The organism is Halorussus limi (genome assembly GCF_023238205.1).
Lineage (GTDB): Archaea > Halobacteriota > Halobacteria > Halobacteriales > Haladaptataceae > Halorussus > Halorussus limi.
In genome coordinates, this window is record NZ_CP096660.1 from 341,337 (window position 1) to 397,062 (window position 55,726).

A 55,726-nucleotide genomic window follows, 5' to 3' on the forward strand; every position below is an offset into this window, starting at 1 on the left:
CGAGTCGCTCGCCGCTGGCGGGTCCCTCGACAGCGGTCGTCAGCCCCAGCGTCTCGAAGACCGGACCGACCAAGTTCTCGCGCACTCCCCGTTCGCTGTAGTCGGCAATACGGTCGGACTCGCGCCGATACCGGTCGCGAATCGACTCGTAGGCCGCCCGGACCTCGGTCTCGTCGGCCGCGGTCCAGTCGTCCGTCTCCGGGAGTCGCTCGTCGAGGTAGCGGTTCGAGAACAGGCCTCGGTTCGTCCGATACTTCGGTGTCCCCCTCATGATTCCGTAGTACGCGGTCGGAAACCAGCGTAGATCCGACCTAACTAATTAAAGCTAGTTGTCATTCTAGCTCCCTAACGACGGTCACAGGTAAAAATACAACGTCCGACTGATTCGGTACCCGGCCGATTTCCGCGTCGTGTCCGTTCGGTTCGCCTCAGAGCAATCTGCACGATTGGATACCATAACTACAGACGCTCTTGTGTAGAGCTACGGAAAGACCCTGTAGTTACACTGAGCCAGCTATAATCTGGGAGTATGTCTTCTGCTCAGCCGGCGTTCGGCGCGATGTTTCGAGAGTTGATCAAGCTGGGCGTCGTCGAGATCGACACCGAGCCGCTCGATGCGGGCATCGAGCGGCGACTCAAGGAATTCTGGGAGAATACATCCTGTCCACGGTGCGGGCACAACTCTGTTCAAACGTGGCCGCATCTCGACCGCGTTTGGTGTCGTAACTGCAACTTCAAGCCGGTCTACACCTACGGAACGCCGTTTCACGAGAAGCACCTCACCTGCGGCGAGGTACTTCTCGCGTTCACGCTCTACGCCGATACGTTGCTCAGTATCAACCAGATCGCGCCGTTGCTCGGTCGGGCCTACAAAACCGTTCACACGGCGATTCGAGAGGTGGAAGCCGCGATCCATCGCGGCTTCCCCGTCGTTTGGGGACTCCTCGACCAGACCATCGATGGACGGACGCAAGTTGACGAATCTGGCATAGTCTGTTCGGGGTATAAGGGACAAGAGCCGCCGCGAAACAGCCGTTCTCGCGGCGGCTCGTCCCAAACTGGCCGCTCACGTTGGCGGGGCCGCCACGGTGATCAGCTGACGCTCGTCGCGGCGTGCCGCGACTCGCTTCGCGTGATCCGTGGTCAACTCGGTATCGACTTCAGCGGTGATTTGGAGCCAGTGATTCGGGAGGCTGAAGACCTCTCCCAGCGGCTGGGAGAGGTCTGGACCGACGGACTCCAAGCCTACCGAGAGATGGACTACGATCACCGAACAGTCGTGCACAAAGAGAGATACGTCTCGCCAGACGGCGTCCATATTAACCAAGCTGAGTGCCTGTTTTCGCTCGTCCAGCCGTGGCTGCGGAAGTTCCGCGGCCTGTCCAAGCAGGGCTTGGAACAGGCCGCTCACACCTTCGGCATCATTCGGTCACTCAACCTAGCTGGTGAATCTATCGAGTCAGCCATTGATTGTCTCATTATCGGGGCTTTCCACAGTTCTACATAAGAGCGACTACAGAAATCTCTCGGAACTATCTATGAACACAAAAGAAATACAGAACCAACTACACGCACGCGTCCGCCGCTACCGCTCGCCGTCGGGCAGGCGCGACACGCGGACGGTCGGGAGCGACCCGAACAGGCGGTCGATGGCGTCGTCGGTCCCCGAAGCGCGTCCGCCGGTCGGTCGCCCCGCGGCGTCCTCGTCCGGTCTCGGCGCGGCGTCGCCGGACTCGCTGTTCGCGGCGTCGTCGGGTTTCGGGTCCGGGTCGTGGGCGGGCATGGGAAGACGAACGTCCCGCTGGCACTTGAAACCCGATTCCGACCCGTACGTGGCCCCACGAACCGGTCAGAGCGCTCCCGAGGGCTATTGAGCGCTCCCGTACTCCGCTCGAAGGTGGCCCAGCACGTCGCCGGTCAGCGACGAGTCGTAGGTCCAGAACCCGGCGAACTCGTTGGGGTCGTCCTCCGCGGCGAGGAGCGCGCAGTCGCCGCCCTCGGGCGCGTCGAAGGCGACGAACCACGCCCTCCGAATCTCGGGGGTGTCTCGGCCGTGGACGGTCAGCCACTCGGTCTCCGGGGGTCGCCAGTCGGGCACGCCGTACACGTGAACGCCCACGCCGCGGTCGGCGATTCGCTCGTAGAGCCTCCACTGCTCGCGCAGCAGCGACAGTCGCTGAAACCCCGAGTGGAGTTGGCCGCCGCCCGCGCGATACGCTTGCTCTTCGATTTCGCGCGAGGCCAGAATCATGCGCTGCTTGCCGTACGCGGTGAAGGTGGTGTCGCTGACGTGCCTGAGAACGTCTGGGACTTGGGTCGACTCGAAGTCGGTCGCGTCGAGCAGTCCCGACTCGAAGGTAACGGCCCGCCGGAGCGTTTCGAGGTCGGCGGCCGCGAGGAACTCGTCGCCGTCCTGTAACACGACGAAATCGTCCGGACCTTCGGGGAGCGTGGCCTCCTCGACGGCGACGTTCTGGACCTCGAAGTGTCGTTCGAGCGCCGCGACCGCGTTCGGGTCCGTCGGGTCGTAGACCCGCAGCGTCCGCCCGGTTCCCGTCACGTCCTCGATGATCGACGTGAGTGTCATTCGGTTGTCTGCAGAAGAAGTTGTACCGGGGAGTGTTAAAAGTGATAGGTCAGCGCGGAGACCGCTGCGCTCGTCGAGACGGCGCTTTCCCCCGCAAGCGACAGCTATTACATTACACTGTCCTAAGACCCGATTATGTCTACAGGAGTCGTGTTGCTCAACTTCGGTGAGCCTGCGGAACCGACCCGCGAGAACGTCGTCGCCTACCTCGAACGCATCTTCCTCAACAACGCCGCGCTGGAGGAGGCCGACACCGAGGAGGAGAAGCGAGAACGCGCCCGCCAACTCGCCGAGCGACGCGCGCCCGGCCTCATCGAGGAGTACGAGGAAATCGGCGGCTCCCCGCTGAAGCCCCAAGCCGAGGCCCAAGCCGACGCACTGGCCGACGAACTCGCCGAACGGGGCTACGACGCCGACACCTACCTCGGGATGCAGTTCACCGAACCGTTCATCGCCGACGCCGTCGAGGCCGCCCACGCCGACGACGTGGACCGACTCGTCGCCCTGCCCATTTACCCGCTCTGCGGTGCCTCCACGACCATCGCGGCCAACGAGGAACTCCGCGAGGCGGCCGACGACCTCGACTGGGACGTGCCGGTCGCCGAGATTACCGGCTGGCACCGCCACCCGCGCTACAACGAGATTCGCGCGGACAACGTCCGACGCTTCGCCGACGCTCACGGCCTCGACCTCCGCGACTCCGCGACCGAGCTCGTCTACTCCGCCCACGGTACGCCCCGCCACTACCTCGAAGAGGGGAGCCGATACGACACCTACGTCGAGGAGTTCTGCGACGTGGTCGGCCGGAAACTCGGCGTCGATTCCTACTCGCTGGGCTACCAGAACCACGAGAACCGCGACATCCCGTGGACCGAACCCGAGGTCGAGGACGTGGTCGAGGAACTGGGCGACGACGACTCCGTGGAGCGAATTGTAGTCGAACCCATTAGCTTCATGCACGAACAGAGCGAGACCCTCTCGGAACTCGACGACGAACTCCGCGAAGAGGCCGAGGAAGTCGGCCTCGACTTCTACCGCGTGCCCGTCCCCCACGACGACGACCGCTTCAAGTCCGTCCTCGGGGACCTCGTGGAACCGTTCGTCGGCGACTTCGACCCCGGCTACTACCAGTACCGCCAGTGTCAGTGTTCGGACTCGCCCGACGCGATGTGCCTGAACGCTCCCGTCGAACGCATATGACGACCGGCGAGCGCTCGCCGGAGTCGGTCGGCATCGTCGGCGCCGGCATCACCGGCCTCTCGCTGGCCCACTACCTCGCCGACCGCGACGCGGAGTTCACCCTGTTCGAGGCCGCGGCCGAACCCGGCGGCGTCGTCCGGAGCGACCGGGTCGACGGTCACATCCTCGAACGCGGACCCCAGCGCGTCCGGCGCACCGAACACGTCGAGGGCATGATTCGGGACCTCGGCCTCGAATCCGAGGTCCGGACCGCCGACCCCGACCTCCCCGTCTGCGTCTACGCCGACGGCGAGATTCGGCCCGCGCCCTTCTCGGTCGAGGGGTTCGGCGAGACCGACCTCCTGTCTGCCGAGGCAAAGCGTCGGGTCCTCGCGGAACCGTACACCGACCCCGCCGACCCCGACGAGACGGCGGCCGAGATGTTCGTCCGTAAGTTCGGCGACGAGACCTACCGGAACCTGCTCGGTCCCCTCTTCGGCGGCACCTACGGGTCGGACCCGGCCGAGATGCCGGTCGGCCACGCGCTCTCGGGCCTCGTGAAACTCGAAGCGCGTCACGGAAGCCTCCTCAAGGCCGCTATCGCCCGCACTATGGGCGGCCGCGACACGCCTCCGGCCATCTCGTTCGACGAGGGCCTCCAGCGACTCCCCGAGGCGCTGGCCGACGCTCACGCCGAGAACGTCCGCTTCGAGACGCCCGTGACCGCGGTCCGAGCGGACGACGACCGGGGATACGAACTCGAAACCCCCGACGGGACCGAGTCGTTCGACCGCGTCGTCCTGACGACGCCCGCGGACCTCACGGCCGACCTCGTGGTCGACCTCGCGCCCGAGTCGGCCGACGCGCTCCGCGAGTTGCACTACAATCCGCTCGCCATGGTCTACCTCCGGACCGACCTCGACGCGGCGGGCGTCGAACCGGCGCTCGGCTATCAGGTCGGCTTCGACGCCGACCTCCGGACCCTCGGCGTCTCGTGGAACGCGAGCATGTTCGACCGCGGGGTGGTCACGGCCTTCCTCGGCGGGATGCACGACCCCGCGATACTGGACGAGAGCGAGGACCGGATGGGCGAGATTGCGGCCTCGGAGTTCGAGGCGGTCACGGGTGCCGAGGCGGAGGTCGTAACCGTGAACGTCCTCCGCCGGGGATTCCCGGCTTACGACGACTCGTGGGACGCAGTAGAGCGCGTCGAACTACCCGAGGGCGTCCGACTGGCGACCAACTACACCGCGCGGATGGGCGTCCCGAGTCGGATTCGAGAGGCCGAGAGCGTGGCCGACGACCTCGCCGCCGCGCTGACCTGACGCGCGTAATCCGCTTCGGCGAGAACCTTCTACACGGACGTTCCCTTAGCACCTCTGTGACCACACCGTTTCCGGCGGGAACCGGCGGGAAGAGCGGTATCGTCCTCGAACAGGTCGGCCGATACGAGTCCGGGCAGTTCGCCGAGGACGCGGCCGAAATCGTCGCCACCAGCGCCGACTCGGACTACCTGTTCGTCGTGAACGCCGAGGTCCCCGGCGTGGACGTGCTGGACGCGACGGACCCCGCCGACCCCGAACGCGTGGACCGGATTTCGGTCGCCGAAGCGTGGCCCGACGTGGCCGAGGTGACCAACGTCGCGTTGAAAGACGAGGTTCCGGTCGGCGACCGAGAAACCACCGTGCTGGCCGTCTCTGCGGTCGCGGAGGCCGCCGACGCGAACGGCCGGGTCCTCTTCTACGACGCCGCGGACCGCTCGAACGTCGGGAGCGCCGAGGTCGGCGCGACTCCCGACGCGGTGAAGTTCACGCCCGACGGAAGCCGCGTTCTGACCGCCGACTCGGGCGAACCGAGCGACGACTACGAAATCGACCCGCCGGGGACGGTGAGCGTGGTGGACGTCCGGGAGGGCGCAGACGCCGCCTCGGTCGAGCAGGCGGATTTCGCCGAGTACGACGGCCGCGAGGATGAACTTCGCGACCGAGGCGTCCACGTCTTCGGCCCGAACCCCACCGCATCGACCAACCTCGAACCCGAGTATCTGACCGTCGCCGACGACGGCGAGACCGCCTACGTCGTCCTGCAACTCAACAACGCCCTCGCGGAGGTGGACGTCGAATCGGCCACCGTCGAGGGGATTCGCGCGCTCGGCTACAAGAATCACGACGAGACCGGCAACGAACTCGACGCCAGCGACGTGGACCGCCTCTGCATCCGCAACTGGCCCGTCTACGGGATGTACCAACCCGACGCCATCGTCGCCTTCGAGTCGGACGGCGAGACCTACCTCGCCACCGCCAACGAGGGCGGGATGCGCGACTCGGAGGGCTACAGCGAGGTCACTACGGTCGCAGACCTCGATTTGGACCCCGAAGCCTTCGACTGCGGCGCGATTCCGGGGGTCGAGAGCGTCGGCGACCTCCAGAAGTCGGAACACCTCGGGAATCTCCTGACGACGGAGGCGCGCGGCGACGTGGACGGCGACGGTCGCCACGAGGAGATTTACGCCTTCGGCGGCCGGTCGTTCGCCATCTGGCGGCCCGACGGGACGCTCGTCTACGACAGCGGGGCCGACTTCGAACTCCTCGAAGCGATTCACCATCCCGAGTACTTCAACGCCGACGGCCTCGAAAACGTCCCGTTCGCCCAGAGTACGGTCAAAGGGCCCGAACCCGAAGGTATCGCGGTCGGGGACGTCGGCGACCGGACCTACGTCTTCGTCGGACTGGAGCGCATCGCCAGCGTCGTGGTCTACGACGTGACCGACCCGGCCGACCCCGCGTTCGTCCAGTACGTCAACAACCGGAACTTCGACGTGGACCCCCAAGCGGTCGAGAACGGCCCGGCCGACCCCCGCGACGTGGGTGACCTCGGGCCGGAGGGCGTGACCTTCGTCCCCGCTTCCGCGAGTCCGGTGGACGCTCCTCTCGTGGCGGTCGGCAACGAACTGAGCGGGACCACGACGCTCTACCGGGTCCACGCGCTACGAGAAGCAGAGGGGTCGGGAGAGTAAGCGGTCGCTCCTACTCCCACTCCCACTCCTTGGCCGTCTCCACGAACGCCTTCGCGTTCTCGACTGGCGTCTCGCGGTCGATACCGTGCCCGAGGTTCAGAATGTGGCCCTCGGGGCCGGCCTTCTCGATGACCTCCGCGGTCTTCTCGCGGACGAACGCCTCGTCGCCGAGCAGGTAGGCGGGGTCGAGGTTGCCCTGCACCGGCGCGTCGACCAACTGCTCGCGGGCGTCGGCCAAGTCCACGGTCCAGTCGAGGCTGACCACGTCCGCGCCCGACTCGGCCAGCAGGTCCAACTTGCCGCCGGGGTTCCGGGCGAAGACGACCGTCGGCACGTCGCACGACTCGAAGATGCGCCGGTGGAGCGGTTGGACGAACTCCCGGTAGTCGTCGGGCGTCAGGAGTCCGGCGTAGGTGTCGAACAGTTGAATCAGGTCCGCGCCAGCCTCGACCTGATACTCGACGTAATCGACCACCACGTCGGCGAAGCGTTCGAGCAGACTCCGGAACGCCTCGGGGTACTCGACGCGGAACCGCCGGATGGGTTTCTGTTTCTTGCCCGCTGGCTGTCCGGCGACGGCGTAGGCCGCGAGGGTGAACGGCCCGCCGGCGAATCCGATGATGGAGGTCCGGTCGCCGACGCTGTCTTGGAGTCGCCGGAGGAGCGCGCCGACGTAGTCAAGTTCTTCGCGCACGTCGGCGTGTCCGTCGGGTACCTCCGAGGGCCGGGTCACGGGGTTCTCGATGACCGGTCCGGTCCCGCTCTCGATGTGGTAGTCGAGTCCGAGCGGTTCGAGGACGGTGAGGATGTCGGAGAACATCACCAGTCCGTCGGGTTCGAAGCGGTCCCACGGCAGGAGGGTGATGCGCTCCGCTATCTCGGGGGTCGAGATGGCCTCCTTGAACGTGTAGTCCTCCCGAATATCGCGGTACTCGGGGATGTACCGCCCGGCCTGTCGCATCAGCCACACCGGCGGTCGCTCGGTTCGCTCGCCTCGGGCCGCGCGGACCAGCAAATCGCTCATTACCCCGGGGTTGGGACGGCGGAGGCTAATGGTTTCGGAATCGCGTCTATCGGGAATCGCCGGCTAGGAGTTCGAATTCCGTGGACAACCGCGACGACGGCACTCGGAATCCGATGGAAGGAACACCGGAACGTATGCCTCCGAAGTCTCGCGCGGACTTATCAGAAGGACTTTCGGCTCCCACTTAGAATGTAACCAGTATTCCATGTCTTGGTCGCGCCGACAGATTCTCGGACTCGGCGGTCTCTCCACTCTGGCGGGACTCGCTGGCTGTGCGTCGGTATCGTTGACCGGGACGCTGGGGTTCAGACTCCGTAACTACACGAGTGCGGCCTACGATGCCACAGTCGAAATTCGACTGGCCGGGCAGACGACCTTCGAGCGGACGTTTCAGCTACCGAGCGCAAGCAGTGCAGACCCATACGTCTATACGGAGACCGACGCCGTCTCGAATATCCCGAGCGGGATGTCGTACACCGTCTCCCTGTTCCTCGATGGGACCGAGGTACGCACTCACGAGGCGACCATGGACTGTACGGACCGCGACTCGCAACGGATGGACGAGGAAATCGACATCAATATCGGGTTCGGCGGGGACGAGACCGTCGAAATAGCCGACACTCAGTGCTGAGTTTACACCACGCCTCTATCGAGTTCGGTGATTGGCTCGGACGCGATTCCGCCGAAAGGGACCGCATTGCTGTCCGCAGAAAGGGACCGCATTACTGTTCGCAGGGAGCAGTTCGTAGCTGTTGTTCCCACCGATAGCCCTCCGGAACGGCCGAGACGTTCAAACTCCTCGCTACCGTTTTCACCGTCTACGCAACCGAACAGGTGGTCTCGATGCGCGTTCTCATCGTTCCCGAACTCTACCGCCCCGACGACCCGAGCGCGAACGGCACCCTCGGCGACGCCGCGACGTGGGTCCGGGGGTGGCTCGACCGCGACCCCGCGATGCACGTCTACTGGCTGGTCCCGCCGAGCGTGCCCGACGAGGCGATTCTGGCCGACCGCGAGCGGGTGACGGCGATACGGGCCGAACCGTTCGGTTCCGCCGACGCCGGTTCGGACGCCGACCCGCCCGCCGCGGACGACAACCCGCCCGTCGCGGACGCCAATCTATTCACCGAGGGCGGGTACAGTTGGGCCGAACTCGCCGCCATCGAGCGCGAAATCTACGACCGCGGGGCGTACCTCGACTGCGTGGTGGACCAGCGCCGGACCGGCCGGTTCGACCTCCGGAAGTGGCTCTGCCGCCAGACCGACCGGTGGGCGGCCGACGTCGCTCCCTTCGAGGTTATCGCCAACGTCCACGACCTGCAGGTGCCGTTCAAGTACCGCTACTGCGACCACCGCGACGAGTTCCAGAGTCGCATGGAGATGGCCGCGGCGGTCTTCTCGGACGGCATCTGGTTCAAGGCCGGAGCGGACGCCGACCGACTCCGCGAGTACGCCACCGAGGTCCTCCGGCCCGCGGTCGTAGAATCGGCCGTCGACGACGCCCTCGAAACCGGCAGTCCCATCGACTTCTCGGGGTTCGAGGAGTCGTACGCCGACGAACCCCGGTATCTCCACCTCGCGGGGTCGCTCTGGGACAAGAAGTGCGCCGACAGACTGCTCGCCGTCGGCGAGCGCCTCCACGACGAGTTCGGAATCGAGACCCTGCTGACCAGCATGGAGGCGATTCCCGAGGAGTACGCCGCCCCCGAGTGGGTCGAGGCCCGCCCCGAGGCCGACCGCGAGACCTACGAGCGCGCGCTGTCGCGGGGCGACCTCGCGGTCTGCGCCAGCGAATACGAGACCATGGCCCGGACGCCCTTCGAGCAGGCCGCCAGCGGGCAGGTCCTCGTGGTCCGCGACGAGCCGTGGATTTACGACTGCGTGCCCGAGGACTACCGGTTCGCCCGCGACGCGGACGAACTCGGGGACGCGGCGGTCGAAGCGGTCGAGGACTGGGACGAAGCGGTCGCGGAGAACCGCCGACTCGTGGCCCGCGTCGAACGCGTCCGGAACCCCGACCGGTCGGCCCGCCGGACCCACGACGACCTCCGAGCGCGCGTCGAGCGAAAGCGAGAGCGGTACGACCTCGACTCGACCGACGCGCCGGTGCGGGCCGCGCTCGCGGACGACTCCACGAGCGCGGACGCGCCCTCGCAGACTCGTTCTCGGGCAGAAGCGCGTTCGCCCTCACGGACAGAACCGCGTTCGCTCGCGTCCGTAGACGCGAGCGACGACCGCCCTCGCGTCGTGGACTTGAACGCGCTCCGAGCGCACACCGCCGACTACACCGACGACGGCGCGCCCGCCACCGCCCGGCAGGACTACGCGCTGGCCGACCTCGTGTACGCGCTCCGGTCGCTCGGCTACCGAGACGCCGGAAACCCGGGAACGCCGGTGTTCGTCCGAGAGTAACGTCGGCCGGCTGGGCCGACGACTACGCCGAGGCCGCCTCGTCGTCTTCCTCGTCCTCGTCGCCGAGGTCCCCGAGGTCCCGCGCGCCGAGCGAGGGCGCGGCGTCCACGTCCGGCGTCAGGTCGTCGCCGTGAATCAGGTCGGTCACGACGATTCGAACCGCCTGAATCACCAGCACGAAGAACAGCGGGAGCAGGAAGAAGCCGTACCACCCGAACAGCATCGGGCCGAGGATGTACGCGAACATCATGACGCCCATGTGAATCTCGTTGCCCGAGATGTAGGGCTGGAGGAACGTCTGCGGCAGGATGTCGAGGACGAGGAACGACACCACCAGCAGGCCGATGGGGTATATCATGGCCGCGCCGCCGGTTCCGGCCGCGACCCACGCGAGGTAGCCGACGAGAGGCACGTAGACGATTTTGCCGACGACGAGCGGGACGAGGCTGGCGACGCCCGTCAGGAGGGCCAGCAGGATGGCGAACGGGATGGTCAGCGCCGGAGGCGCGAGGAAGTTGAAGCCGTAGTAGACGAGCGCCGCGAGAATCGCCATCGTGAACACGAACAGGACGTTCCCGAAGAAGACGGTCTCCAGTTCGTCGTCCACCGCGTAGGCGTAGGCGTGGGCGGCCGACCCCGGCGAGGCCACCTCGTCGCGGAACCACGCCGCGATGCGGTCGTCGTCCCGCAGGAGGAAGAACGCGAACCCGAAGGACAGCGACAGGAGGACGAGGGCTCCGAGGACCGCACCGAGCGCGGTCATCGCGGCCTGCACCACCTGTCGGATTCGCTGGGCACTCAGCGACCCCACCTTCGAGGGGTTTTCGAGGAGCGTTTGGACGAGGCTCTGCTGGTTCGCCGTGAGTTGGTTCACGTTCAGGAGCGGCGCGAGCAGGCCGCTCCCCGGCATTCCAGACAGCGAGGCGACGTCGCGAAGTCCGGCCAAGAGGACGTAGCCCACGACGAGCAGTATCGGCGTCACGATGCCCGCGAGCGTCAGTCCCGCCGCGAGACCGTCGTTGTCGACGTAGTCGCTCACGCGGTCGCAGATGGGCCGCGAGGCGTAGTAGAGGAACACGCCCAGCACGAACATCCCGACGAACGAGTAGCCGACGTAGACGACGCCGACCGCCAGCGCGAGCAGATAGAGCCACCACGCGATGCGATTCCGGTCGCGGTCGAGAAACTGGTTCCAGTTCACGAGTGTGGTCTCCCGAAGCGTGTCGCGTCGGTCAAATCGCGGTCGCTCCCGCGGCCACCGGGAGTCCGATGCCGGTGACGAACCGGGCGTCGTCGCTCGACAGCCACATGAACGCCGCGCTCACGTCCTCCGGTTGGACGATTTCGCCCAGCACGTTGTCCGGCCCGGACTGCTCGGCGACTTCGGCCATCTCCTCGCCGATGGACTCCACGATACCGCCGGTCATCGGGGTGTCGACCGCCGAGGGACAGACCGCGTTGACCGTGATGTCGTACTGGGCCAACTCCATCGCCAGCGTCTTGGTCAGTCCCAGCACCCCGTGCTTGGCCGCGGTGTAGTGGCCCAGTCCCGGCGAGGCGACCATCCCGGCGGTCGAGGAGGTGTTGACGATGCGCCCGCCCTCGCCGCGGTCTATCATGTGCGCGCCGACGTGCTTCGCGCAGAGCCACATCCCCTTGAGGTTCACGTCGAGCGCGTGGTCCCACGTCTCCTCGTCCAACTCCATCAGGCCCGAGACGGGCGCGACCCCGGCGTTGTTGGCGAGGAAGTCGATGCGCCCGAACTCCGAGACGGCGTGTTCGACGCCCGCCTCGACCTCGGCCTCGTCGGACACGTCCATCTGGACGCCGAGCGCGCGCTGACCTCGCTCCTCGACCTCTCGAACGGTCTCGTCGAGTTCGGTCTCGTCGCCGAGTTCGTAGGTCGACTCGTCGGTCGTCTCGCAGATGTCGGCACACACCACGTCGGCCCCGTTTTCGGCGTAGTGGAGCGCGTGCGACCGTCCCTGTCCGCGCGCCGCACCGGTGACGAACGCTACCTTGCCGTCGAAGTCGTACTCCGCCATGTCTGCTACACACGCACGAGAGCGAAGGGTAAAACGCTGTTCGCCGTCTTCGCCGAGATTCCGAGGATACGTCCCGCTACTCGGGGGTCCCGGGAAGACGAATCGGTGACGAACGACGCCCGCCGAGTGCGATGCAGTCCGACCGATGGGTGCGGAGTCGCGGCGGTGCCCTCTCGCATTCGCTCTCGCTCTCTCTATCCTGCTCACACTATCTCCTATCTGCACTCTCGCACTCGGGCGAACTCATAAATTACGATACACGAACTTCGTCGGGGATGTGGTTTACGAACGAAAGGCTGGGAATTAACGGAGAAAGTGCCCCGTGTGGCACTCTTAGCCCTCGACGGAGCGATTATTCTTACTGATACTGGCGTCCAAAGATATAAACTTGGTAACTCAAAAGACGGGTCGTAATGACGATACGTTCGCCTCGCGAGTGGATTTCCAGAAAGTACAGTCGTCGCATCGGCGCGGCGCTGTTCGTTACGCTCGTCGCCACGATGGCGTTCGGCGTCCTGTTCGCGCTTGACGCGGCGCGCGGCGGCGAGGGGGTCCGAGCGGTCGCCGGAACGCTGTTCGTCCTCGCGCTTCACGTCGGACTGCTCGGCATCGTTCTCGGCGGCAGCGTCGGCGTGGAACTCCGCACCCTGACCGACGCCGCCGAGGCCATCGAGGAGGGTGACCTCGACGTGTCGCCCGAGAGCGACCGCAGCGACGAGTTCGGGCAACTGGCGTCGTCGTTCGACACCATGCGGCGGTCGCTCGACGAGGCGTTCGAGGAGTCGGAGGCCGCCAGAGAGGACGCCGAGAGCGCCCGGAAGCGGGCCGAACGCGCGAAGGAGGAGGCCGAGCGCGCCAAGCGCGAGGCCGAGGAGCGAAACGACCGCCTCCTCGAACGTGCATCGGAAATCGGCGACGCGATGTCGTCGGCCGCGGACGGCGACTTCACGCACGAACTCGACACGGGCGGCGACATCGAGGCCATCGAACGCATCGGCGACGCGTACGACGAGATGGCCGAGTCGCTGTCGGGGACCGTCGAGGAGATACTAGACTTCGCCGCCGAGGTCGAACGCGCCAGCAACGCCGTCGCGGACGACGCGGCCGAGGTCGAGGCGTCTCACGAGGCGCTCGCGGGCGACATCCGCTCGCTGGCCGACGCCATCACCGACCAGACCGACCAACTCCAGAGCGCGGCCGAGGAGGCCAACGACCTCTCGGCGACCATCGAGGAGGTCGCTTCGACCACCGACGAGGTTGCGGGTCGGGCCAGCGACGCGGCCGAGGTCGGCGAGGCGGGCGCGGAGCGCGCGACCGAGGCGGTCGAGGCCATCGAGGGAATCGAGGACGCCGTCGCGGGACTCGGCCGCTTGGTCGACGAACTCGACGACCGCATGAACGAGGTCGAATCGACGACCGACCTCATCGACGACATCGCCGAACAGACGAACATGCTCGCACTGAACGCCAACATCGAGGCCGCCCACGCGGACGCCGACGGCGACGGGTTCGCCGTCGTCGCCGACGAGGTCAAGCAACTCGCGACCGAGACCCAGGAGGCCATCGACGAAATCGAGGGGATAGTCGACGGCGCTCGCGGCGACGTCACCGACGTCACCGAGGAGATGGCCGCCACCAGAACGCGAATCGACACGAGCGTCGACACCGTGACCGCGACCGGCGACACGCTACAGGAGTTGACCGACACGGTCGTCGACGTGGACGACGCCATGGTGGAGATAAGCCGCGCGACCGACGACGGCGCGGCCGCGACCGAGGAGGTCGCCGCGGCGGTCGAGACCGTCCGCGAGGCCGCCACCGATGTCGCCGACCGCTCGCACGAACTCGCGGCGACGGCCGACGAGACGGTCGAGACCATGGGCGACGTGCGCGAACGCGCCGACGCCCTCGCCGACCGGACCGAAGACCTGCGTTCGATGCTGACCGCGTTCGAGACGCGGGACGCCGACGTCGGCGGTGTGGGCGACAACTCGGACGGCGGTACGGGCGGCGACTACGACGGCGGACCGGACGACGGTTCCGGCCAGTCGACCGACGAGTCACTCCGCGCCGGTCCCGGCGCGCTCGCGGGTGGTGACGATGATTAGCGAGTCGCTCCTCTACGCGGTCGCGGGCGGCGCGTACGTCGCGACCCTCGTCGTGCTGGTCGCGTGGCTTCGGAACGTTCCGACTCACCTCCGGCGGTACTGTCACCTCCTGCTGGTCGTCGTGGGTCTCGGCGGGGCGGCCAGTTTCCTCGCGTCCGCCGGCGTCGGCGGCGTCTCGGTCGGCGGACAGACGGTCCTCCTCCCGACGTTCGTCAACGACGCGGTCGCCTACTCGGTGCTGTGGTTCGTCACCGCGATGCTGGCGCGCGTCTCGCGCCGGATGCTCGCGGTCGTCACTGCGCTCCCGTTCCTGCAGGTCGTGGCGTTCCAGTTCGGCACCCCGATGGGCGGTCTGATAGCGCTCGCCTCGACGGCGGTCGTCATCGGCGGTCACCTCGTCATCGCGTACCTGTTCGTGGGTCCCATCTGGCGGACCGCGCAGGCGCTTCCCGACGAGCGGCGACTGCTCCACTGGAAGTCGCGCAACCTCCTGCTGTTCCTCATCGGGATGCTCATCGTGTTCGCCTTCCTCTCGCTGGCGGGCGCGTTCACGACGTTCGGCGCGCAGGTCCTCAACCAGTACATCTCCGTGCTGATTCGGGTCGGCTTCGCGGGGTTCCTGTTCGTCAACGTCGACGCGCTCGACGCCGAAGACGGGCGGAACGCGACCGGGAGCGCCTCCTCGCTCGCCGACCGGGCGAGTCCGGGCCCGGACGCCGCGGACTGACCCGCCGCGCCTAAGCGGTTCGGACGCCTACTCCTCTCATGGTCAACGCCTTCTGGCTGGACCGCGACCTCGACCAGACGGCGCGGTGGCTGGTGGACTCGCACGTCCTCTCCTCGGTCTTCGAGAACGCGATGGTCCTGACGACGGCGGTCCAACTGAACGGCTACCCGGAGTCCGAAGACCTCTACTACACGCACGCCGACCACCCGCTCACGCGGTGGGCCGCCGCCCACCTCGACAACTGGGAGTACCTCCGGGCGTACGCCGCGGCCGCTCACGAGGAGTGGCGCTACCGGTGGGACCACCCGCCTGAGAAGACCCACGGGAGTTGGGCCACCGTCGAGTCGCTGGACGAGTCCCTCCTCGCGGGCCTCGACTGGCCGGGCGAACCGGGCGACCCGCCGCAGGTCACGGGCGAGTGGCACGCCGACGACTACGTGGAGGCGTATCGGCTCTACTACGCCAACGAGAAGCGCGACCTGTTCGAGTGGTCGAAGGACCGGACCGCGCCGCCGTGGCTGGACGAGTACCGCCGGGATTCAGAGCAACCTCTGTAATCTGAAGAGGTGGATATATATTTTTCTACAGCTGCTGTAGATATTTATTCAAATGGCATATATGGCTCAGTTGTGATTGCTTCGGGCGGCGACGCTGACCGCACCAATTGCCCGACTAGCTATCGCCCGACGCCTATCAGACCGCAACCGCACCGCAGACTGCGCCCGTTCCCCGCCGCCGCTCGCGTCGCTCGCTCGGCGTGCGGCGTGTCCTGTGGGACGTGCAGATTCGCGGGACTGGCGGAGCGTGGTAATTCTCGAAACTGGCGGAGAGCGTCGTTTGGCGAGACTGGTCGAACGGAAAAGTTACGAAATCGGGAACGGCTCAGTCGTCCGCCGAGGCGCCGTCGGACGGCGATTCGTCGTCGCCGTCGCTGCCCACGCCGTCGCGGTTTACCGGCGGCCGACCGCCCGCGGGAGCGTCGCCGAGGAGCGCCCGGTGCCCGGCGGCGACGGCGTAGAGACCGACGACGCCGAGACCGGCGCCCGTGAGCGAACTGGCGAGCGCGGAGGCGGTGGACGACGGTCCGTACGCGTACGTCGCGCCGTCGAGGGCGTACACCGCTACCGCGCCGACGAACCACGCTCCGGCGGGGAGCGCGAGGCGGGCGTTCTGATAGAGGATAGCCGTCACGCTGTCGGTCGCCGGGGGAAGAACCTCCGACGAGAGCGAGACGCCGCGCAACACGACGAAGAGCGCGGCCATCACGACGCCTGCGCTCCCGACGGCCCCGCCGGCGTTCTGTAACTGAGCGACGACCGCTAATAGGTTCCAGAACAGCAGTATCACGGCGACCGGAACCGCTTCGAGGGCTAATCGCTTCGGGGATTCCAACATGTCCGACGCCTCTGCCTCCCAGTAGTTAAATTATCCTACTGGCGAGCCGAACTCCCCGCTTCGGCCGTCGCGCATTAGTCCGTCTCCGCCGTCGTCCCTCCATGCACCTCCTCGTGGCCGCCCACGACTTCTACCCGGACCCCGGTTCGGGCGGCACCGGTCGATACGTCTACGAGACGACGACCCGACTCGCCGACCGCGGGCACGACGTGTCGGTCCTCACGCGCCGCCGCGGCGACGTGCCGTCGCGCGAGACGATTGGCGGCGTCCGGGTCGCGCGCTACGACCTCGAAGTCGCCGAGCGCTCGGCACCTGCAATCGCCCGCCAACTCCCGACCGCCGTCCGGGCGGTCCGCGACCACCTCGACGCCCTCCCCGACCCCGACCTCCTGAGTTTTCAGGGCACCGTCACCGACCCGCTGGCCGACCTGCTGGTCGCCGACGACGTGCCCCGGAGCGCCACGTTCCACAGTCCGTGGCCGACCGAGTACCGCATCCGGGCCGGCCACGAGGCCGACGGGACTGGTCGCGGGTTCGACCGGTCGGCCCCGCGTCGCAGACTCAACGCCGCGCTCCGCGAGCGAATCGAGCGCCGAACCCTCGCCGAGTGCGAGCAGGTCCTCGCGCTGAGTCGGTTCATGGCCGGGACGCTGCGCGAGGTCCACGGTCCGGTCGCCGACCCCGAAATCGTCCCCGGCGGCGTCGATACGGAACGCTACCGCCCGGACGCGGGCGTCTACGGACCGATGGCCGACGGTCGGCCTCCGACCGAACCCGACGCGATGGTGGACGGCGGCGCGGCGAGCGAGTCCGGCACCGACTTCCTCACGGTCCGTCGCCTCTCGCCGCGGATGGGCCACGGGATGCTCCTGCGCGCGTTCCGTCGGGTCGTCGAGTCCGACGGCGCGCCCGCCGACGCCGGACCGCACCTCTACGTCGCGGGCGACGGTCCGCTCCGGGGGGAACTGGAGCGTCTCGCGGCCGACCTCGGCATCGCCGACAGCGTGACGTTCCTCGGCTACGTGCCCGACGACGACCTGCCCGGAGCGTACGCCGCGGCCGACTGCTTCGTCCTGCCGACACGCGAGTTGGAGGGGTTCGGTCTCGCGACGCTCGAAGCCCTCGCGTCGGGCACGCCCGTCGTCGCCACTCCGGTCGGCGGGACCACGGAAATCCTCTCGAGCCTGCGCGGCGACGACCGGATTCCGACCGAGATGGTCGTCGAGTCGGTCGACGCCGACTCGCTGGCCGAGCGCATGCGAACGTGGGCCGCGCTCTCGCCCGCCGAGCGCGCGGACGCGGGCCGGGCCTGCCGCGACCACGCCCGACGGAACTACACGTGGGACTCGACGGCCGACGCGCTGGAAGCGAAATACCGCGAACTCGTCTGAGAATCAGTCTCCGCTCGCCGGTCGCTCCGCGGGCGCGTCGGTCGGGGCCCCCGGAACGCCGGTCGCGGGCCGGTCCATCGCCTCGGCGACGATTTCGCGAATCCGTCGCTGGAACCGCCGGCGGCCGAACCGGCGGCGAATCGCGCTCGGTCCCATCGGTTCCCGCAGTTCGCGCTGGAGGTCGGGGTCGGCCGCGACTCGGGCTATCTTCTCGGTCGCGTCCGCGACGCTCCCGTACAGCAGTTCCTCGCGGTCGTCCACGATGGCGTGCTGGCCGCCCTCGTTCGGGACGAACGGAATCGCCCCGCCGGCGGCGAGTTCCGCGACGGCCATCCCGAAGTGCTCGTACTCCTTGCCGTGGATGCCGTACTTGTGAGTGCAGATGCGCTCGACCAATTCCTCGCGGGGCACCTCGCCCTCCAGTTCGACGTAGTCGCGGCCCGACGCGAGGGCCTCGACCTCCTCGCGGTACTCCTCGTCCACGGTCGGGCCGATGACGTGGAGGTGGAGGTCGCGGCCGCGCTCGCGGACGCCCTCGGTGATTCGAATCAGCTCCTTGATGCGCTTGCTCCGCTCGATGCGCCCGACCGTGACGATGCCGTCCTCGCGTTCGCTCCACGGTAGGTCCTCGAACTCGCGGGTGTCTATCGGCGGGTGGACGACCTCGGGCCGGGTGCCGTAGGCGTCTTCGACCACGTCGGCGGTCCACCCGGAGTTGGCGAGCAGGGCGTTCTGGCGGATGTCCTCGCGGTCCACGCCCGCGACCCGCGTGGCGAGTCGCTCGTAGAGCGAGTCCTCCTCGACGGTCGGGTGGAAGATGTGTTCGCGGTCGTCGCAACTCACCGTCCAGTCGAACGGGAAGTGGACGTACTGGACCGCGTTAGATTCGAGTCCGAGTTCGTTGATGGTGCTGACGAGCAAATCGTACTCGTCGCTGTGCCGCCGGGCGTAGCGCCCGAGCAAAGCGTTCTGGAGGACGTAGTACTTCAGGCCGAACCGGTCGTTCAGCCACGGCGCGAGATAGCCCGCCCGCTCGACGGTCAGACTACCGACGTCGACGCTCGTGTCGAAGTAGTCGTTGAGTTCTCGGAGGTCGGGGTCGGTCAGCGTGAGCAGGGTCAGGTCGTGGTCTCCCTGAAGCGCCTCCAACACGTTCATCGCGACCGCTTCGCCGCCCCCTTTGGACATCAAATCCATATGAATAACGGCAATTTCCCCCATCGTATCGGTCTCCTGTGAGAACCAGTGCCCGGCCGAAGTTAGGCATTCTGGGCGAACAGAAACACGTCATCGGCGGGGTAGGAGCGACTGTAAGGAGACAAACGTATTGTCGGAAAGTGACGCGACGCAGGGGTGGACTTCCGTGCCGGCCGGTCGCCCAATCCTCTCCGATTTCGACGCAAAACTTCAACCAACAGACTTACATTGAGGAAATGCGCGGCCGAGGGTATGGCACTTCGACTTGGGGCCGTCGGTTTGGGCGGTCTCGGGAGCATCGAACTCGAACTGTACGACGAGATGAGCGACGTGACGGTCGTCGCCGGCGCGGACGTGTCCGAGGGCGCGCGCGAGGCCTTCGCCGACACCTACGACGCGCCGACCTACGAGAGCCACGAGCGACTGCTGGCCGAACACGACCTCGACGCCGTCACCATCGTCACGCCTCACACCCTCCACTACGAGCAGGCGATGGACTGCTTCGAGGAGGGCGCGGACGTGTTCCTCGAAAAGCCGATGGTGACGGGCATCGAGAACGCCGCGTCGCTCGTGGCCGCGGCCGAGGAGCGAGGCAGGATTCTGCAGGTCGGCTACCAGCGCCACTTCGACCCGCTGTTCCGCGAACTCAAGCGGGTCGTCACCTCGGACAGAATCGGCCGAATCCACGCCGCCAACGCCTATCTCGGGCAGGACTGGATAGAGATTCAGCGCGGGTCGTGGCGGACCGACCCCGGCCTCTCGGGCGGCGGCCAACTCTACGACTCGGGAAGCCACCTGCTCGACGCCCTGCTCTGGACGCTCGACGCTGAACCCCGGAGCGTCGCGGCGGTCACCGACGATCGCGGCGAGGCCGTGGACGTGAACTCGGCGCTGGCGGCCACGTTGCATCGCGACGAGGGCCCGGTCACGGCCAGCGTCGGCGTCGTCGGCGACGGAACCCACGGCGAACCCGACGAGGGGATGGTCCTGTGGGGCACCGAGGGTCACGTCAGGTACGAGGACGGACGCCTCACGGTCCACGAGGACGGCGCGACCTACGAGGGCGAGGTGGCGGGCGACCGTGACTTCACGACGCTGACCCGGCGAAAACTCTCGGACTTCGTCCGGGCGGTCGAGGAGCGAACCGAACCCGCGGTGCCGGGGTCGTTCGGCCTCCGAGTCACCGCGATGACCGAGGCCGCGTACGAGGCGGCCGAGACCGGCCGAACCGTGGACGTGCAGGCCCGCATCGAGGCGGCGCGACCCGACGCCGGGGCGGCGACCGCCGACGACTGAGCGCCCTCGACTCCGGCCGCTCGCCTCCCACGAACCGGTTTCGACCGCTCGCTATCGAACGATGACGAAAAGTGTTTCTATGCTGGACTGACAAGTATCTTGATAATGCGAGAACTAGACGAAACCGACCTCGAAATCCTGCAACTCCTCGTCGCGGACGCCCGCCGCCCGTACAAGGAAATCGCGGACGCGGTGAATCTCTCGCCGCCGACCGTCTCGGACCGCATCGACCGCCTGCGCGAACTCGGCGTCGTCGAGCGGTTCACCGTGGACCTCGACCGGTCGCTGCTCTCGGACGGCGTCGCGGTCCTCGTGGACCTCCACGCCGAACCCGGCCGCGTCTCGGCGGTCCGGGGCGGCGTCGAGGACATCGACGGCGTCGAACACGTCTTCGTGACCGCCGACGGCCACGTCGTCTTCCACGCCCGACTGCAGGACGGCGCGGTCGAACCCCTGCTGGCGGAGGTGTTGGACACCGACGACATCAGAGAGTACGACGTGCGCCTGCTCGCGGACTCGGCGTGGCATCCCGACCCCCGCGCCGTCGAGTTCGCGCTGGAGTGCGACGAGTGTGGCAACTCGGTCACCAGCGAGGGCGAGTCGGCGCGCATCGACGGCGACCTCTACCAGTTCTGCTGTTCGTCCTGCAAGTCGCGCTTCGAAGAACAGTACGAGGAACTGAAGGAAGCGGCCTGAGGCCGCCGGCGCGCCTCTCCCCGACACTCTCCCGTCTCGCCGTCGAACGGTCCCCGATTTCGAGGCGGAACTCGCCAGTGTCACGGTCCCCGCCCCAGTCACGGCCTGCCCCGTCACAGTCTCCGGTCTCGCAACGGTCCTCGTTTCACCGTCACCGAGACGGACGCGGGTCACCTCGCGGCGTCTCTTCGCGGCGAGAGAAAATATAAGAAGTGGTACATAAATCGGGTTCAGCGAACCGTTTTGAGGGATGGTGACGAGTCGCTAGGTATGGCGACCGAAGAACCAGCGTCCGACGACGAACCGACGACCGAGGCGTCGTTCGTCCGCGTCGCGGACGCCGACGAACTCCGCGACGAGGGTCGAACGGTCGCGCGGGCCGACGGCCGGGCCATCGCGCTGTTCCACCACGAGGGCGAGTTCCGCGCGGTGGACAACCGGTGTCCCCACATGGGCTTTCCGCTCGCGGACGGCACCGTGGACGACGGCATCCTGACCTGCCACTGGCACCACGCCCGGTTCGAACTCTCCTGCGGCGACACGTTCGACCCGTGGGCCGACGACGTGCAGAGCTTTCCGACCGAGGTCCGGGACGGCGAGGTGTACGTGGACCCGCACCCGGACCCCGACCTACCGCCGGTCGAACACTGGACCGACCGACTCCAGACCGGACTGGAGGAGAGTCTGCGCCTCGTCGTGGCGAAGTCGGTCATCGGACTCGCAGACGAGGACGTGGCCTACACCGAACCGCTCCGGCAGGGCCTGACCTTCGGCGCGCGCTACCGCGACGACGGGTGGAGTTCGGGACTGACCATCCTCTCGGCGATGGCGAACCTGCAGGACGCGCTCCGACCCGAAGACCGGAAGCGGGCGCTCTACACCGGCCTCTACCGGGTCGCCGAGGACTGCGAGGGCGAACCGCCGAAGTTCGACCAGCCGTCGTTCTCGGCCCGGGACCTCTCTCGCGAGCGCCTCGAATCGTGGTTCCGCGAGACCATCGAGGTACGGGACCGGGACGGCGCCGAGCGGTGTCTCCAGACCGCCGTCGCCACGTTAGACCCCGAAGAGGTCGCCGACATCCTCTATCTGGCGGCGACCGACCACCTCTACATGGACGCGGGCCACACCTTCGACTTCGTGAACAAGGCCTGCGAGGCGCTGGATCACGTCGGGTGGGACCACGCCGACGAAGTCCTGCCGAGCGTGATTCCCCGACTCACCGAGGCCACGCGCTCGGAGGAACTCTCATCGTGGCGCCAACCCGTCGACGTGGCCGAACTCGTCTTCGACGCCTACGACGAACTCCCGGAACTCGCCGCGGAGGGCGCGGACGCCGAGTGGGACGCGCCCGAGGGCTTCATCGACACGCTCCTCAGCGACGACCCGGAGGAGATAGTGACCGCGATGAAGGCCGCGGTCCAGAACGGCGCGACCCCCGACGGACTCGCCGGTGCCGTCGCGCAGGCCGCGGGCCGCCGGGTCGCGCGGTTCGGCACCTCCAACGAGTTCGGCGACTGGGACACGGTCCACCACACCTACACCTACGCCAACGCGGTCCAGAAGGCCGCCCTGCGGACCGACTCGATGGCCGCTTACCGCGCCGCCGTCGCCGGAGCGATGAGCGTCTACCTCGACCGGTTCCTCAACACCCCGCCGACGCCGATTCCCGACGGGACCGAGGTCGATGCGCCCGACGACCTCCGCGAGGAACTGCTCGCTCTCTTCGACGAGGAGGGCGAAGTCGATTCGGCCGGCCGACTGGTCGCGGCGTATCTGGCGGACGGCGGCGACCCCGCCGAGTTGAAGCGGGTCCTGGGCGAGGGTCTGCTCCGGGAGGACGCCGACTTCCACACGCTCCAGAACGTCGAGGCGGCCTTCCAGCAGTTCGACCTGACCGAGGACCCGGAGCGGGCGCACACGCACTTGGTAGCTACCGCGCGCTACGTCTCCGCGCACGTTCCCACGCGGCGCTCGGCCGAGCAGACCTACACCATCGCGGACCGACTCCGCCGCGGCGAGAGGATTCACGAATCCGACTGAACCGGCCGCTCACTCGCGTTCGGCCAACTCCGCCCGGCGCTTCGCGCGCTCTTGCAGAGCGCGCTCCCGTTTCGCCTCCTGCTCGTCGGTCGGACACCGCAACTCCGGCACGCTCGCGGCCTCCTCGTCGTCGTCCAACGCGACGAACGTGAAGAACGAAGTCGCGGTCTCGCGGCGCGCGTCGGCACTGGGTCGCTCGGCGTACACGTCCACCTTGACCTCCATGCTCGACTCGCCGGTCTCGAAGACGTAGGCCTCGGTCACGACCACGTCGCCGAGGTCGATTGGCGCGAGGAAGTCGACGTGGTCCATCGACGCCGTGACGACCTGTCGCCGGGAGAACCGCCGGGCCGCTATCGCGCCGCAGATGTCCATCCAGTGGAGGACCGACCCGCCCAGCGCCCGGCCGAGATTGTTGGTGTCGTCGGGCATCAGAATCTCGGTCGTCTCGGTGTGGGAGTCCGCCAGCGTCGCGGTCCGGCGTGCCGACTGCTGTTGCATTGTCGTCTCTCCCTCCGGCGTCCGCACGGATAAAACTACTAACTTTGCACTAACACAAATTAATTTTCCTAGCGTTCGGTCGCGCTCCGCGTCGCCGCGGTCAGACGACGTTCCGGAACTCGAAGCGCGCGCCGCCGTCCTCGCTCTCGGTCACTTCGAGGTCCCACTCGTACACCTCCGCGAGTTTCTGGACGAACGCCAGTCCGAGTCCGGTTCCCCCGCTGTCGGCGGCCGTCGTGTACCCCTCGTCGAGGACCGCGTCCCGGTCCTCGTCGGGGATTCCTGGTCCGTCGTCGGCCACGTAGAAGCCGCCGGTGGTCGGTTCCGTCCCGTCTCCGTCCTCGCTCCGGCCGTCCGAGGCGCTCGGCAGGTCGCCGACAGTGACCGTCACGTCGGGTCCGCCGTGTTCCACGGCGTTCTCGAGGAGGTTCCGGAACAGGTGTCGGATGTACGTCTCGTCGGCCTCGATGGTCCTGTCGAGTTCGACGTCGAGCGCGGCCTCGGAGGAGTCTACGTCGTCCCACGCCTCTCGCGCCACGCTCCCGAGGTCGATGGGTGCGGAGTCGCCGACCGCCTTGCGGCCCCGGGTCAACACCAGCATCACGTCTATCATGTCCTCGATGCGGTCGAACGCTTCGGTCACGTACTCGACCGCCTCCGAATCGGTCTCGGCCGGCAACTGCTGGCTGTATATCTGGCCGATAGTGACGGGATTTCGCAACTCGTGGGCGAGCATGCTGGCGAACGATTCGAGTCGCTCGTTCTGTCGTTCGAGCGTTCGCCGGTTCTCCTCGCGTTCGGTGATGTCTTGGGCCATCGTCATCCCGGCGAACACGTCCCCGTCCTCGTCCGGTACCGGGACCGCGTAGATGAGCCACTCCCGCCCGGCGTACGAGACCTCGATGGAGTTGCGCTCGCCGTCGAGGGCGGCCCGGCAGACGGGTTCGAGTTCGTCGGCCACGTCGTCGTCCCACGCCTCGCGGGGCGTTCGACCCTCGATGTCGTCTCTGGAGACCGGCAGGTCGTCCAAGACTCGTCCCGCCGCGAGCGTGTACCGGAGGTCGTCGTCGAACAGGGTGACGATGCCGTTCGGGAACGCCTCGGCCAGCGTCCGGTAGCGCTGTTCGCTCTGTTCGAGCGCTCGCTCGCGCTCCTTGCGCTCGGTGATGTCGCGGTCCGACACGATGACCGACACCACCTCGCCGTCGTCGTTCGTGACCGGCCGGAAGACGCCGTTGAGGGTGTACCGCTCGCCGTCCGGCCGGGTGAGGTCCGCCTCGAAGTCCACGTACTCGCCGTTCGCGGCCCGCTCGACCCACTCCCGAACGTCGCTTCGCACCTCGTCGCCCTGCCCCCACCACGGCGTCTCCCAGAACGGTTCGCCGGTCACGTCGTCGAGGTCGGCGCCGATGTACTCCATCGCGGTCTGGTTGATGTCGAGCACCGTCCCGTCGGGGTCGAGCAGGCCGACGAGGATGTTCGGGTCCTCGAAGATGGCCTCGAAGCGACGCTCCTTGCGCCGGAGTTCGCGCTCGCGCTCCTTCTGCTCGGTCACGTCGTGGGTCAGCGCCACGTGGGCGGTCGTCGAGTCGGGGCGGTGGAGCGGCGCCGCGTGGGACTCCATGTGTCGGCGTGTTCCGTCGAGTCCGACGATGTCGAACTCCATGCTCCCGCGCTCGCCCCCACATATCCGCTCGTTGAACTTCCGGAACTCCTCGCGGTCTTCGGGCGCTATCAGGTCGTAGACGCACTCGCCGACCACGTCCGACGTCGAGTCGGCCTCCACCATCTCCAGTCCGGCGGAGTTCATCTGGAGCAGGGTCCCGTCGGGGGCGACGGTCTTGATGCACTCGGGAGTGGTCTCGACCAGCGCGCTCAGATGCTCGGTGCGTTCGCGGAGCGCACGCTCGTACTCCCGGCGTTCGAGTTCGTACTCGGTCCACTGGCCCATCAGGTCGAGGAACGTTCGCTCGGTCTCGGAGAACTCCCGGTCGCGCGACTCCTCGGAGAGGAAGAAGAACGTCCGGTCTTGGGCGTCCTCGACGTCCAGCAGGGTGCCGAGATAGGTCTCGAACCCGTGTTCGCTGTGGATGCGGCAGTCGTCGTACCCGGCCGCCGCGGGGTCGACGATGCTGACCTGCCCGCCTGTCTCGATGGCCGCCTCGCAGAACGTCTCGGACAGCGCGAACTCCTGTCCCGGTTCGTAGATGCCGCGGTCGTCGCTGATACGTTCTATCTCGACGCTGTCGGCCTCGGGGTCCACCACGGCCATCCCGCCGAGTTCGACGCCGAACTGCTCGCACCCCAACTCCAACAGCGCGTCGAGTTTCTCGCCGAACGAGCGGTCGGGGTCAGACGTGACCTCGTACAGTTCCCGCTGGGCGTCGCTGTGGTCGCGGCGCTCTATCTCGTAACTGACCCACTGGCCCACCAGTTCGATGAAGGTGCGCTCGGTCTCGGAGAACTCCCGGTCGCGGGGTTCGGTGCTGCCGACCCACAGCGTCCCGTACGGCGTCGACCCGCTCGTGACCTTCGTACCGAGGTAACACGACAGGCCGTGTTCCCGGTGGATTCGGTCGTCCTCCCAGTCGGTCCCCCGAACGTCGGCCATCCCGAGCGGTTCGTCCTCCTCGATGACCTGTCGGCAGTAGCACCCCTCTCCGGGGTCGGTCCACACGTCGTCGGACGCGTCCACTACCTCGTCGCCGTTGCCGTATCCGAGAGCGTACTCGTTGCGGAACGCGCCGTCCCACTCCGGCAGGTGGGTCAACCCCGCCGCGTCGAGACCCATCCGCTCGCGGGCGAGGTCGAGCAACCGGTGGAGTTTCCCCCGGAAATCGAGCGCGGGGTCGGACGTAATCTCGTAGCACTCCCGGACGAACCGTTCGCGCTGTCGGCGTTCGAGTTCGTAGCCGACCCACTGGCCCATCAGTTCGACGTACGCCTCGTCTCGCTCGGAGAACGACTCCTCGCGGGACCCCTCGGGGACGAACGCGAGCGTCCGGTCCGTGCCGCCCTCGACCGGGATGTACGTCCCGAGATACCCGTCGACGCCGAACTCCTCGTAGACGACGTGGTCGTCGAAGCCCTTCTCGGCGGGGTTCGAGACGCTCACGGCCTCCTCGATGTCGGCGGCGGCCTGACAGTACGTCTCGGACAGCGGGAGCTCCCTGCCGCGTTCGTAGTGTTCGTGGTCACCGCTGGCGTACTCTATCTCCAGTCGGTCGGCGGCGAGGTCGACTCGATTCAGAAAGCCGAAGTCGAGGCCGAACCGCTCGCACCCCAACTCGAACAGGGCGTGGAGTTTCTCCTCGAACGAGCGGTCCTGACTGGCCGTGATTTCGTACAGTTCGCGCAGGAACCGGTCGTGGTCGGCCAGTTCCGCCTTCGCTCGGGCGCGCTCCGTGAGCGTGCCGAGCATCCGGTCGACTTCGCGAGCGGGGTCGTCGTCGCTGAGAAACTCCGCGGGCGGCGTGTAGTAGACGTTGTGACACGCCGTGTCGTCGTAGATGAGATGGGGATGGGTTCGAACGACCTCCTGAACGACTTCCGACGGGAACGCGCGGCGGTCGTACTGACAGAGTGCGAGGCAGTCCTCCTCGGCGAAGAGGTCGTTGACCTTCGACTCGTACTCCATGAACTGCTCGACCGTCGCGGCGTCGCTCTCGAGCCACGACGTTTCGGCGACGATGCGGAGCGCCTCGAACTCCTCGGTGGCGGCCGCGACGACGTCGGCGTAGAACTCGACCATCTCGTCGGGGTCGAACGCGCCGTTTCGGAGGTAGGTCTCCTGAACGGTGTGGAACGATAGTCCGCCCGACCCGAGAGCGTCCTCGACGTCGACACCTCCCTCGCGAAGTGCCGCGCGCACCTCGTCCTCGTTACCGTCGTCGAGGACGTACATGACGCGTTCGTCCCGGTCGAGTCCGCTGCGCACGAACGGGACGGCGGTGGAGAACCGCTCCTCGTCCGTCTCGTAAATCTGCGCGAAGTGGTCGTTGCAGTCGTGGCCGTCGAGCGCCTCCACGGGGCCGTCCAACCGGTCGCCGGACCGCAGCGCTTCGAGTCCGCTTTCGGGCGTCAGCGACTCGGGGAGACCGGTCGTCGGGGCTGCGTGTTCGCTCACGTCTCGGCCCTCCTCTCGACGCGCGACCGCAGTCGCTCGTCCGGTTTCCGGTGTTCCATTATACACTGAGACAGCGGTCTAGCAGTTAAAAAGATATTGCACGTTCTCGGGGCCGCCGGGAGCGCGTTCGCTTTGCTCGGAGCGCGCCGTCTCTCGGAGCGTCCGCCTCGCCGGGGAGCGGTCCGCCACAGCGCCGTCGGACTCGTCACGTCTCTCTCGGGGGTACCCGCTCGCGACCGATACGCGTCGTTGGGGTCTCGCGCCGCGATACTTTAGAAACAAAGGCAGAGTGGTGAGAGAAAGCCATTCGAAAAATATAGCGCCGCACTGAGCCGATTTCCATAAGGGAAAAGTCGCATTAACGTGGGTCCCGTACGTTCTACCAAGGAGGACTACATGGCGCGAACCGCACACCTCGACATCCGAGGCATGAGCTGCGCCAACTGCTCGGGGACCGTGGAAGACGCCCTGAGCGAGTTGGACGGCATCGACTCGGCGAACGTGAACTTCGCCACCGACGAGGGGACCGTCGAGTACGACCCCGACATCGTCTCGCTCGGCGAGATTTACGCGGCCGTCGAGGACGCGGGCTACGACCCGGTCGCCCAGCAAGTCACCGTCGGCATCTCCGGGATGTCGTGTGCGAACTGCTCGGAGACCAACGAGCAGGCGCTCGAAGAGACGCCGGGGGTCGTGGACGCCGAAGTCAACTACGCCACCGACGAGGGGACGGTCCGGTACAACCCCAACGACGCCGACTTGGAGGACCTCTACGACGCCATCGAGCGGGCGGGCTACGAACCCATCCGCGAGAACGAATCCGACGGGGACGGCGAGACCGCTGGCGACCGACGCGAGGACGCCCGGAAGGCCGAAATCCGCCGCCAGCGCAACCTGACGATTCTGGGCGCGGTCCTCTCGGCCCCGCTGGTGTTCCTACTGCTCGAACACTTCTTGTTCGACAGTCTGCTCGGAGACACCCTCTTCGGACTTCCGCTCGGATGGCTCATGTTCGGACTCGCGACCCCGGTCCAGTACTTCCTCGGCAAGGAGTTCTACGAGAACTCGTACACCGCGGTCGTCAGGAACCGGACCGCGAACATGGACGTGCTGATAGCGCTCGGGTCCTCGACGGCGTACTTCTACAGCGTCGCGGTCCTGCTGGGGTTCACCGGGAGCCTCTACTTCGACACCGCCGCGCTCATCCTGGTGTTCATCACGCTCGGCAACTACCTCGAAGCCCGGTCGAAGGGCCAAGCCAGCGAGGCGCTTCGCAAACTGCTGGAGATGGAGGCAGACACGGCCACCATCGTTGAGGACGGCGAGGAGGTCGAGGTTCCCGTCGAGGACGTGGAAGTCGGCGACCTGATGGTCGTCCGGCCCGGCGAGAAGATTCCGACCGACGGCGTCGTCCGCGAGGGCGACAGCGCCGTCGACGAGTCGATGGTCACGGGCGAGTCGGTGCCCGTCGAGAAGTCGCCCGGCGACGACGTGGTCGGCGCGACGGTCAACGAGAACGGCGTCCTGAAGGTCGAGGCGACCAAGGTCGGCTCCGAGACCGCGCTCCAGCAAATCGTCCAACTGGTCAAGGAGGCCCAGAGCCGCCAGCCGGAGATTCAGCAGGTCGCCGACCGCATCTCGGCGTACTTCGTGCCCGCGGTCATCACGAACGCCCTGCTCTGGGGCGCGCTCTGGTTCCTCTTCCCCGAGGCGCTGGCCGGGTTCGTCCAATCGCTCCCGCTGTGGGGACTGGTCGCGGGCGGCCCCGGCGTCGCGGGCGGCACCGTCTCGGTGTTCGAGTTCGCGGTCGTCGTGTTCGCCTCCGCGGTCCTCATCGCCTGCCCCTGCGCGCTCGGTCTGGCGACTCCGGCCGCGACGATGGTCGGGACCTCCATCGGCGCGCAGAACGGCGTGCTGTTCAAGGGCGGCGACGTGCTGGAGCGAGTCCGCGACGTGGACACGGTGGTCTTCGACAAGACCGGCACGCTGACCGAGGGCGAGATGCGCCTGACCGACGTGGTGGCGCTCGGCCCCCGAGCGGACGGCGGAGAGCGAACCGCCGCGGACGGAGGCGCGGTGGAAGCCCCGACCGAGACCGACGTGGACGAGGAGTTCGTGCTCGCGGCCGCCGCGAGCGCCGAGACGGGGAGCGAACACCCGCTCGCGGAGGCCATCGTCGAGGGCGCGCGAGAGCGGGGCATCACCGTCGAGGACCCCGAGGACTTCGAGAACGTGCCCGGCCACGGCGTCCGCGCCACGACCTCTCACGGCGAGGTCTTGGTCGGCAACCGAAAGCTGATGGAAGACAACGGCATCGACGTCTCGTACGCCGAGGAGACGATGGAGCGCCTCGAACGCGAGGGCAAGACCGCGATGCTGGTCGCCGCGGACGGCCGACTCGCGGGCGTCGTCGCCGACGCCGACACCGTCAAGGAGAGCGCCAAGGAAGCGGTCGGGGACCTCCGCGATTCGGGCCGCGAAGTCATGATGATTACCGGCGACAACGAGCGCACCGCCCGCGCGGTGGCCGAGCAGGTCGGCATCGACCCCGACAACGTCCGCGCGGAGGTCCTGCCCGAGGACAAGGCCGACGCGGTCGAGTCCATCCAGTCCGAGGGCCGCGAGGCGATGATGGTCGGCGACGGCGTCAACGACGCGCCCGCGCTGGCCGCGGCCTACGTCGGCGCGGCCATCGGGTCGGGGACCGACGTGGCCATCGAAGCCGCCGACGTGACGCTGATGCGCGACGACCCCGCGGACGTGCTGAAGGCCATCCGAGTCTCGGAGGGGACGCTCGCCAAGATAAAGCAGAACCTCTTCTGGGCGCTCGGTTACAACACCGCGATGATTCCGCTGGCCAGCCTCGGCCTGCTCCAACCCGTGCTGGCGGCGGGCGCGATGGCGTTCTCCAGCGTGAGCGTCCTGACCAACAGCATGCTGTTCCGCAGGTACACCCCGGACCACGAGTACGAACTGCTGGGCTTCCTGCGGTGACGCGACCCGTTTCTCTCCCACGGAAAAGTTGACCTTCGGCCGACTCGATTTCGCTCCCGTGCAGTTCCTTCCGCTCCGCGTTCCCGGGACGCCGTGGTGGTCGTATCTGCTCGTCGCGCTCGCCGTGGCGGGCCTCTGGCAGAGCGTCCGATGGTTCTCGACTCGCCTGCGAGCGCGGTGATTTTCCGAGACCGCCGCCGCACTCCGCGACGAGAGCGGTGAAAACCGACCCTCGTCACACCGCGGAGAGAAATATTGACGGCCGTGTGGAGCGTACGGTGACGCATGCTCCTCCCGCTTCACGCGACCGGTCACGCGGGACTCGACCCCCTCGCGGTGGTGTTCGGTGCGCTCGCCGGTCTCGCAATCTGGCAGGCCATTCGACTGCTCGCGCGGTCCGACACCCGAAAGCGAGGCGGCGCGTAGCGTCGCCGGAACAAGGTGATACCGAGACACCGCCGACCGCCCCGCGCGACCATCGCCCCTCTCAGAACAGTCCTGCGACGAACCCGAGACCCATCAGTATCAGCACGGCCGCCGAGAACGCGGGGAGGTAGTCGGTGTATCGCTCGACGCGCTCCTCGTATCGCTCGTAGCCCGCGATGAGCAGGAGCGTGAGCGCCACGATGCCGAGGACGACCGTCACCGCGTAGACGGCCATCAGCGAGAGGCAGTAGTCCGACCCCGCGCACATCGCGATAATCTCGAACTCCTCCTCGTGGGCGAACCCGAGGACGAAGGCGAACCCCGCGATGCCCCAGAGGCCGCGTTCGGTGGCCTCCTCGGGCGACCCGTGACTGTGTCCGCCGACGAACGGGAGCGCGAGTTTGATTCTGTCGAGGACGCCGCGGCCCTCGCCGTGGTCGTGGGGGTGGTCGGCGTGGCCGTGCGGGTGGCCGTGGCCGCGGTCGGCGCGTGAGTCGCCGCCGGTGCCGTGTTCGTCCGCGCCCCGACCAGATTCAGATTTGTTTGCCCCGTACGAAGTTACGTTATCGTCGACGTGATACCGCTGGTCGTCGTGAGCGCCGTGGCCGTCGTGACCGTGCCCGGACTCGCCGTGGTCGTGCGAGTGTCCGCCGTGGCCGTGGTCGTGACCGTGCGAATGGTCGCCGTCTCCGCCGTGGTCGTGGCTGTGGCCGTGAAAGTACTCCCGAACGCCCAGCAGTATCAACACGACCCCGGCGACGACGCCGACCGGGCCGCCGATTTGGACGCCGAACAGTTCCAGCGGTTCGTTTATCTGGGTGAGTTCGAAGTGGCGCTTGGCGAAGAAGAACACGACAACCATCGCGATGCTACTCACGAGGTGGCCGAACCCGAGCAGGAAACTCGCCGCGAAGCCGTAGAGCCACTTGTTCGACTGGTCGAGGGCGTAACTGGCCGCGACGGGCCACCCGTGGCCCGGTTCGATGCCGTGAACCGCGCCGAGCGCGACGGCCCCGGCGAACAGTCCGACCGCGTCACTCGGTATCATTCTCGCTCCGAGGTTGGCGGAGGCGTCCTAAACGGGTTGTTATTACCGAACCGGGGTGCCCGTAATACGGGTCGGTGGCGTCGGGCCTCGGACGTTCGGTGAGACGGCGCGAACGGCGGGCGCGGTTCGAAGTCGGCAGTCGCGCCCCGTCACGTCCGAACGAAATACCCAACCACCCCGAAGCGAAAGGTCTCCACATGCGAACGAGTCTCAACGTTCCCGACGACGTGCTCGCGGCCTTCGACGAGACGTGGCAGGCCGAGGGGCTGGACTCCCGGTCGCGCGCGATTCGAGAGGCGATGCGCGAGTACGTCGAGTCACACGCTCGACTCGAAGCCGCCGAGGGCGAAGTCACGGCCGTCCTCGCCTACGACTACGAACACGACGCGGTGGTCCGGGACCTCCACGCGGTCCAGCACGAGTTCGGGGAGGTCATCACCGCGACCAACCACGTCCACCGCGGCCACTGGTGCATGGAGACCGCCTTCTGCGAGGGGCCCGCCGAGCGGGTTCGCGGACTGGTGTATCGACTCCGGGACTTCGATTCTGTCGCGCGAGTGAAGGTGATGGTCCTGAGCGCGGACCGGGAGTGAGTCGTTTTCGCCGCCGGTTCTCGCTTCGTCTCCGTCTCACTCCCGCTCGAACAGCACCGCGAAGCACAGCACCGCGACCAGCAGGAGCGCCACCGCGAGTCGGGCGCGCCACGCGGGCGGCGAGAACGACAGCGACCCCATCCCGAACGCGGTCAGCGTCGCTATCAGGACGCCGCCCGCGCCGACCAGCAGGCCGCCGACCGCGTGGGCCGCCTCGCCGGCGCGCGTCTCGGCGTCGCGCCCGATTCGCGCGCCGAGTTCGACCGCGTTCGACCCGAGGTCGTGGACCGCGAGCGCGGCCGCGACCCCGACGAAGGCCGCGAGCGCCGACCCGCCGCCGTCGGCGACGACCAACGAGGCCACCATCAGCGACCCGCCGGCGACCGCGAATCCGCTCGCGGACTCGGTCCCGACCCACGGCGCGACGGCGACCGCGAGGACCCGCTGGGAGAACGCGACGGCGAAGAGCGTGGCCGCGACGCCGCCCGCGAGCGCCGCGGTCAGACCGACCGACGCGACGGTTTCCGTCCACCCGGTTCCGGCGGCCGCCGCGAGCGCCTCGGTAGGCGCGAGCGCCAGCAGGGCCGCGACGGCGAGCGTCACGAGGCCGCCCGCGGCGTGGGCGACCGACCGCGGCGGGTCGCTCCCGGCCCACCCGACGAACAGCGCCTGCAGGCCCCGCGCGAGCAGAACGCCGACGAGACCCACGACGAGCGCGGTCAGCGGCAGGTGGACGACGCCCGAGAACAGCACCAGTTCGAGCGCGTCGCCGAGGACCGACAGCGAGTCGAGGAACCCGCGGAACCACGCCGGACCCCACTCCGAGAGCGCGAGCACGATTTGAAGGCCGAGGACGGCCCAGTAGGCCCGCGGCACGTCCCAGAGTCGGCGGTCGAACCGGTCGAGGACCGCGGCCCGGAGGTCCCGGTTCTCGGGGAGCCAACCGTCCAGAACCGGGACGGCCCAGTGGACCAACTCCGCGACCGCCAGCAGTTCCAACTGGAGGACGACCAGCAGCGCGAGCGCGCTCGACTCGGCGGCCGCGACGAGGTTCCCGCCGACCACGCCGAACGTCTTGGCGAACACGTCGGCGTACAGGCACACCGCGAGGACGGCCCCGACCGAGAGGACCGTCGCCGAGCGCCAGACGGCCCTGACCGCGGGGCGCTCGACTCGCTCGTCGAACGAGACGACCGCGTTGGTCGCGGCCGCCCCGACGCCCGCGCCGACCAGCAGTGCGACCGGGCCGCCGCCGAGGGTCGCGACGATTGCGAAGACCGACACGCCGGCGACGACGCCGACGCTCCCGACCGCTCGCCGGGCGTTCGTCCCCGATTGGACCGCCCGGACGCCGAGCGCGGCCAGCACGCCGCCGCCGATGGTCGCGGCGACCGACCAGAGACTCCCGCCCGCGGCACCGAGCGCGAGGCCCGCGAGCGCCGCCACCAGCACCGCGACGGTCCCGCTGAAGGTAGTCGCGCGGCGTTCGAGAACGGCGTCGGGTTCGTCGCCGCGGTCGTTCGTATCGCCCGTTTCTCCACTGTTAGCGTCGCTCACGTCGAAACTCATCCTGACCACCTCGCTGTCGCCTTCGACACCGCGGAACGAATCGGCTCGTCGGGCGACCAGTCCACGACCCGGACCGGGCCGCGGAGGTCGCCGAGTCGCCGGTCGCGTTCGATTCGCTCGACGCTTCCGCCGGCGGTCTCCGACCCCGTCACGTCGGGGCTCACGACCGTCACGGCGTGACCGTACGCCTTGAAACGCCGGACGACCTCGACCGCGTACTCGTCGGCCATCGGCGACAGGAAGACGACCTGCGCGCCGTCGGGCATCCGCTTGCGGAGCGTCTCGAATCTGGATTCGTTGGCCCGCTGGCGCCGGCTCTCGTCGAAGAGACCGATGCCGTGGTCGCTCGCTTCCGGCGTCGCGTCGAGTTCGGCCCGGACGCGGGCCAGTTGCCCCTCGCCGCCGCCGGGGTCGAGGTAGCGCTCGGCCGGTCCGAACAGCGCCAGCCCCACGCGGTCGTTGCGCCGGACGAAGGCCTCGGCGAGTCGCTCGGCGGCGTACCGGGTCAACTCCACCGCGTCGGGTTCGCCAGACCGCCGCGAGACGTGGGCGGGCGTCCGGGTGTCCACGACGAGGACCACCGTCGCGGCCTGAGTCTCCCGGAAGTCCACGGTGGTTAGCTCCCGGGTCTTGGCGTACCGCTTCCAGTCGATTCGGCTCATCGGGTCGGCCGGCTGGTACTCGCGGGTGGCGTAGAACTCCACGCCCTCGCCGCCCGAGTCGGTCGTGATTTGGCCGGGGTGGGAGGCTGTGTCGGCCGGGAGCGGCACGTCGTCGGCCCGCGTCTCGCAGGTTATCGTGGCCGCCTCGTCGGGGTCGGGCGCGTCGGGGAGGTCGGCCTCCCGCTCCCACCGGCGTTCCGCGCTCCCGCTGACGTTCCGCGCGACCAGTCGCGTCTCGCCGAACTCGTGGGTGCCGCGCCGCGCCCGGACCTCGTAGGAGAAGGCCGCCGCCTCGCCGGGTTGGAGGCTGGTACCGAACCGGGGCGACCCCGAGGAGACGCCCAACTGCTCGGGCACGCCGTCCACGACCCGGAGGTCGGGAATCGGCTCCTCGCCGTCGTTCCGGAGCGTCAGCGTGACCTCAACCTCGTCGCTCGGCAGGGGCGACCGGTCCGAAATCGCGCGCTCGATCGCCACCGAGACCTCGGGCGCTCGGGTGCCGTAGCGGTAGGCCGCGTAGACGAACCCGACCGCGCCCGCGAGGAACATCGTGGTGTTCTTCGTCAGGATGCCGCCGGCGCCCGCGAGGAGCGCGACGGTCGTGCCGGGGTCCCACCGCGGCCCGATTCGGGTCTCCGGCGGCTGGTCGTCGGCCTCGTCCGAGTCGCCGTCGGCGTTCGGTCCGTCAGCGTCGTCGGAGTCGCCGTCGTCGGCGTCTCCGTCGTCGCCTGCTCCGGATTCGCCGCTCGAATCGCTCTCGTCGTGCAGTGCGCCGTCGCCGGTGAATCCCGAAAAGAGGCTGTGTTCGGGACTCGCGGCCCAGAACGCCGCGAAGTAGATGGTCACGAGCAGGCCCAGTACGGCGAGCGGAGCGACGACGCTGAGTGGCCCGAGCGCGGCGAGCGGAGCGACGCCGAGGCTCATCGGGCCACCTCCCGCTCGCGGTCGGCCTCGGGAGCGGACCCGACGGGTTCGCCCGGCGACTCGCCCGCTCGGTCCAACTCGTCTAACTCCGTGTCGAACCCGATAAACCCAGTATCGAAATCATCCGGCTCTCCGTCTAAATCGCGTGTTTCTGCGGACTCGGCGGGTCGCGTGCGCTCCCCGCGGTCGATGGCTTCGATTTCTTCGACCGCGCGGGTCGCCCACCGCTCGTACCGTTTGCCGCTGGCCCAGTCGCGGATGCGGGTCCGGAGCGGCGCGAGGTGACGCCCGCCGAGGAAGGCGGCCGCGCGGGGGTCGTCGGTCCACGACCCCGCGGCGACCCGTTCGGCGGCGCGCTCTTCGTCGATGCGGTCGGCGTCGGCGATTACCGTTATCGCGGTCCGGCGGATGCGGCTCTCGGCCCTCCGGCGGCGCGAGGCGAGTTCCCGCCTCTCGTCCGGGTCGGCGTCGAACACCGAGTCTATCCCGTCCCCGGTCGTCCGGTACTCCTCGTAGTGAGCGCGCTCGGGTTCCTTCGCGGGCGTCCACCGGGCGCGCGGGTTCTCGCCGTCGTCGTCCGCGGGTCTGGCGCTCGTCCGGAGCGCCTGCGCCCCGAGGAGTCCGGCGGCCCCGGCCACGAGCAGAATCGCGCCGGGCGAGGCGAGTATCGCGGACAGCGGCCGGAAAATGGCGGCGGGGAACAGCCACGGCAGGAAGGCGACGCCGACCGCCAGCGCCAGCGACGCGCCGCCGAGGACCGCGAGGCTCCGGGGCTGTTGGAGTCTGGCGCTCGCTCGGCCGACGAGTCGCGGAATCATTCGCCGTCACCTCGCCAGTGGTCGCGGAGTCGGTCGAGCGCAGAGCGCGCCGAGTCGGTCCGGTCGTCGCGGGGCAGGTCGCCGTACCGGACCTCCCGGAAGGCGTCGGTGAGTCGCCGGACCGCGTCGTCGGGGAAGCCCCGCCGGGCCGCGGCGCGGGCGACTTCGCCCGGCGTCCGAGCGCGCCGGTTCCTGACCGGCACGCGGTCGCGCATGGCCTCCCACGCCTCCTCGACGGTGGGCGGAGCGGGGTCGGCCTGCTCTTCGGGCGCGGCCGAGCGGTTCCGGCGGTCGTCGCTGTCGTCGCTCCCGCCGCGGCCGATGCTCGGCACGCTGACGCTCCCGAGACTGGAGAAGATGCCCGCCCCGCCGGCCAGACCGGCGAGCGCGCGCGGAATCGCCGTGACGGTCAGCGCGAGTCCGTTCGCGCCGATTCGGAGGGCTTGGACGCCCCCGCGGCCGGCGGCCCCGAGGACGCTCCCGAGACTTCGGCCCACCTCTCCGGTTAGGGTCGCGGCGTCGTCGAGCAGGCGGGGGACCGACGACGAGAGGGCGACGACCGTCGCCATCGTCCGGGCCGGCACGCTCCCGACGAGTTCGCCGAGCGGCGTGCCGCCGACGGTCAGCGTGAGCGGGACGAGTCCGGCGGCCCGGCCGCTGACCGCCAGCGCGCCGGACCAGAAGCCGATGATGGCGAGGACGCCGACGAGCCCCATCGCGCCGGTGGCGATGGCCGCGAGCAGGTCGCTCCCGCCGCCGGAGTCGTAATCGGCGGGCGCGGTCGTCGTCGACGTCGTGGTCGTGGTGGGTGTCGTTTCGGTTCCGTCGTCAGTCGTCGTCGTGTCCGAGTTCTGAGTCGTGGTGACGGTCGGAGCGGTCGGTTCGGCGGTCTGTCGGGCGGGGTCGGTACCGCCTCCGCCGGCGGGGGCGTCCGGGCCGCCGCCGCCACCGACGCCGACGCCAGCGGGTTGCGTTCCGAATCCGCTGGCGGGCAGGAGGGTGGCGGCGAGGGCGACCGCGAGGACGCAGAGGGCGGCGAGGGCGGCGCGGCGGCGTTCGCGGGACACGAATGAGAGGAAAACTTTCAGTCAAATATATCTTCCCTCTCCAACATAGGTGTACTCGGTCGCCCTCCATGTCACGAGACGCCACTTCGAACTCCGGCCCGCCCGGCGGCACCGACGCCAGAGACGCCGACTCCGGTCGCATCGACTCCGGAACCGACGGTTCGACGAACTCCTCCGGCGAGACGCTCGGCCTGACCCACCGCATCGCGCTCACGCTCGCGCTGGTGCTGGCCGCCGACGCGGCGTTCGTCGCAGTCCTCGCGTACCTCTTCCGGCCGTGGCTGGTCGCGCTGGCCGGGGACGTCGGCGGGTCGTGGCTCGCGCTCGCGGCGCTGGTCGCGCCGGCCACGCTCGCGCTCGCGTGGGGACAACTCCGGTACACCCGCCGCGAGGCGCTCGCGGCCGCCGACGCCCGACCGGTCTCTGAATCCGAGCGCCCGGACCTCCACGCACGGGTGCGCCGACTCGCCCAGACCGCGGGCGTGACCCCGCCGAGCGTCGCCGTGGCGGAGACCGATACCGCGAACAGTTTCACGGTCGGCGATTTGCGGGGCGGGACCGTCGTGGTCACGACCGGCCTGCTCGACACGCTGTCGGAGGCTCAACTCGACGCGGTGCTGGCCCACGAACTCGCGCACCTCCGGAACCGCGACGCCGCGGTGATGACGCTGGCGACCTTCCTCCCGGCGTTGGCCAACGACGAGTACTCGCTCGTCTCGGACGCCGCGGCGCCGCTCCGGTCGCTCGCAGTCGGCGTCGCCGCGGTCGTGGGCTACGCCGCCAGCACCGCGCTGGTCGGCGCGCCGCCGTTCAGCGTCGAGTCGTTCGTCGCGTTCGGCGGGTTCGCGGTCTTCACGGTGCTGTTCGGCGGGGTCGCGCTCGGTCTATTGGCGCTCCCGGTCGCGGTCCTGAGCGGCCACCTCTCGCGCTACCGGGAGTTCGCGGCCGACCGCGCCGGGGCGCTGACCGCGGGCGACCCCGCGGCGATGGCGGGCGCGCTGGAGACGCTGGACGCCGACGCGGCCGAGCGCCCGACGGAGGACGTGCGGGCGAACAGCGTCCGGGAACTCTGCTTTCTGCCCCACGGTATCGTCGGGAACGAGGAGTCGGTCGGCGACGACGCGGCCGACGACCCGCTGGCCGGACTGCCGATAGAGGTGCCGACCCATCCGGCGACCGCCGAACGAGTCGCGCGCCTCCGGGACCTCGCGGCCGAGGGGCGAGACGGATACCGGTAGGCGGAGCGCTCGCGCCGTCGGCTCTGCGGCCGTCTCGACGTTCGTCCCGCGAGAACCGAGTTACCCCCTGTGGTCGCGGAGCGCCGCGAGTCCGGTCGCCATCAGTCGCCGCGTGATGACGACGAGGCCGTTCTCGAACCCGCGGCCGAAGATTGCCTGCTCGGTCTGTCCGTCCTCGTGTATCGAACTCAGGAGAATCGCCTCGCGGTCCACCAGCAGCATCCGTCCGATGGCCACCTCGTCCTCGGACTCGTCGTGAAGCCAGTCGAGTTGCGACTCGAAGACCTCTGCGCCGGGGACTTTCTCTCGGAGTTCCTCGCGCAACGCCGCGGTAGCCGTTCCGACGAGGACCGGGACGTCCCGTTCGGTGGCCTCGTTCAGTCGGTCGAGTAACTCGTCGGTGACGACCGACGGGGAACTGACGACGAAGACTATCTCGCTCTCGGCGTCGTCGACGAGTTGCAGCGTGCGGCTGGTGATTCCCTCTGTGCCCGACAGCGACCAGACCTCGTGGGTGACCTTCTGGCCCGACGGGTTCGCGGGTTCGATGTCGTTCAGGGTCTCCTCCAGTTCGTCCACGCGGGTCTCGTACTGCCGCCGGAGGGTCTTGGCGGCCTCTTCGAGGGGAACCGCCCTGTACTGGCGCGGATTCGTGTGCTGGATTTCCACGAGACCCTGCGCCTCCAACACGCGAATCGCGTCGTAGACCCGCGTTCGGGGCACGTCCGCGATTTCGCTTATCTCTTTGGCCGTCGCCGTGTCCTTGCGCGTCAGGGCGACGAAACACTTCGCCTCGTACTCTTTCAGGCCGAGTTGCTGGAGTAACCCAGCGGCCTGTTCCTGTTTGTCGTTGTCGACCATGGTGTCCCAACCACCACCGGGGAGTCCCGGAGATACGGACAATTGGGGGCTCTCGCCTTTAGTCATTGTCGTGTCGGACCACTCGGCTCGGCGTGCCGTTCCGATGAGAACGTCCGTTCGTCTCCGTTTCGTCGGCTCTGCGTCGAAAATCAGAATGAATCCTATTTCACTCACTTAATCACACAAGCTACATAGGGTGTGGCACCGAAGATAATACTGGCACGCGGTCAGCGGTGTCCCAACCACTCGCTCTGCCGCGTGCCTACCTTGTCGCACCGCGACAGGGTTTTTCGGGGGAATCTCTCGCAGGACTCGATGCGCGGTTCGGACGAGTCGAGGACGCCCGAGCTGGAAATACGACCTGTGAGGAACTGAGTAAACGGTATGAGTCGTACTCTTGGGAAGCTACGCAACGATCCCCGATTTACGACCTGCTCCGTGCCACACGAGTGAGCATTCGGCACAACACTGAACTCATCCGTCTCTCTCCCGAATACTCCATAGGATGATAACTACTGGCTTCGGAGCAGACGATGAGTGACGACTCCGACTCGGTGGACCGCTCGATGTCCCTCCTCGCGAGCAAGGAACGACGGGAGGTAATCGGGTACTTCGACCGCAACGACGTCGAGTCGGCGACGATAGAGGTGCTTACGGACCATCTCGAAGGGACGAAGGTCGAGACCGACGGTGGGACGCCTTCGACTCGGGCGGCGAAGGCCAAACTCCATCACGTCCACCTCCCGAAACTGGAGGCCCACGGCGTCGTCGAGTACGACGCGCGGTCGGGGGAAGTACGATATCGTCCCGACGAGCGAGTCGAAGCAATTCTCGAATTCACGTCGGAACTGTAGCGCAGCACCATGGAGGTAATTCTCGCCGCGGAGGCCCGCGAGGCCGACTCGGGGCAGTATCACGTCGCGTCCGACGGCACCGAGACCAGTCTCTGCGGGGTCGTGAACCCGGACAGTCCGTTCGCGTCCGACGTTTACCGGGTGGTCCCGAAGCGCCGGGCCGAAGCGTTGGGATTCGACCTGTGCGGTCGGTGCGACTCGATTTCCGACCGCTGACCCTCCGTTCGCGCTCGAAGACGTCAAGTCGGTCGCCCGCGAATCCCGCGATGATGGCCCGTCGCTCGTCGCTGCGCGCGCTCGACCGACTGCTCTCGCGTTCGGTCCCCGGCACGCTCCTCGTCGTCGCCGGTGGCGGCATCGTCGCCGCCGGACTCTGCTACGGGACGTGGATTGCGCTCGCGGATTTGCTCGCGCCCTCGTCCGGTCCGACGCCAGCGAGCGCCAGCGGTCCGTTTTGGCTGGTCGGCGTGACTCTGCTCGCCGGCCTCGGACTCGTAACGCTCGGCGGGCGGTTGGTCGGGCACGTCCGGTAGTCGGCCGGTCGCGCCGTTCTCTCCTATTCGGTCCTCTTGAAGCGGGTTATACGCCACTGTATATTTCTCTCAGAAATGAAAATCCACCGGACAGAAATGAATATATTGCCTAGACCTATCTATACCTACTTACCGAGCGGCCAGTGTGAAGGCTTCACCGTCTCGAACTCACGCCTCGGTCTCCTCGTCGTCGCCGTCGATGGTTATCTCCGTGGGTTCGCTCTCCACGTCCTGCCACTCGTCGGCCTCGCCGCCGCTCTGAGACCCGAGGAGGTAGCCGACCGCGAACGTCAGCGCGAGCAACACCAGCGTTCCGAGTCGTGACCGACCGCCGTCCGTCTGGGTTTCTGTCGCCATACACTAACTCACGGGCGCGACGACTTTGTGGTTGCGGCGTCGGAACCCACCGCGCCGCGGTCGAACGCCGTCCGCCTGTCGCACGCTCACCCCTCGTGTCGCCGAATCTTGTCGAGGAAGCCCGTGAGCGGCGGTTCGATGGTAATCTCGGTCACTTTCCCCTCGTCGGTGTCGTAGACGATGATGCCTGACTCCTCCAGTTTCGGCAAGTGGGTGTGGTGGAGCGCGGTGGCTATCTGGGTCCGCTTTATCATCGACACCTTGTCTGGGGGTTGCTGGAACTCCCGCCCCGCGACTTGGTCGGTCAGTCCTTCGAGCGTCACCGGTGCGGGGAGTCCGTCGAGACACGCGAGACAGTGGCGACGATACCGGTCACTGAGAAGCGTTAGGACTTCGTCGAGTTCGAGTGGCCCGCCGCCGTTCGCGTCGCCGCCAGCGGCGGGTTCGCCGGTCATACCGGACAATTTTCTTTCTCGCTTAAACGGCTATCGCATTCGGTCCGCGGCCGGTCGGACCGCGTTCGTCCGCCAAAAGAAGCGTCGAGAACCGACTTCGGCCGACTATCCCAGACTGCCTTCCATCTCCAACTCGATGAGTCGGTTGAGTTCGACGGCGTACTCGATGGGCAGTTCTTCCGTAATCGGTTCGATGAAGCCGGAGACGATCATCTGCTTGGCGTCGTCGTCGTCCAGTCCCCGACTCTGGAGGTAGAAGACGTCCTCGTCGCCGATTTTGCCGACGGTCGCCTCGTGAGCCACGTCGACCTTCGACTCGTCGATTTCCATGTACGGCATCGTGTCGGAGGTGGACTCGTTGTCGAACATCAGGGCGTCGCACTCCACCGACGTCGAGGAGTTGCTCGCGCCGTCGGAAATCTGGACGAGACCGCGGTAGTTGGTGCGGCCGCCGTCTTTGCTGATGGACTTCGACTCGATGGTGGAGTTCGTCCGCGGCGCGTTGTGGTAGACCTTCGCGCCGGTGTCGATGTTCTGGCCCTCGCCCGCGAACGCGATGGAGATGTGGTTCGCCGAGGCTCCCCGCCCTTTCAGAATCGAGCAGGGGTAGAGCATGGTGACTTTCGACCCCATCGAACCGGAGACCCACTCCATGCGGCCGCCTTTCTCGACCAGCGCGCGCTTGGTGTTGAGGTTGAACGTGTTCTTCGACCAGTTCTGGACGGTCGAGTACTGAACGTGGGCGTCCTCGCCGACGAACACCTCGACGCCACCGGAGTGGAGGTTGTGGCTGCCGTATTTCGGGGCCGAACAACCTTCGATGTAGTGAACCTCCGAACCCTTCTCGGCGATGATGAGGGTGTGCTCGAACTGACCCATTCCCTCCGAGTTCATGCGGAAGTAGGCCTGCACCGGCATCTCGACGGTGACGTCCTCGGGCACGTAGACGAAGCTCCCGCCACTCCAGACTGCGCCGTGGAGGGCGGCGAACTTGTTGTCACTCGGGGGTACGCAGGAGGTCATGAAGTGTTCCTTCACGAGGTCCTCGTGTTCTCGGACGGCCTCGTCCATGTTGCAGAACACGACGCCCTTCTCCTCCCACTGCTCCTGCATGTTCTGGTAGACGACTTCGGACTCGTACTGGGCACCGACCCCGGAGAGGGCCTTGCGCTCGGCTTCCGGAATGCCGAGTTTCTCGAAGGTGTCCTGAATGTCCTCGGGCAGGTCGTCCCAGCTATCGGCGCCCTCGCGCTTGTCGACGTCTGGCCGGATGTAAGGCACGATTTCTTCGACGTCGAGTTCCGTCAGGTCCGGCTGGCCCGGCCAGTCAGTCGGCATCGGCATGTTCTGCCAGTGTTCCAAGGCTCGGAGACGCCGGTCGAGCATCCACTCGGGTTCGTCCTTGTCCTCACTGATGAGGCGGACGACCTCCTCGGTCAGCCCTTTGTCGGACCGGAGCGCCGCGCTCTCCTCTTTCTTGAACTCGAAACGCTCCTCCGTGTTGGTGTCTTGAAGCTCTTCACTACTCATGTACTTCAACTCGGTACCGAAGCCTCTTAACCTCGGGGTCGGTTCGGGCCTCGAAGAAACTGAAAGTAGTTACGAGAGCGTCGAAAAGTCGGCGGTCGGCGTTACGCTTCGGTGGTGTCGGTCTCCGTCTCGGTGACGGTGTCCGTCTCGACGGTCGGGTCGACTTCGCTCTGGGCTTCCTGAAGTTCTTCCTCGATTTCTTGGCGTCCCTTCTTGAACTCGCCCATCGCCTCGCCGGTCGAGCGGGCGAGTTTCGGAATCTTGTTTGCACCGAACAGCAGGACGGCGATGAGGAGGATGACCATCATCTCCATCCCGCCCGGCACGGGTCCGAACAGTGGAATCATGTTGTGTCTCTACCTGCAGAGATTGCCCCCTCACTTGTAGGCTTTTCCCCCGAGGAACGGCGCTCCTGCGATTCGTCCCGAAGCCGTATTCTGGCTATCGCCGCGAGAGGGTCGTCGACCAGCGTGGGCCTCTCCGCGGCGGCCGAGCCGCAAGGTTCTGCCTCCCCCGGCGAAATATTTAGGACACCGTGGTGAAAGCCTACCGACATGGCTATCGGATTACTGTTCGGAGGGTTCTGGTTCGGTCTCGGCGTCCTCATGTGGTGGTGGCCCGCGGCCATCTTCGTCGCGTTCTCCAACGACGACGTGACGCCCGGAGCGAGGGCCTTCGCCGCGGTCGCCATCTTCATCGGCGTCTTCTTCCTGACGCTGGACGTTCCCGGACTCGGTGGAAGCTTCACGCTCCCCGGAACGCTACTCACCGTCGGACTGCTCTTCCTGCTCAAGCCGGTCGGCGCTCCCGGCGTGAATCCGCGAGGCCCGGTCACACCGAAGGTTGCTGGCGTCGCGTTGCTCGTCGTCGGGACCCTGCTCGCCGTCCAATCGCTGACGTAGTCGGCCTCCCGCCCGTCCGTCGGCAGAAATTTCACTCTCGGTTCCGTCGTCGCGTCCGTGACCGACCTCGAAGCACCGGCCCGAGAGCGCGTCCTCGACGCTCACGCCGAAACTGTCGAAGCCGTCCTCGACTGCGCCGACGCGGTCGCCGAATCGTGGGACGGTCCGACGACCACCGACGCCGAAGCGGTGGCCGACCCGCTCCGCGCCGAACTCGACGCTGCGGGCGCGTGGGAGCGCCTGCCAGACCTGCTCGCGGACGCGGTGGGCGCGACCGGACGCTCGCTGTCAGCGTCGCCCGTCGCCGCCCCGCCGTACGTGACCGCCACGAGTCGCGGGCCGATGCTCCGGGCGACGCTCCCCGACGGCCGACTGGTCGTTCTGCTCCGAGCCTTCGAAATCGACCGCGAGAGCGCCGACCCCCGGTACCGGCGCGGACCGTCGACGCCCGAGGCGGCGGTCCGCGTCGAGTTCGTCTGAACGCCTCTCCGCCGCGCGCCGAGGCCGTCCGGCCGGGGGACGACTTATTTCCCGGCGGGTCCAACGTGACGGCATGGAAACCTCTACCGTAGACCGCCCCGCCGAGGCGTCGGCCTCGAAGTCCCGGTCGTTGGTCGTCGCGGTCGCCCTCGGCGTCGGGGGCTACGCCTTCGCCCTAATCGTCGTCGGTGCGGCCGCGCTCGCGGTGATGCTGGCGGGCGTACCGCTGATGGACCGGCCCGCGCTCCTGCTCGGCCTCTCGGTCGTGATGGGGCAGGGCGTCGCGTTCGGCACCTTCGCGCTCGGCTATCTGGCCTACACCGACCGCGGGTTCGACTTCGTGAAGGTCCGAGTGCCGACGGTCCGGGACGTCGGATGGGCGGTCGGCGGGACGCTGGCCCTGTTTACGGGGCTCATCGCGCTCTCGGCGCTGTTCTCGGTGTTGGGCATCCAGTCGGCGTCGAACTCCGTCACCGAGTTCGGCGAGCAGGACCCCACGGTCTTCCTTCTGCTGGTGCCGCTCTCGTTTCTCTTCATCGGACCGGGCGAGGAACTGCTCTATCGAGGCGTCGTGCAGGGCCGACTCGAAGAGGCGTTCGGGCCGTGGGTCGCCATCGCCGTGGCGAGCGTCATCTTCGCGGTCGTTCACGTCTTCTCGCTTCAGGGCTCCGGAAAACTCGCGTACATCGCCATCCTGCTCGTCCTCTCGCCGATTCTCGGCGCGGCCTACGAGCGGACCGATAACCTCGCGGTGCCCGCGCTGATACACGGCGCGTTCAACGCGATTCAGTTCTACGTGGCGTATCTGGGCGCGACCGGCGGGTTGCCCTGAAAAACTACCCCGACTTCCCGCTCCACCGCACGACGCGGAACCGGTCGTACCCGCCGTAGGCGAGTTCCAGCGCGCCCATCCACCAGTTCCACTTTTCGGGGAGCGCCAGTCCCTCCGGCGCGTCCCGTAAGTTCTCCACGACCACCGCGGTCGTCAGTTCGCTGTCCATGTGGTTCCGAAACTGTCCAGAGTCCGCCAAGTCGCGGGCCTGCCGGGCGACGACCCGTCTGGTCCCCGCGTCGCCGCCGAACTCCTCGCCGAGTCGTTCCTCGAACCGCTGACCGATTCCCATTTCCATTGTCTCGAAATTGCCGCCGCGCTTGTGGGGCCGTCCTGTTCGCGCTCGAACGAGTCTACGGTCGCTTAGTTGTAAAGTCCGATGGCCTTTATCTGCTCCTGATACCGGTTGCGGATGGTGACTTCCGTCACCTGCGCCACGTCGGCGACCTCGCGCTGGGTCTTCTTCTCGTTGCAGAGCAGCGAGGCCGCGTAAATCGCCGCGGCCGCGTACCCCGTCGGGGACTTGCCCGAGAGCAGGCCCTTCTCGGCGGTCACGTCGATTATCTCGTTGGCCTTGCTCTCGACTTCCTCGGTCAGGTCGAGTTCCGAGCAGAACCGCGGGACGTACTTCTTGGGGTCGACCGGTTCCATCCCGAGCGCGAGCTCCTGGGAGATGTAGCGATACGTTCGACCGATTTCCTTTCGCTCGACCCGCGAGACCTCCGAGACCTCTTCGAGGCTTCGCGGGATGCCTTCCTTCCGGCAGGACGCGTACAGCGCGGCGGTGGCGACGCCCTCGATGGAGCGACCTCGGATGAGGTCCTCCTTCAACGCGCGCCGGTAGATGACCGACGACACTTCCTGTACCGACCGCGGGACGCCGAGCGCCGACGACATACGGTTGAGTTCGCTCAGGGCGAACTGGAGGTTCCGCTCGCCCGCGTCCTTCGTGCGGATTCGCTCCTGCCACTTCCGGAGGCGGTGCATTTGACTCCGTTTCTCCGAGGAGAGCGACCGGCCGTAGGCGTCCTTGTTCTTCCAGTCGATGGTCGTCGTCAGGCCCTTGTCGTGCATCGTGTTCGTCGTGGGCGCGCCGACGCGACTCTTGCTCTGGCGCTCCTGATGGTTGAACGCGCGCCACTCGGGGCCCCGGTCCACGTTGCGCTCCTCCACGACGAGTCCGCAGTCCTCGCAGACTAACTCGCTTCCGCCAGCGTCCGCGACCAGATTGCCGGCCTCGCACTCCGGACACGTCTGGACGTTCTCGGATTCCCCCTGCTCGGTCTCGACCCCTTGCTCACGCTCTCGCTGGCGGATTGGCCCGGTCATGAGTATGTTAGTAAGGTAGTACGGTAGATAAACCCTACGTGCCCTTCGAGTCTGTGGGACGGACCGGTCGAGGGGCGCTCGCGGGACCGCTTGCGGTCGCTCGGCTCTCTCTTTGACTCCGACTCCGACTGCGCGCTCCGACCGCTTCCCCCGACCGCCTGCTTCGACCGTTCGCCCCGCGTCACCGAATTTTATTACCGTGCCGCGCCTGCACCGAGTCATGGCACCCTCTCGCCCGACAGTGTTCACCGTGGACGAGTACGACGCACTGGAGTTCGACGCGGTCCTCGTGCGCGAACACACCGTCGTCTGCCTCGACGGCGACGAGACGGCCCGGGTCGTCCCGCTGAACAAGTTGAACCACGTGGACGCCGACCCCGAGACGATGCTGGTCGAGCGCGAACTCCCCGAGAGCTTCTACTACGGCGGCGGCGAGTACGGCTTCGTCCGGGTCGAGGAGTACCCCGAACTCGAACAGCACCTCGAAGAACTAGAGGCCGAGGAGTACTGACGTCCCGCCGGTCGGTCGAAGGTTCTCGGTTGGAACAGTCGGAGACGCGCCAAACCCGGCGCGGAGCGACGACTGGTCGGTCGCGGTCTCCTCGCCGAAAGGCAAAAGAGCAGAAGGACGAGCGAGCGAACTCGCGGTCCTCCCGCCGACACCCTCCGCCGTGAGGCATCATCGGGCGTCGAAGAATCTGTTTCCTCCTTCTCACTCTGCGAATAAGTATCTTCCCGTCCGCGGACCGTCCGGTCCGCGTCCGCCGACCCGACGCTTCGCCCCGCGCCCCGGCCGCCAACCGACCGGGGCGCTAAACCGTGGCGGACGAGCCAAATCTACGCCGACAGCGCCCGTTCGATTCCGCGTCGGATTCGCTCGGCGTCCGGTCGGTAGGCCTCCTCGCGGGCGAACATCGGGAACGGAACGTCGTACCCGGTCACGCGCTCTACCGGCGCTTCGAGGTGGTAGAGCGCGTCGTCGTTGATGCGGGCGATGATTTCGGCCGCGAGGCCGCCGGTCCGCGGGGCCTCGTGGACGACGACGCACCGCCCGGTCTTCCTGACCGACTCCAGAATCGTCGCCGAGTCCATCGGGGAGACGGTTCGGAGGTCGATGACCTCGGCGTCCGCCTCCGCGTCCTCCACCGCGTCCATCGCTTCGTGAAGCATCGCGCCCCACGCGACGACGGTCACGTCCGCGCCCTCCCGGACGACTTCGGCCTCACCGAGCGGAACTGCGTGGTCGCCCTCCGGGACCGACTCCCGGGAGGCCCGGTAGCGACTCGTCGGTTCGAGGAAGATAACGGGGTCGGGGTCCCGAATCGCCGACGTGAGCAGGCCCTTCGCGTCGGCCGGGTTCGACGGCACGACCGTCTTCAGGCCCGGGACGTGGGCGAACCCGGCCTCGAAGCTCTCGGAGTGGAGTTCGAGCGCCCGGATGCCGCCGCCGTAGGGCGTGCGGACGGTCATCGGCACGCCGAGCGTCCCCCGAGTTCGACTCCGCATCCGCGAGGCGTGTTGCACTAACTGGTGGAACCCCTGATAGGCGAAGCTAGCGAACTGAATCTCCGGAACCGGCGTGAACCCGGTCGCGCCGAGACCGACGCCCATCCCGAGGATAGCGGCCTCCGCCAGCGGCGTGTCGTACACCTGCTCGGGAAACTCGTCCTGTAACTCCTGAGTCGCCCGGAACACGCCGCCGCTGACGCCCACGTCCTCGCCGTAGACGACCACGGACTCGTCGCGGGCCATCTCCTCACGGAGGGCCTGTCGAACCGCCTCCACGAGTCGGATTTCATTCGCCACGGTCGGACACCTCCTCGTCCTCGGACGTCTCGGAGTCCTCCGCCGTCTCTCTGTCCTCGCGCACGTCGCCGCGCCCGGTCACCTCTCCGCCGGCCGCGCGCTCCTCGCCGCTCATCCCTTCCTCGGCGGTCGCCACCTCGCCGTCGCCCTCCTCGCGCCGGAACGTCTCCCGCTGGCGCTGGAGTTCCGGCGGGGTCTCGGCGAACACGTGGTCGAACATCTCCGCTGGCACGACCCGGTCGCGGCCCTCCTTCGCCCGGTCTATCTCGTCGGCGAGTAACTCCTCGATTTCGTCGGTAATCCGTTCCACCCGGTCGTCGTCCAGCAGGCCCTCGTCCCGGAGGTACGCCTCGAACCTGACGATGGGGTCGCGGGCCTCCCACTCGCTCTCCTGCTCCTCGGTCCGGTAGACGCTCGGGTCGTCGCTGGTGGTGTGCATCGACCGCCGGAAGGTCAGCGCCTCCACGAACACGGGGTCGCCCTCGCGGGCAGTTTCGAGCGCGTCCCTCGCGACCGAGAGAACGCCCAGCACGTCGTTGCCGTCCACCTGCACGCCCTCGATTCCCGCCGCGACCGCTTTCTGGGCCAGCGTCTCGGTCCGCGTCTGGGTCTCGCGCGGCGTCGAGATGGCCCACTGGTTGTTCTGGCAGAAGAACACCGCGTGAGCGTCCAGCGCGCCCGCGACGTTCATCGCCTCGTACACGTCGCCCTCGCTGGTCGCGCCGTCCCCGAAGTAGGTCAGCGCCGCCTTCCGCTCTCCGGAGATTTCGTGGCCCCACCCGATGCCCGCGGCGTGGAGCGGTTGGGTCCCAACGGGAATAGCGGGCGGGAAGTTGGCGTCGGCGACCTCCGCGCCCTCCTCCATCCCCATGGCGTACCACAGCAGGCGGTGGACCGGTGCGCCCCGCGTGAGGAAGGCCGCGCTCTCGCGGAACGACGGCACCATCCACTCGTCGGGTTCCAACGCTATCGCGGACCCGACCTGCGCGGCCTCCTGCCCGGTGCCGGGCGCGTAGGTCCCGGACTCGCCCCGGCGCTGGAGCGCGACCGCCCGCTCGTCGGTCCGGCGGGAGAGGCGCATGAGTCGATACAGTTCCAGCAACTCGTCGTCGCTCACGTCGGGCAACTCCGCCTCGTCGGCGTTCCCCTCCTCGTCCAGTGCTTGCACGTACTCGACCGAAAACTCGGCCACTTGCTCCCGAACCACGCCCGGCGTACCACGCCGCATCACTTAGCTGAGGGGGCCGGGCGGGGGAACCGACTCGATCGCGTGGTCGAGCCACGACCGGTTCGGGCAGTCGGGCCGCGGCGCGGTGCGTCGCGGCGCGTCAGTCTGTGGCGACCGAAGCTTCGGGGTCCGAGTCGCCCCCGGCGGACTCCGGCCCCTTCCGCGGGCGAACCGGCGAGACGGCGACCCAGACGAGGCCCGCGGCCGCCGCCGAGGCGACGCCGGCCGCGGCGAGGAACCGAATCGGGCCGAGCGCCGCGGCCGCGTAGCCACCGACGACTTTGGTCGCTCCGGCGACCAGCGAGAGGACCATCGTCGCGCCCGAGAGAACGGTCGCGCGCCCGACGTTCTCGACGCGGTCGTTGAGATACTGGTTCCGGAGCGGCCGGAACAGACTCCGGACGCCTCGGGTCAGGAAGACGACCGGGACCACCAGTACCGGCGCGAACGCGATGGTCGCGTAGGTCGCTCCGAGGAGGGGAACGAGCAGTGCGAACGCTCCCCGGACGCCCAACCGGTCCTCGACCCACCCCGCGCTGGCGGCCGCGCCGGCCGAGACCAGTTTGAACCCGGCGTACAGCACGCCGAGCGCGGGCGCGGAGACGCCCGCGGCGGCCATCGCGGGCTGCTCGAAGGTCCGCGAGAGTTCGAACAGCGCGTACAGTAGCGCGGCGAAGGCGACGAACCACCTGATTTCGGGACGCCGGACCTGCAGGCGGAGGGCGGCGAGCGCGTCGCCGACCGTGAACGTCTCGTCTTCCACCCCGGCGTCGTCTCGGGCCGCTCGCTCGCTCTCGACCGTCGGGAGCGTCAGCAGAATGGGAATCCCGAGCGCCGAGAGGAGGGCGTTGGCGAGGAACGGGAGCGACCAATCGACGGTCACGAGCGCGCCCCCGGCGACTGCGGTGGCGGCCGACGCCAGCATCAGCGCGGTGTTGGCCCGACCGCTGACGCGGGCGAACTCGTCGGCCTCGCCGTGGGCGTCGAGGATTTCGTAGAGCCACGCCTTGCCCGTGCCAGACCGAAACGCCCACCCGACCGCCCAGACGGCGTTCAGCGCGACGTAGGCCAGCGGCGAGTCGGCGACCGCCCAGAGTCCCAACGCGACCGCCGACAGCGCGTTTCCGGCCGCGAGGCTGGCCCGGCGGCCGAGTCGGTCGCCGACGTACCCCGTCGGAATCTCGGCCGCGACCTCTGCGAACAGGAACGCCGCGCCGGTCAGGCCGATGACCTCCATACCGAACCCCTTGACCTCGGTGAGATAGAGGATGCTCACGGGCAGGTAGAACCCGTAGGCGTTCGTGACCTTGTAGGCGTAGTAGCGCCGGACGATGCCTCGTAACTCTCCCATCGTCCGGACCGACTCGCGCCGACCTAATGGCGTTTCCCCGAAGCCAGTTTTTGTATCACGACTGCCACTTTCTCCCGGTCGGTCGCACTCACTCACATTTAAACGCCGTCCCGCGCAACCCGCTCGCATGAGCGCGTTCGAGGAGCGAACCCGGCGATGTCAGGACCGACTGGGCGCGGTCGGCGCGGACGCGGCCGTGCTGTTCCCGAGTACCAATCTGTTCTACGCCTCGGGATTTCGGGAGGAACCGGCCGAGCGCCACCTGTTTCTCGTGATTCCGAGCGACGGCGACCCCGCCTTCGTCGCGCCCGAGATGTACGACGAGCAGATTCGCGACGCCTCGTGGGTCGAGGACCTGCGACTCTGGGCCGACGGCGAGGACCCCGCGGCGCTGGTCGCCGACCTCGCCGACGAGAAGGGTCTGCGCGGAGGCCGCCTGCTGGTCGACGACACGATGTGGGCGCGGTTCACGCAGGACCTCCGCGAGACGCTTCCCGACGCGACGTTCGGCCTCGCCAGCGAGGTGTTCGACGACCTCCGGGCGCGCAAGGACGAGGCCGAACTCGCGGCGCTCCGGAAGGCCGGGGACCTCGCCGACGCGGTCAGCGTCGAGATTCGGGAGTTGGGCGAGGAGGCCGTCGGGATGACCGAGACCGAACTCGCCGCGGAAATCGACCGACGACTGGTCGAACGGGGCGGCGATGAAGTCGCGTTCGGCACCATCGCGGGGTCGGGACCCAACGGCGCGAAACCCCACCACCGCCACGAGGACCGCGAGATTCGGCGGGGCGACCCGGTCGTCCTCGACTTCGGCGCGTACGTCGACGGCTACCCCGGCGACCAGACCCGGACGGTCGTGTTCGCGGGCGACCCGCCCGAGGGCTACGCGGAAGTACACGAAGTCGTCCGCGAGGCCCAACAGGCCGCAGTCGAGGCGGTCGAACCGGGCGTCCCTGCCGAGGAAATCGACCGCGCGGCCCGCGAAGTCATCGAGGACGCCGGTTACGGCGACGAATTCGTCCACCGGACGGGCCACGGCGTCGGTCTCGACGTTCACGAGGACCCCTACATCGTCGCGGGCAACGAGACCCAACTCGAACCCGGGATGGTGTTCAGCGTCGAACCCGGAGTCTACCTCCCCGGCGAGTTCGGCGTCCGCATCGAGGACCTCGTGGCCGTCACCGAGTCGGGGTGCGAGCGCCTGAACGACTCGCCCCGCACGTGGGAACCGCTCTGAGTTCGGCCGGGTTTCCACCGCTCGGGGGCGCCCGCACCGCTCAGAACGGGACGCGGCGAACGAGCGAGGGCAGGCAGTTCCGGAGTCGCACCTTCGGACTCCCGGTCCGGTCGTCGATGCGCGCCGCCTCCTCGTCGGTGAGCGAGAAGTCGAAGACGTCGGCATTCTGTTCGAGGTGCGCGCGACTGCTGGCCTTCGGAATCGCGACCACGCCGTCCTGTTGAAGTAGCCAGCGGAGCGCCACCTGCGCGGCGGTCTTATCGTACCGGTCGCCGATGCGTTCGAGGAGGTCGTCGGAGAGGACGTCGCCGCGCGCCAGCGGACTGTACGCGACGAGCGCGACGCCGTTCGTCGCACAGTACCGTTGCAGATCCGACTGGTCCTTGTAGGGGTGATAGAGGACCTGGTTTGCGACGAGCGGAACGTCGGCGACTCCCCTCGCTTCCCGGAGTTGCGACAGCGTGAAGTTGCTGACCCCGACGTTCTTCACCGCGCCGGACTCGCGCAGTTCGGTCATCGCTTCGAGCGTCTCCGCGACCGGAACGCGGGGGTGTGGCCAGTGTGCCAACAGCAGGTCGACGTACTCGACCCCGAGTCTGTCGAGACTGTCGCGTACCGAGTCCAGCACGTCGTCGTAGCGGAGGTTCGACCGCCACACCTTCGTGGTCAGGAACACCTCGTCGCGGTCCACCTCCGCGCGAGCGATGCCTTCGCCGACCGCCGCCTCGTTGTCGTACGCTTGGGCCGTATCGACGTGCCGATAGCCGAGGTCGAGCGCCGTCCGAACCGTCTCGGTACACTCGGAACCGGTGTTCTGCCACGTTCCGAGGCCTAACTTAGGAATTCGAGCGCCGCCGGTCTCGACGTACTCCATATCTCCGTGTCATGTCGGGAGACGAAAAAGACCGCGCTTCCCGGACGATTCCGAAACCCGAAACTCGGACGCGGACGTACTCCGCGCCGTGACCTATCTGAGCCACACCGTCCGGTCGCTCCGCGAGGACCCGATTCCAGGCGAAACCGTCCGACTGGTGCTGACGCTCGGCGACGACGCGGACCCGTCCGCAATCGCCGAATCGGTCGAATCGCTCGGCGGCGAGGTCGTCCGGGACCTCGAGTTCGACCGCCTGTTGGTCGAGGTCGACCAGACCGACCTCGACGCCGTCTGTTCGCTCGACGGGGTCTCGTCGGTCGAGACCGACGCGGTCTTGGGTCCGACCTGAGTCCCGCGACCGAGTACGCCCCGAGACCTTTTCACGGCCCGGAGACCGCTTGTACTAACCGACTCGACGCGCTCCGGGGCAAGCAGTTTCAAGTGACAGTCCGGTGTACGAGTGTGCGGGGAAATGGGGGACGAGGACACGAGATATCGGAGTAGAGCCGTCCACGACGAACCTCTGGGCCGAATGGGGCGGCGGCGGTTCGTGAACACGCTCGCCGGACTCGGGTTCGGCGCGCTCTCGGCGAGTCTGTTGACCGCGGACGACGTGCGGGCGGCGAGTAGCGACGAAGTGCCAATCGTCTACGGACTGACTCGGGACGGCACGAGTGAAGGCGACGGGAGTGGCGGCGGACCGTCCGGCGGGGGAGTACGGCCGCGCCGGAAGACGGTCCCGGCCGACTGGTACGACGACTTCCGGTCGGCCGTCGCGGCCCACCGGAACCTCGACGTGATTCACCACGAGTCGGTGGCGAGTTCCGCCGTCGCGCCGGGGGAGTACGGCGGCGCGAACGCCACTATCCACGTCGACATCACCGCCGAAGAGGTCCGGGGCGCGGTGCCCGAACGCGTCAGGGACACGCCGGTGGAGGTCCGACGCGTCGAGCGAACGCGCGAGCGGGAACTCGACGCCGACCCCGCGGCGCTCCGGTCGGGTGCGCCCGCGGCGGGCGAGGGAGTCCCGGGGAGCGTCGCCGTCGCGAGCGACGACCTGTACGGCACGCTCGCTCCGGCGATGCGCGACCCGAAGGACGGCGCGCTCTACTTCGCCACCGCGAACCACGTCTTCGGCGGGACCGGCAACGGCGGCGAGTCGCTCTACCTGCTCGACGACGGCCGGACCGAAATCGGGTCGGTCCGAGAGGGCTACCCGAAGTCCGACGTGGTCTGTGCCAGTCCGAAGGCGGGCTACGAACCGCTCCACCGGATTCGGGACGGCGACCCGGGCCGCGTCCTCGGCCAGTTCACGAAGGCGGGTCTCGCGGACCTGAAGGCCGCGGGCGAGAAGTTGGAGAAAATCGGCGTCAAGACCGGCCACACGAAGGGGAAGATTCAGGCCGTGGACGGCGTGACCTGCGCCTACGGCGCCATCTGCAAGCGGGGGCAACTCAAGTGGGGCGAGGAATCGGGGTTCGGCGACGGCGACAGCGGGTCGGTCAACTACCACCCGGACCCGGACGACCCCGAGGCGGGCGTCCTGGTCGGCGGGTTCAACAACGCCCGGACGTGGTGGCCCGGCGAGGATTACATCTGGGGGACCGCGGCCCACCACGTTACGAACAAGCACGGGTACACGTTCTGACGTGGGACAATCTCTGTATTCCTTTTAGCTATTTCTTACTGTGGTAACGGTGGGTAGATATTGCTTTACTGCGAGCGAAGCGAACTACACGAACGCCGCACGAATCCGCGAACGCCGCACGAATCCGCGAACGCCGCACGAATCCGCGAACGCCGCACGAATCCGCGACCCCGCCGGCTTCGCGACCCGACGCGAAACCGACTAGTCGTCCAAGAACGCCGACAGCAGTTTCTTTTCCCCCACGCGCAGGTGTTGGTGGAACGTCGGCGCGGAGACGCCCAGCGAGTCGCTGACCTCCTCGCCGGTGCTCTCGCGGGGCCACTCGAAGAACCCGGCGTAGTAGGCCGCGTCGAGCGCCGACCGCTGGCGC

The 55,726-nt window shown here is 67.8% G+C and carries 55 protein-coding genes (2 of these 55 only partly in view); 28 read left to right on the top strand and 27 right to left on the bottom strand.

Translation table 11 applies throughout. The features are described from left to right. On the bottom strand, window positions 1-271 hold the beginning of the coding sequence (locus tag M0R89_RS19860) for an Eco57I restriction-modification methylase domain-containing protein (protein ID WP_248652452.1). Its footprint begins 3,965 nt before the window's first position; 271 of the gene's 4,236 nt are visible here — the first part of the coding sequence; its start codon is at window positions 269-271; its stop codon lies beyond the left edge, outside the window. Between the two features lie 258 nt (window positions 272-529). Here M0R89_RS19860 and M0R89_RS19865 point away from each other — a divergent pair, with 258 nt between their 5' ends. Beyond that, window positions 530-1,507: an IS1595 family transposase gene (locus M0R89_RS19865; protein WP_248652453.1), complete on the top strand. Its 978-nt coding sequence runs from the start codon at window positions 530-532 to the stop codon at window positions 1,505-1,507. A gap of 78 nt (window positions 1,508-1,585) precedes the next feature. Here the strand turns inward: M0R89_RS19865 and M0R89_RS19870 are convergent, their stop codons facing one another. Further along, window positions 1,586-1,783, bottom strand: a complete 198-nt coding sequence (locus M0R89_RS19870; protein ID WP_248652454.1) for a hypothetical protein — start codon at window positions 1,781-1,783, stop codon at window positions 1,586-1,588. Between the two features lie 84 nt (window positions 1,784-1,867). Then, the gene (locus M0R89_RS19875) at window positions 1,868-2,587 is read right to left on the bottom strand and encodes a DICT sensory domain-containing protein (RefSeq protein ID WP_248652455.1); all 720 of its coding nucleotides are present in this window, start codon (window positions 2,585-2,587) and stop codon (window positions 1,868-1,870) included. 135 nt (window positions 2,588-2,722) lie between these two features. On the opposite strand from M0R89_RS19875, the gene hemH reads away from it, so the two are divergent. The 3 genes from hemH to M0R89_RS19890 are packed head-to-tail and all read left to right on the top strand — an operon-like array spanning window position 2,723 to window position 6,782. Then, window positions 2,723-3,787, top strand: coding sequence for a ferrochelatase (gene hemH, locus M0R89_RS19880; RefSeq protein ID WP_248652456.1), 1,065 nt, complete (start codon window positions 2,723-2,725; stop codon window positions 3,785-3,787). After that, on the top strand, window positions 3,784-5,091 hold the full coding sequence (gene hemG / locus M0R89_RS19885) for a protoporphyrinogen oxidase (RefSeq protein WP_248652457.1): 1,308 nt from the start codon (window positions 3,784-3,786) through the stop codon (window positions 5,089-5,091). Before hemH ends, hemG begins: the two co-directional genes overlap by 4 nt. 56 nt (window positions 5,092-5,147) lie before the next feature. Next, a complete protein-coding gene (locus tag M0R89_RS19890; protein ID WP_248652458.1) occupies window positions 5,148-6,782 on the top strand; it encodes a choice-of-anchor I family protein in 1,635 nt (544 codons plus the stop codon). Window positions 6,783-6,792: 10 nt separating this feature from the next. Here M0R89_RS19890 and hemE read toward each other — a convergent pair whose 3' ends face one another. Continuing rightward, a complete protein-coding gene (hemE, locus tag M0R89_RS19895; RefSeq protein WP_248652459.1) occupies window positions 6,793-7,806 on the bottom strand; it encodes a uroporphyrinogen decarboxylase in 1,014 nt (337 codons plus the stop codon). A 205-nt stretch (window positions 7,807-8,011) separates the two neighbouring features. Between hemE and M0R89_RS19900 the strand changes: the two genes are divergently transcribed. Together M0R89_RS19900 and M0R89_RS19905 are read left to right on the top strand one after the other, a co-directional pair. After that, entirely contained in the window at window positions 8,012-8,437 is a 426-nt protein-coding gene (locus M0R89_RS19900; RefSeq protein WP_248652460.1) for a hypothetical protein, read from the top strand. 212 nt (window positions 8,438-8,649) lie between these two features. Then, window positions 8,650-10,218: a glycosyltransferase gene (locus M0R89_RS19905; RefSeq protein ID WP_248652461.1), complete on the top strand. Its 1,569-nt coding sequence runs from the start codon at window positions 8,650-8,652 to the stop codon at window positions 10,216-10,218. 22 nt (window positions 10,219-10,240) lie between these two features. Here the strand turns inward: M0R89_RS19905 and M0R89_RS19910 are convergent, their stop codons facing one another. Continuing rightward, window positions 10,241-11,419, bottom strand: coding sequence for an AI-2E family transporter (locus M0R89_RS19910; protein ID WP_248652462.1), 1,179 nt, complete (start codon window positions 11,417-11,419; stop codon window positions 10,241-10,243). A gap of 31 nt (window positions 11,420-11,450) precedes the next feature. Further along, on the bottom strand, window positions 11,451-12,263 hold the full coding sequence (locus tag M0R89_RS19915; RefSeq protein ID WP_248652463.1) for a mycofactocin-coupled SDR family oxidoreductase: 813 nt from the start codon (window positions 12,261-12,263) through the stop codon (window positions 11,451-11,453). Window positions 12,264-12,676: 413 nt separating this feature from the next. Between M0R89_RS19915 and M0R89_RS19920 the strand changes: the two genes are divergently transcribed. Genes M0R89_RS19920 through M0R89_RS19930 form a run of 3 tightly spaced genes read left to right on the top strand, consistent with a single transcriptional unit; the run spans window position 12,677 to window position 15,655 of the window. After that, window positions 12,677-14,371: a methyl-accepting chemotaxis protein gene (locus M0R89_RS19920; protein WP_248652464.1), complete on the top strand. Its 1,695-nt coding sequence runs from the start codon at window positions 12,677-12,679 to the stop codon at window positions 14,369-14,371. Further along, window positions 14,364-15,098 (top strand): G protein-coupled receptor family protein, encoded by a 735-nt coding sequence (locus tag M0R89_RS19925; protein ID WP_248652465.1) that lies wholly within the window; start codon window positions 14,364-14,366, stop codon window positions 15,096-15,098. Before M0R89_RS19920 ends, M0R89_RS19925 begins: the two co-directional genes overlap by 8 nt. Before the next feature lie 38 nt (window positions 15,099-15,136). After that, window positions 15,137-15,655: a hypothetical protein gene (locus M0R89_RS19930; protein ID WP_248652466.1), complete on the top strand. Its 519-nt coding sequence runs from the start codon at window positions 15,137-15,139 to the stop codon at window positions 15,653-15,655. 325 nt (window positions 15,656-15,980) lie between these two features. Here the strand turns inward: M0R89_RS19930 and M0R89_RS19935 are convergent, their stop codons facing one another. After that, window positions 15,981-16,493: a hypothetical protein gene (locus M0R89_RS19935; protein WP_248652467.1), complete on the bottom strand. Its 513-nt coding sequence runs from the start codon at window positions 16,491-16,493 to the stop codon at window positions 15,981-15,983. A 101-nt stretch (window positions 16,494-16,594) separates the two neighbouring features. On the opposite strand from M0R89_RS19935, the gene M0R89_RS19940 reads away from it, so the two are divergent. After that, the gene (locus M0R89_RS19940; protein WP_248652468.1) at window positions 16,595-17,884 is read left to right on the top strand and encodes a glycosyltransferase family 4 protein; all 1,290 of its coding nucleotides are present in this window, start codon (window positions 16,595-16,597) and stop codon (window positions 17,882-17,884) included. Between the two features lie 3 nt (window positions 17,885-17,887). Here the strand turns inward: M0R89_RS19940 and M0R89_RS19945 are convergent, their stop codons facing one another. Continuing rightward, on the bottom strand, window positions 17,888-19,081 hold the full coding sequence (locus M0R89_RS19945; RefSeq protein WP_248652469.1) for a glycosyltransferase family 4 protein: 1,194 nt from the start codon (window positions 19,079-19,081) through the stop codon (window positions 17,888-17,890). A gap of 252 nt (window positions 19,082-19,333) precedes the next feature. Here M0R89_RS19945 and M0R89_RS19950 point away from each other — a divergent pair, with 252 nt between their 5' ends. From M0R89_RS19950 to M0R89_RS19960, 3 genes are all read left to right on the top strand, one after another. Further along, on the top strand, window positions 19,334-20,377 hold the full coding sequence (locus M0R89_RS19950; protein WP_248652470.1) for a Gfo/Idh/MocA family protein: 1,044 nt from the start codon (window positions 19,334-19,336) through the stop codon (window positions 20,375-20,377). A 105-nt stretch (window positions 20,378-20,482) separates the two neighbouring features. After that, complete coding sequence (locus M0R89_RS19955) at window positions 20,483-21,073, top strand: AsnC family transcriptional regulator (RefSeq protein ID WP_248652471.1); 591 nt, start codon at window positions 20,483-20,485, stop codon at window positions 21,071-21,073. 270 nt (window positions 21,074-21,343) lie between these two features. Continuing rightward, complete coding sequence (locus M0R89_RS19960; RefSeq protein WP_248652472.1) at window positions 21,344-23,113, top strand: Rieske (2Fe-2S) protein; 1,770 nt, start codon at window positions 21,344-21,346, stop codon at window positions 23,111-23,113. Window positions 23,114-23,122: 9 nt separating this feature from the next. Here M0R89_RS19960 and M0R89_RS19965 read toward each other — a convergent pair whose 3' ends face one another. Both M0R89_RS19965 and M0R89_RS19970 read right to left on the bottom strand, forming a co-directional pair. Next, on the bottom strand, window positions 23,123-23,614 hold the full coding sequence (locus M0R89_RS19965) for an acyl-CoA thioesterase (RefSeq protein WP_248652473.1): 492 nt from the start codon (window positions 23,612-23,614) through the stop codon (window positions 23,123-23,125). Between the two features lie 100 nt (window positions 23,615-23,714). Then, window positions 23,715-27,740 (bottom strand): MEDS domain-containing protein, encoded by a 4,026-nt coding sequence (locus M0R89_RS19970; RefSeq protein ID WP_248652474.1) that lies wholly within the window; start codon window positions 27,738-27,740, stop codon window positions 23,715-23,717. Window positions 27,741-28,136: 396 nt separating this feature from the next. Here M0R89_RS19970 and M0R89_RS19975 point away from each other — a divergent pair, with 396 nt between their 5' ends. From M0R89_RS19975 to M0R89_RS19980, 3 genes are all read left to right on the top strand, one after another. Then, on the top strand, window positions 28,137-30,734 hold the full coding sequence (locus M0R89_RS19975; protein WP_248652475.1) for a heavy metal translocating P-type ATPase: 2,598 nt from the start codon (window positions 28,137-28,139) through the stop codon (window positions 30,732-30,734). A gap of 58 nt (window positions 30,735-30,792) precedes the next feature. After that, the gene (locus M0R89_RS23350) at window positions 30,793-30,915 is read left to right on the top strand and encodes a hypothetical protein (RefSeq protein WP_256478569.1); all 123 of its coding nucleotides are present in this window, start codon (window positions 30,793-30,795) and stop codon (window positions 30,913-30,915) included. 104 nt (window positions 30,916-31,019) lie between these two features. Continuing rightward, window positions 31,020-31,160, top strand: coding sequence for a hypothetical protein (locus M0R89_RS19980; RefSeq protein WP_248652476.1), 141 nt, complete (start codon window positions 31,020-31,022; stop codon window positions 31,158-31,160). Between the two features lie 61 nt (window positions 31,161-31,221). Here M0R89_RS19980 and M0R89_RS19985 read toward each other — a convergent pair whose 3' ends face one another. Further along, a complete protein-coding gene (locus tag M0R89_RS19985; protein WP_248652477.1) occupies window positions 31,222-32,208 on the bottom strand; it encodes a hypothetical protein in 987 nt (328 codons plus the stop codon). Window positions 32,209-32,405: 197 nt separating this feature from the next. Here M0R89_RS19985 and M0R89_RS19990 point away from each other — a divergent pair, with 197 nt between their 5' ends. After that, entirely contained in the window at window positions 32,406-32,801 is a 396-nt protein-coding gene (locus M0R89_RS19990; protein ID WP_248652478.1) for a CopG family ribbon-helix-helix protein, read from the top strand. A 36-nt stretch (window positions 32,802-32,837) separates the two neighbouring features. Here M0R89_RS19990 and M0R89_RS19995 read toward each other — a convergent pair whose 3' ends face one another. Genes M0R89_RS19995 through M0R89_RS20010 form a run of 4 tightly spaced genes read right to left on the bottom strand, consistent with a single transcriptional unit; the run spans window position 32,838 to window position 37,841 of the window. Further along, on the bottom strand, window positions 32,838-34,370 hold the full coding sequence (locus tag M0R89_RS19995) for a hypothetical protein (RefSeq protein ID WP_248652479.1): 1,533 nt from the start codon (window positions 34,368-34,370) through the stop codon (window positions 32,838-32,840). Further along, on the bottom strand, window positions 34,367-35,956 hold the full coding sequence (locus tag M0R89_RS20000) for a DUF58 domain-containing protein (protein ID WP_248652480.1): 1,590 nt from the start codon (window positions 35,954-35,956) through the stop codon (window positions 34,367-34,369). Before M0R89_RS20000 ends, M0R89_RS19995 begins: the two co-directional genes overlap by 4 nt. Continuing rightward, a complete protein-coding gene (locus M0R89_RS20005) occupies window positions 35,953-36,774 on the bottom strand; it encodes a DUF7269 family protein (protein ID WP_248652481.1) in 822 nt (273 codons plus the stop codon). The genes M0R89_RS20000 and M0R89_RS20005 overlap by 4 nt, the downstream gene beginning before the upstream one ends. Further along, on the bottom strand, window positions 36,771-37,841 hold the full coding sequence (locus tag M0R89_RS20010; RefSeq protein ID WP_248652482.1) for a DUF4129 domain-containing protein: 1,071 nt from the start codon (window positions 37,839-37,841) through the stop codon (window positions 36,771-36,773). Before M0R89_RS20010 ends, M0R89_RS20005 begins: the two co-directional genes overlap by 4 nt. 68 nt (window positions 37,842-37,909) lie before the next feature. On the opposite strand from M0R89_RS20010, the gene M0R89_RS20015 reads away from it, so the two are divergent. Beyond that, window positions 37,910-39,079 carry a M48 family metallopeptidase gene (locus M0R89_RS20015; protein WP_248652483.1) on the top strand — a complete coding sequence of 390 codons (1,170 nt, stop codon included), beginning with the start codon at window positions 37,910-37,912 and terminating at the stop codon, window positions 39,077-39,079. 60 nt (window positions 39,080-39,139) lie between these two features. Here M0R89_RS20015 and M0R89_RS20020 read toward each other — a convergent pair whose 3' ends face one another. Further along, window positions 39,140-39,940, bottom strand: a complete 801-nt coding sequence (locus tag M0R89_RS20020; protein WP_248652484.1) for a TrmB family transcriptional regulator — start codon at window positions 39,938-39,940, stop codon at window positions 39,140-39,142. A gap of 533 nt (window positions 39,941-40,473) precedes the next feature. Here M0R89_RS20020 and M0R89_RS20025 point away from each other — a divergent pair. Genes M0R89_RS20025 through M0R89_RS20035 form a run of 3 tightly spaced genes read left to right on the top strand, consistent with a single transcriptional unit; the run spans window position 40,474 to window position 41,327 of the window. Continuing rightward, window positions 40,474-40,794 carry a DUF7344 domain-containing protein gene (locus M0R89_RS20025; RefSeq protein WP_248652485.1) on the top strand — a complete coding sequence of 107 codons (321 nt, stop codon included), beginning with the start codon at window positions 40,474-40,476 and terminating at the stop codon, window positions 40,792-40,794. A 9-nt stretch (window positions 40,795-40,803) separates the two neighbouring features. Continuing rightward, the gene (locus M0R89_RS20030) at window positions 40,804-41,010 is read left to right on the top strand and encodes a hypothetical protein (RefSeq protein ID WP_248652486.1); all 207 of its coding nucleotides are present in this window, start codon (window positions 40,804-40,806) and stop codon (window positions 41,008-41,010) included. Between the two features lie 50 nt (window positions 41,011-41,060). Then, window positions 41,061-41,327 carry a hypothetical protein gene (locus tag M0R89_RS20035; RefSeq protein ID WP_248652487.1) on the top strand — a complete coding sequence of 89 codons (267 nt, stop codon included), beginning with the start codon at window positions 41,061-41,063 and terminating at the stop codon, window positions 41,325-41,327. Between the two features lie 168 nt (window positions 41,328-41,495). Here M0R89_RS20035 and M0R89_RS20040 read toward each other — a convergent pair whose 3' ends face one another. The 4 genes from M0R89_RS20040 to M0R89_RS20055 all read right to left on the bottom strand — a co-directional run bounded on the left by M0R89_RS20040 (window position 41,496) and on the right by M0R89_RS20055 (window position 44,016). Continuing rightward, window positions 41,496-41,684, bottom strand: a complete 189-nt coding sequence (locus tag M0R89_RS20040; RefSeq protein WP_248652488.1) for a hypothetical protein — start codon at window positions 41,682-41,684, stop codon at window positions 41,496-41,498. An 86-nt stretch (window positions 41,685-41,770) separates the two neighbouring features. Continuing rightward, entirely contained in the window at window positions 41,771-42,139 is a 369-nt protein-coding gene (locus M0R89_RS20045; protein WP_248652489.1) for a DUF7344 domain-containing protein, read from the bottom strand. A 105-nt stretch (window positions 42,140-42,244) separates the two neighbouring features. Beyond that, a complete protein-coding gene (sufB, locus tag M0R89_RS20050; protein WP_248652490.1) occupies window positions 42,245-43,669 on the bottom strand; it encodes a Fe-S cluster assembly protein SufB in 1,425 nt (474 codons plus the stop codon). A 101-nt stretch (window positions 43,670-43,770) separates the two neighbouring features. Next, the gene (locus tag M0R89_RS20055; protein WP_248652491.1) at window positions 43,771-44,016 is read right to left on the bottom strand and encodes a Sec-independent protein translocase subunit TatA/TatB; all 246 of its coding nucleotides are present in this window, start codon (window positions 44,014-44,016) and stop codon (window positions 43,771-43,773) included. Window positions 44,017-44,223: 207 nt separating this feature from the next. Between M0R89_RS20055 and M0R89_RS20060 the strand changes: the two genes are divergently transcribed. The 3 genes from M0R89_RS20060 (at window position 44,224) to M0R89_RS20070 (ending at window position 45,883) form a co-directional block, all read left to right on the top strand. Then, window positions 44,224-44,571, top strand: coding sequence for a hypothetical protein (locus tag M0R89_RS20060; protein ID WP_248652492.1), 348 nt, complete (start codon window positions 44,224-44,226; stop codon window positions 44,569-44,571). Between the two features lie 57 nt (window positions 44,572-44,628). After that, entirely contained in the window at window positions 44,629-45,051 is a 423-nt protein-coding gene (locus M0R89_RS20065) for a DUF7988 family protein (protein ID WP_248652493.1), read from the top strand. 73 nt (window positions 45,052-45,124) lie between these two features. Continuing rightward, entirely contained in the window at window positions 45,125-45,883 is a 759-nt protein-coding gene (locus M0R89_RS20070; protein ID WP_248652494.1) for a CPBP family intramembrane glutamic endopeptidase, read from the top strand. A 4-nt stretch (window positions 45,884-45,887) separates the two neighbouring features. Here M0R89_RS20070 and M0R89_RS20075 read toward each other — a convergent pair whose 3' ends face one another. Continuing rightward, the gene (locus M0R89_RS20075; RefSeq protein WP_438267691.1) at window positions 45,888-46,181 is read right to left on the bottom strand and encodes a WNWW family protein; all 294 of its coding nucleotides are present in this window, start codon (window positions 46,179-46,181) and stop codon (window positions 45,888-45,890) included. Window positions 46,182-46,246: 65 nt separating this feature from the next. Beyond that, entirely contained in the window at window positions 46,247-47,212 is a 966-nt protein-coding gene (locus tag M0R89_RS20080; protein ID WP_248652495.1) for a transcription initiation factor IIB, read from the bottom strand. Window positions 47,213-47,432: 220 nt separating this feature from the next. On the opposite strand from M0R89_RS20080, the gene M0R89_RS20085 reads away from it, so the two are divergent. Further along, on the top strand, window positions 47,433-47,723 hold the full coding sequence (locus M0R89_RS20085; protein ID WP_248652496.1) for a hypothetical protein: 291 nt from the start codon (window positions 47,433-47,435) through the stop codon (window positions 47,721-47,723). A 326-nt stretch (window positions 47,724-48,049) separates the two neighbouring features. On the opposite strand, the gene M0R89_RS20090 is transcribed toward M0R89_RS20085, so the two are convergent. The 3 genes from M0R89_RS20090 to M0R89_RS20100 form a co-directional block, all read right to left on the bottom strand. After that, entirely contained in the window at window positions 48,050-49,018 is a 969-nt protein-coding gene (locus M0R89_RS20090) for an alpha-ketoacid dehydrogenase subunit beta (RefSeq protein WP_248652497.1), read from the bottom strand. Next, a complete protein-coding gene (gene pdhA, locus M0R89_RS20095) occupies window positions 49,008-50,225 on the bottom strand; it encodes a pyruvate dehydrogenase (acetyl-transferring) E1 component subunit alpha (RefSeq protein WP_248652498.1) in 1,218 nt (405 codons plus the stop codon). Before pdhA ends, M0R89_RS20090 begins: the two co-directional genes overlap by 11 nt. 121 nt (window positions 50,226-50,346) lie before the next feature. After that, window positions 50,347-51,597, bottom strand: a complete 1,251-nt coding sequence (locus tag M0R89_RS20100; protein ID WP_248652499.1) for an MFS transporter — start codon at window positions 51,595-51,597, stop codon at window positions 50,347-50,349. Window positions 51,598-51,724: 127 nt separating this feature from the next. On the opposite strand from M0R89_RS20100, the gene M0R89_RS20105 reads away from it, so the two are divergent. Next, the gene (locus tag M0R89_RS20105; RefSeq protein WP_248652500.1) at window positions 51,725-52,834 is read left to right on the top strand and encodes a M24 family metallopeptidase; all 1,110 of its coding nucleotides are present in this window, start codon (window positions 51,725-51,727) and stop codon (window positions 52,832-52,834) included. A 40-nt stretch (window positions 52,835-52,874) separates the two neighbouring features. Here the strand turns inward: M0R89_RS20105 and M0R89_RS20110 are convergent, their stop codons facing one another. Beyond that, window positions 52,875-53,708 (bottom strand): aldo/keto reductase, encoded by an 834-nt coding sequence (locus M0R89_RS20110; protein ID WP_248652501.1) that lies wholly within the window; start codon window positions 53,706-53,708, stop codon window positions 52,875-52,877. Window positions 53,709-53,796: 88 nt separating this feature from the next. On the opposite strand from M0R89_RS20110, the gene M0R89_RS20115 reads away from it, so the two are divergent. Together M0R89_RS20115 and M0R89_RS20120 are read left to right on the top strand one after the other, a co-directional pair. Beyond that, window positions 53,797-54,057: a hypothetical protein gene (locus M0R89_RS20115; protein ID WP_248652502.1), complete on the top strand. Its 261-nt coding sequence runs from the start codon at window positions 53,797-53,799 to the stop codon at window positions 54,055-54,057. Window positions 54,058-54,180: 123 nt separating this feature from the next. Next, window positions 54,181-55,356 (top strand): hypothetical protein, encoded by a 1,176-nt coding sequence (locus M0R89_RS20120; protein WP_248652503.1) that lies wholly within the window; start codon window positions 54,181-54,183, stop codon window positions 55,354-55,356. Window positions 55,357-55,557: 201 nt separating this feature from the next. Here the strand turns inward: M0R89_RS20120 and M0R89_RS20125 are convergent, their stop codons facing one another. Beyond that, window positions 55,558-55,726, bottom strand: partial view of a bacterio-opsin activator domain-containing protein gene (locus M0R89_RS20125; protein ID WP_248652504.1) — the end only. Its footprint extends 3,128 nt past the window's final position; the window shows 169 of its 3,297 coding nt (coding positions 3,129-3,297); the start codon falls outside the window, past its right edge; its stop codon occupies window positions 55,558-55,560.

Bases quoted from the DNA above. Each gene is read 5' to 3' on its own strand.
- M0R89_RS19945 (WP_248652469.1), bottom strand. From the start codon at position 19,081: ATGGATTTGATGTCCAAAGGGGGCGGCGAAGCGGTCGCGATGAACGTG.
- hemG (WP_248652457.1), top strand. From the start codon at position 3,784: ATGACGACCGGCGAGCGCTCGCCGGAGTCGGTCGGCATCGTCGGCGCC.
- M0R89_RS19935 (WP_248652467.1), bottom strand. From the start codon at position 16,493: ATGTTGGAATCCCCGAAGCGATTAGCCCTCGAAGCGGTTCCGGTCGCC.
- M0R89_RS19960 (WP_248652472.1), top strand. From the start codon at position 21,344: ATGGCGACCGAAGAACCAGCGTCCGACGACGAACCGACGACCGAGGCG.
- M0R89_RS19865 (WP_248652453.1), top strand. From the start codon at position 530: ATGTCTTCTGCTCAGCCGGCGTTCGGCGCGATGTTTCGAGAGTTGATC.
- M0R89_RS19950 (WP_248652470.1), top strand. From the start codon at position 19,334: ATGGCACTTCGACTTGGGGCCGTCGGTTTGGGCGGTCTCGGGAGCATC.
- M0R89_RS20085 (WP_248652496.1), top strand. From the start codon at position 47,433: ATGGCACCCTCTCGCCCGACAGTGTTCACCGTGGACGAGTACGACGCA.
- M0R89_RS19925 (WP_248652465.1), top strand. From the start codon at position 14,364: ATGATTAGCGAGTCGCTCCTCTACGCGGTCGCGGGCGGCGCGTACGTC.
- M0R89_RS19875 (WP_248652455.1), bottom strand. From the start codon at position 2,587: ATGACACTCACGTCGATCATCGAGGACGTGACGGGAACCGGGCGGACG.
- M0R89_RS20025 (WP_248652485.1), top strand. From the start codon at position 40,474: ATGAGTGACGACTCCGACTCGGTGGACCGCTCGATGTCCCTCCTCGCG.
- M0R89_RS20080 (WP_248652495.1), bottom strand. From the start codon at position 47,212: ATGACCGGGCCAATCCGCCAGCGAGAGCGTGAGCAAGGGGTCGAGACC.
- sufB (WP_248652490.1), bottom strand. From the start codon at position 43,669: ATGAGTAGTGAAGAGCTTCAAGACACCAACACGGAGGAGCGTTTCGAG.
- M0R89_RS20040 (WP_248652488.1), bottom strand. From the start codon at position 41,684: ATGGCGACAGAAACCCAGACGGACGGCGGTCGGTCACGACTCGGAACG.
- M0R89_RS19995 (WP_248652479.1), bottom strand. From the start codon at position 34,370: ATGAGTTTCGACGTGAGCGACGCTAACAGTGGAGAAACGGGCGATACG.
- M0R89_RS20100 (WP_248652499.1), bottom strand. From the start codon at position 51,597: ATGGGAGAGTTACGAGGCATCGTCCGGCGCTACTACGCCTACAAGGTC.
- M0R89_RS20030 (WP_248652486.1), top strand. From the start codon at position 40,804: ATGGAGGTAATTCTCGCCGCGGAGGCCCGCGAGGCCGACTCGGGGCAG.
- M0R89_RS20005 (WP_248652481.1), bottom strand. From the start codon at position 36,774: ATGATTCCGCGACTCGTCGGCCGAGCGAGCGCCAGACTCCAACAGCCC.
- M0R89_RS20015 (WP_248652483.1), top strand. From the start codon at position 37,910: ATGTCACGAGACGCCACTTCGAACTCCGGCCCGCCCGGCGGCACCGAC.
- hemH (WP_248652456.1), top strand. From the start codon at position 2,723: ATGTCTACAGGAGTCGTGTTGCTCAACTTCGGTGAGCCTGCGGAACCG.
- hemE (WP_248652459.1), bottom strand. From the start codon at position 7,806: ATGAGCGATTTGCTGGTCCGCGCGGCCCGAGGCGAGCGAACCGAGCGA.
- M0R89_RS19905 (WP_248652461.1), top strand. From the start codon at position 8,650: ATGCGCGTTCTCATCGTTCCCGAACTCTACCGCCCCGACGACCCGAGC.
- M0R89_RS19870 (WP_248652454.1), bottom strand. From the start codon at position 1,783: ATGCCCGCCCACGACCCGGACCCGAAACCCGACGACGCCGCGAACAGC.
- M0R89_RS19980 (WP_248652476.1), top strand. From the start codon at position 31,020: ATGCTCCTCCCGCTTCACGCGACCGGTCACGCGGGACTCGACCCCCTC.
- M0R89_RS19930 (WP_248652466.1), top strand. From the start codon at position 15,137: ATGGTCAACGCCTTCTGGCTGGACCGCGACCTCGACCAGACGGCGCGG.
- M0R89_RS19915 (WP_248652463.1), bottom strand. From the start codon at position 12,263: ATGGCGGAGTACGACTTCGACGGCAAGGTAGCGTTCGTCACCGGTGCG.
- M0R89_RS19955 (WP_248652471.1), top strand. From the start codon at position 20,483: ATGCGAGAACTAGACGAAACCGACCTCGAAATCCTGCAACTCCTCGTC.
- M0R89_RS20060 (WP_248652492.1), top strand. From the start codon at position 44,224: ATGGCTATCGGATTACTGTTCGGAGGGTTCTGGTTCGGTCTCGGCGTC.
- M0R89_RS19965 (WP_248652473.1), bottom strand. From the start codon at position 23,614: ATGCAACAGCAGTCGGCACGCCGGACCGCGACGCTGGCGGACTCCCAC.
- M0R89_RS19985 (WP_248652477.1), bottom strand. From the start codon at position 32,208: ATGATACCGAGTGACGCGGTCGGACTGTTCGCCGGGGCCGTCGCGCTC.
- M0R89_RS20035 (WP_248652487.1), top strand. From the start codon at position 41,061: ATGATGGCCCGTCGCTCGTCGCTGCGCGCGCTCGACCGACTGCTCTCG.
- M0R89_RS19990 (WP_248652478.1), top strand. From the start codon at position 32,406: ATGCGAACGAGTCTCAACGTTCCCGACGACGTGCTCGCGGCCTTCGAC.
- M0R89_RS19940 (WP_248652468.1), top strand. From the start codon at position 16,595: ATGCACCTCCTCGTGGCCGCCCACGACTTCTACCCGGACCCCGGTTCG.
- M0R89_RS20020 (WP_248652484.1), bottom strand. From the start codon at position 39,940: ATGGTCGACAACGACAAACAGGAACAGGCCGCTGGGTTACTCCAGCAA.
- M0R89_RS20045 (WP_248652489.1), bottom strand. From the start codon at position 42,139: ATGACCGGCGAACCCGCCGCTGGCGGCGACGCGAACGGCGGCGGGCCA.
- M0R89_RS19920 (WP_248652464.1), top strand. From the start codon at position 12,677: ATGACGATACGTTCGCCTCGCGAGTGGATTTCCAGAAAGTACAGTCGT.
- M0R89_RS20110 (WP_248652501.1), bottom strand. From the start codon at position 53,708: ATGGAGTACGTCGAGACCGGCGGCGCTCGAATTCCTAAGTTAGGCCTC.
- M0R89_RS20075 (WP_438267691.1), bottom strand. From the start codon at position 46,181: ATGGAAATGGGAATCGGTCAGCGGTTCGAGGAACGACTCGGCGAGGAG.
- M0R89_RS20105 (WP_248652500.1), top strand. From the start codon at position 51,725: ATGAGCGCGTTCGAGGAGCGAACCCGGCGATGTCAGGACCGACTGGGC.
- M0R89_RS20120 (WP_248652503.1), top strand. From the start codon at position 54,181: ATGGGGGACGAGGACACGAGATATCGGAGTAGAGCCGTCCACGACGAA.
- M0R89_RS20070 (WP_248652494.1), top strand. From the start codon at position 45,125: ATGGAAACCTCTACCGTAGACCGCCCCGCCGAGGCGTCGGCCTCGAAG.
- M0R89_RS19900 (WP_248652460.1), top strand. From the start codon at position 8,012: ATGTCTTGGTCGCGCCGACAGATTCTCGGACTCGGCGGTCTCTCCACT.
- M0R89_RS20000 (WP_248652480.1), bottom strand. From the start codon at position 35,956: ATGAGCCTCGGCGTCGCTCCGCTCGCCGCGCTCGGGCCACTCAGCGTC.
- M0R89_RS20055 (WP_248652491.1), bottom strand. From the start codon at position 44,016: ATGATTCCACTGTTCGGACCCGTGCCGGGCGGGATGGAGATGATGGTC.
- M0R89_RS19975 (WP_248652475.1), top strand. From the start codon at position 28,137: ATGGCGCGAACCGCACACCTCGACATCCGAGGCATGAGCTGCGCCAAC.